The organism is Pseudanabaena minima str. Chao 2107 (assembly GCF_051131155.1).
GTDB lineage: Bacteria > Cyanobacteriota > Cyanobacteriia > Pseudanabaenales > Pseudanabaenaceae > Pseudanabaena > Pseudanabaena minima.
In genome coordinates, this window is record NZ_CP159508.1 from 5,090,001 (window position 1) to 5,147,671 (window position 57,671).

The window sequence follows — 57,671 nt, forward strand, 5'->3', positions numbered from 1 at the left end:
TGATAGTTTGCGATCATCTATTTTCTCTAAATATCAAAATTGGAGCGAGCGATTATGAAACTATTTAGAATTCCACTCGTGGCTTTGGGACTACTCTTTTCAATCAGCTTTAATTGCAATTCAACAAAAGCATTAGCGAAGGATTTACCAAAATCACCGATCGCACTCCAAGACAAATATTCGGCTCTGAGTAACTCAACTATTATTGATCTCAAGGAACTTAGCGCGAATCCCAAAAAATATAACTTTTTTACCTTTAGACCTAACTTAGAGAAGCTGATTCTTTCTGGTGAGGCTGATACTCAACATATCAGTATCCTGTGGTATACCATTCCTAATGGGAGTGTGGGGTTGCATTATCATTCGATGACTGAGTCTGTCTATACGATTAGTGGTTCACAGAAAGATGCTAAAGGAGTTTATCCTACAGGTTCTCTTTATTTCAATCCGCCCGAAAGTGGTCATAAAGTCTCCGACAGCACAGGGTTCTTTCTCCTTGCCTATGCAGCACCTCCTGACTTTAAGAACATAGACAAAATCAAGCCCTATACGCCAGTTCAAATCAACACGTTAGATCCTGAATTGGGAAAAAAATATGTATTTACTAACCCCAAAAGTGGCGTTAAGGTCTACAACATTCCCCTAGATCCTAAGGGTGGCATGAGTTCTCAAATTATCAAAAGCACATCACTGATTGGCTATACATACTCAGGGAATTATCTGCTTGTTCTTCAAGGGAGTTGTAATATTGACGGTAGGAGATTCATGAAGGATATGTTGGTGGTTGCGAAGACAATTAAAACTGAGTCTTACAAACTTAGTGCTACCAAAGATAGTTCTTGTATGGCTTTGGGGCTTTCCTTCTAGTCTTGCTATCCAAGAATTAGTAGTGCGGTACTTAGCGTCGCACCATTAATTCTTGGGTAGCAAGGAAGTATCTCATCAAATAAACTGTAATTCATGATTTTTCTCTGGTTTGACGACATATATCTAGGCGGTAAAGTACTATATCCACTAAATTAAACCCTTCCCAAAAAAATAGACTTGGCAAATGTCCTCGCGGAGCAGCGATCTCAAAGGTCAAATTCTCGTATTTACGCCAGATTTTGGGAGAAAATTCCAGATTAAACCAACGGGGTTTGCGCCATCCGATGCGATCGCTAAACTTCTCATAGATATTCGCAAATTCCCAATAAGTATCTTCTTCATAGATCATCTTTCCACCGAGACTCTTCCAAACTTGTTTTTGAGTACTCCAGCCAAAGTGATTATTACTAAATTTCATCCATGCTTGATCAATCGCTATCCAGATATCACAGCTAATGTTATCGATATCATCGGCGTTAAGTTCGGCTACTTTACTTTTATTAGCATGTTCTAAAATAATCTTATTCGTAAGGCGATCACTTTCTTTCCATTGACCTAAACTGAGCAATTCTTGAAGTTGCCGTATTTGTGTATATATCTGTGAATAGTTTTGAATATTGGAATTGGAACGAGGAGTAATTGCAATAGCTGAAGATAGATTTATTAAAGAGTGCAAATCTTGCAATACCTCATTAGCGGAACTGTAACGGTTGGAAATGGCTCTAGCTAATAGGCGATCGAGGATATTTGCCAGATGACTGGAAATAGAAGTTTGTAAATTGTCTCGCCAAATCCAGCGATCGCTCACATCGTCATAGAGATCAAAAGGCGAAATCCCTGTTAATAAATGAATGCAAGTCACACCTAAACTATACAGATCGCTTTGAGGCAAAGCTTTACCTCTCGCTTGTTCAGGAGCTATATATTCCGCGCTCCCGATTAAAGTTCCTGTGCGATTGGCTGTATTGCTTGTAATAGCCTTAGCCGCTCCAAAATCGACTAATACTAAATTGCTTTGAGGATAATTGGTGATTGGTGATTGGGAATTGGAGCTTTTCCTATTTCCTTTTTCCTGTTTTCGGACAATATTGTCTGGCTTAATATCGCGATGAATAACTTGATGATCATGGATGAATTGGAGAACGGGCAGAATATCTTCTAGTAGTTGGTAAATCTTGGCTTCGCTAAAGATGCCCTGACTCTGTAACTCGTTATAGAGATTTTCGCCTTCGATGAGTTCTTGTACTAAATATAGACAGCCATCTTCTTCAAAATAGGCAATTAATTTAGGAATTTGGGGATGTGAGCCTAGTACCTTTAGTTGAGCAGCTTCACTTTCAAATAGGGCGATCGCCTTTTTCATTAATTCAGGTTCTCGAAACTGCGGCAGAAATTGTTTAATCGCGCAGGGTTGCCCTAGTCTTCCTAAATCCTTTGCCCGAAAAGTGCGCCCCATTCCTCCCTGTCCAATTAAGGCGATCGCTTCATATAGCCCTTTGATCTGCAAATTTTTGCCGCAATTTATGCAAAATCTCCCGCCTTCGGGATTATTTGGCTTCTGGCAGTTAGGGTTGAGGCAATAGGGCATATTTCTGACGATAGATTTACATTTGTTTGCGCTAAATGTAAAGTTTAGTTAATTAATATTAAACTTCTGTAGGAAATTAATTAATCATGGTAGTCACACCAATCAAGAATTCGTCAAACGATAACGATACTTCTAAGACTGTTAACAAAACCGTTGGTCTTAATGTAAATCCTACAGGGGCAGGCGTATTTGGTTTCAGTAACTTTGCCGAGACTTGGAACGGACGGATGGCAATGATTGGCTTAGTTGCAGGTTTTGCTAATGAGGTCTTGACGGGTAAAGGTATTCTTGCTCAAGTTGGCATTACAGGCGGAATCAGTGTTTTGTTTGCACTCTTCTTTGCAGGTTTTACAGTTGCTACATTGCTTGGTTACTACGCAGTTAAAGCGACTAAAGACGCTGAGTAACGATATTTGCTATACAGCGCGAAGTAACACATTTCAAACAAAAAAAGGTTGGATGCAAAGCGTCTAGCCTTTTTTTGTTTGCGAATGGCTAAATTATAGGTATAATTTTGAAAACGATTATCATTTTTTGAGCATCAGCATCTATGCTTGAAGTGCAAAACCTGTCGGTGAACTATCGCGAAGTCACGGCATTATCGAATATTTCCTTTAGTATCCCATCTGGCTCATTAGTGGGACTCATTGGAGCCAATGGTGCAGGCAAAAGCACTTTGCTCAAGGCGATGCTCGATCTGATTCCTGCTCAAAAAGGTCAAGTTTTTTATAATGAAAGATCACTCAAGCAACAACGTCAAAAAGTTGCCTATCTTCCACAGCGATCGCAGATTGATTGGGACTATCCTGTGACCGTATGGAATGTGGTGATGATGTCACGCACAATGCACTGTGGCTGGTTTGGTAGAACGAGTCGTCAGTCTAAGGAAATTGTGCGAGCAGCCTTAGAGCGTGTTGAACTTGATGATTTACGCGATCGCCCGATTAAAAATCTTTCGGGGGGACAGCAACAACGGGTATTTCTAGCGCGAGCTTTGGCACAACAGGCGGATATTTTGTTGTTGGATGAACCAATGACCGCAGTGGATAAAAAAACTGAGGCGTTAATGTGGAATATTTACAGTGAACTCAGGCAAGAAGGGAAAACTTTGCTAATTAGTTGCCATGAATGGGGCAATACCCTCGATCGCTACGATCAGTTACTCCTACTCAATCGCCATTTAGTTGCTAGTGGTACGCCACGTCAAGTCTTAACCCCTGCTAATATTCAGAGCGCCTATGGTGCATCGGTTGAGCAGATTTATCCGCGCGATCGCGCGGAAGAAGAATTATTATTTTGCTAATTCTCTAACAAGAGAGTAGGGGCAACTCATGAATTGTCCCTACACTAAAATAAGGGTCTTAAAGCATTTTCGCGTAAGTCCTAAGAGAATTGTGGTTTTCGCTATAAAATGGGGAGGATCGACAGACCGACTCGCTTTAGATAATTTCATGCTCCAAATCACCAAACATACATCTATTGCGATCGACGAAATTAGTATTACTGCCATCCGATCGCAGGGCGCTGGTGGGCAAAACGTCAATAAAGTCTCCACAGCAATTCATCTACGTTTTGATATTAATGCTTCTTCTTTGTCGCCACTCTATAAAGAACGGCTTCTAAATTTAAGCGATCGGCGCATTACGAAAGAGGGCATCATCATTATCAAGGCTCAGCAACATCGTACTCAAGAACAAAATAAAGAAGATGCTCTCAAGCGACTCCAGTTATTAATACAAAGTGTGACGATCACGCCCACTAAGCGTAAACCCACTAAGCCATCACGCAGCGCTCAAACCCGACGGATTGACGATAAAACTAAGCGTGGGGCAATCAAAGCTTTAAGGGGGAATATTACCGAGTAAATGAATCATATTAATTGTTTAAATTACTTGCCTATTGTTGAAACGTTCCATTCTGTGCAAGGCGAAGGTGTATGGATGGGAACTAATGCTTTTTTTATTCGCTTGGCGGGCTGTGATGTCGGCTGTCCTTGGTGTGACACTAAAATCTCTTGGAATCTGAAAAAGCATCCTGAAATGGCGATCGCGGATCTCGTAGATGAAGCCGTAAATGCTAAACCTGCGATCGTTGTAATTACGGGGGGTGAGCCATTGATGCATGATTTGCAGGAATTAACGCAGCAGTTAAAATTACAAAATTTACAAGTACATCTAGAGACATCAGGTGCATATCCTTTTAGTGGTAATTTTGACTGGGTAACCTTTTCGCCCAAGCAGTTCAAACATCCTCATGCCAGTATTTATGAGCAAGTGAGTGAATTAAAAGTAGTAGTTAAAGATGAGTCAGATTTAATCTGGGCTGAACAGAATGCGACGAAAGTTTCGACAAAGGTGGTGAAATACTTGCAGGCTGAGTGGGAAACTGCTAGTAGTAAAGATTTAGTACTGCAATATGTATTAAGTCATCCAGATTGGCGAGTGAGTATCCAAACTCATAAGTTATTGGGAGTTAGGTAAACAAAATGGTAGATATCGGGAATTCCGCCAAAAAGGCAGTAATTTTATTGTCTGGTGGATTGGATTCAGCGACGGTGGCAGCTCAGGCGATCGCGGATGGCTATGAAGCGATCGCCTTATCCTTTCGTTATGGTCAACGTCATGAACGCGAGTTGCTAGCTGCTCGTCAAGTTGCTGCCGCTTTGAATATTAATGAGCATTATATTGTCGATGTAAATCTTGCCCAGTGGGGTGGCTCTGCTTTAACTGACGAGAATATTGCCGTGCCAACGGAAGGCGTGCAATCAGGTGAGATTCCGATTACCTATGTTCCAGGAAGGAATACAGTATTTATTGCGATCGCTTTATCTCTAGCAGAGTCTAAAAGAGCCGAGGCAATCTATTTGGGAATTAATGCGGTGGATTATTCAGGCTATCCCGACTGTCGTCCAGATTATTTGGAGGCTTTTCAAAATTTAGCTATGCTCTCGTCAAAAGTTGGCATAAAAGGGAAGGCTCCCAAATTAATTGCTCCTTTAGTGATGGATTCTAAAACTGATATTGTCCGACGCGCTAGACTTTTAGGTGTGCCTATTGATTTGACATGGTCATGCTATCAAGGGGGTGAAGTTCCTTGTGGCGTTTGCGATTCATGTCGGATTCGCGATAAAGCTATACTTGAAGCTAATGGACTCAACGCAGCGTAAAGCTAAACTAAAGCAAAAATTAACTGATTTCCGAAAGCGATCGCAGCTAAAAGAAGCTCACCAACTTTTGATTAAGTTAGGGATTCCATTAGATCTATGTCAAATATTTTTGCCAAATACTGCCGAAGCTGATCATCTTGAACAGTGGCTCAGTCAATCATTTCCTTGGCAATCTGGACAGATTGATTGGCATAGAATGTCTGGACATATTTGTGTGAAGTGGCATGAACAACCTGCTTCTATATTTCATGAGCTTTGCCAAACCCAGCAACTCCCTAATTCTATTGTCAATGTTGTCTGGTTCTCTGCTGCTCAACCAATTCTAGCTATGCCTTTGGATGTGGTTAAGCTTTCACTAGAAGCAATTGTGTTTGAGGATTGGGATACATGGATTTTTGATCCAGTTGCGGGTTGGTGTGTGGAGTTCTATCACGAAGGGTCTATGTGCTATGGCAGAATCTAAAAAAGTGAGATGCGTTGCAGTGCAAAACACTGCAACGCATCTCACTTTTTTAACGCGAATTCTATATAGTCGTTTGTGTCGTGCTTTGCACGCCGCCAATGGCAAACTGACGTTTTTTTAGCAAAATTAGCGAGCTAACATTGCAAAATATTTACATCAGCTATGCTATATTAGGAAACGCACGGCAGCTTGGCTCAGGTGGTTAGAGCGACGGTCTCATAATCCGTAGGTCCCGGGTTCAAATCCCGGAGCTGCTATAATAATAAAAAATAAAAGTATAGGCGGCGCTTAGCGCCGCCTATACTTTTATGGGGTTCATGATAGTATGTAGACAATTTACTCCCTAAGACAAAGGACAAGATTATGGGATTACTCGATCGCATTGGTATGGTGGTCAAGTCCAATGTAAATGCAATGGTTACGGCTGCTGAAGATCCAGAAAAAATTCTGGAGCAATCAATCATTGATATGCAAGAAGATTTGGTGCAATTGCGCCAAGCTGTCGCGCAATCAATGGCTGCTTTGAAGCGCCAAGAGCAACAATATAATCAAAGTGCATCTCAAGCACAAGAGTGGGAAAAACGGGCGATGCTAGCTCTCCAAAAAGGAGATGAAAACCTAGCAAGGGAAGCTCTTAGCCGTAAGAAAACTCATGCTGATTCGGCGGCAACCTTGAAAACTGGCTTAGATCAGCAGTCAGGGCAGGTAGAGCTACTCAAGAAAAATTTAATTGCGATCGAAGGCAAGATCTCTGAGGCAAAAACCAAGAAAGAGATGCTCAAGGCGCGTATGCAGTCGGCTAAGGCTCAAGAAAACCTTAACAATATGTTGGGTAAGGTTAATACTAACTCAGCCGCTGCAACCTTTGAGCGCATGGAAGAGCGTGTATTAATGGCTGAGGCTAAGGCAAGTGCTAGCTCTGAACTTGGCATGGACAACCTTGAGTCTCAGTTTGCTCAGTTAGAGGCTGGCAGTGGGGTTGATGATGAACTAGCTGCACTCAAAGCAAAAATGATGACAGGTAGCCCTGCAACTCAAAGTGCTTTGCCTCCATCGGATGCAGCAAAGCCAACGGTCGGAGCAGCGATCGATGCTGAGCTTGAAGCTCTTCGTCGTCAAATGGGTTAATCGCTCGAAGTTAATTTACAAGACGTTTTTTAATTAACATCAACGAAAGTCACAACTAAAAAAATAAGAGTCAGCGCTAAGCGCTGACTCTTATTTTTTAGTTGTGACTTGTTTTAATACCAAAGAACAAAATAGCGTAGCCATTTTGTTCTTTGGTATTGTTGCTATAAAAGGAGAAAAAGCTAAAAACTTGCTCATGATATTATGTAGAGGATTCACTCTTTAGGACAAAGGAAAGGATTATGGGACTACCTGAACGCATTATTATGGTGCTCAAGTCCAATCTAAATGCAATTGTCTCGGCTGCTGAAGACCCTGAAAAGATTCTGGAGCAATTGATCTTTGATATGCAAGAAGATTTGGCGCAATTGCACCAAGCTACCGCGCAGGCGATCGCATCATTAAAAATCCAAGAGCAACAATACAACCAAAGTACAACAGAGGCTCAAGAATGGGAGAAACGAGCAATGTTGGCTATCCAAAAAGGGGATGATGCCCTAGCTAAGGAAGCACTCAGCCGCAAAAAGACGCACACTGAAACAGCGAATACTCTAAAAGCTGGCTTACAACAACAAACAGGGCAAGTGGAGTTGCTTAAGAAAAATCTAACTGCGATCGCAGGTAAAATTGCGGAGGCAAAATCGAAGAAAGAATTGCTTAAAGTCCGTTTACAAACGAGTAAGTCTCAAGAAAAGCTCAACAATATACTTGGCAATGTAAATACTAATTCGGCAGAAGCTACTTTTGCCCGCATGGAAGAGAAGATTTTAAAAGCAGAAGCTTTGGCATGTGCTACTGCTGAACTCAATGCTGATGAACTAGGGGCTAAGTTTACACAATTAGAATCAGGTAGCGATATTGATGACGAATTAACTGCGCTTAAAGCCAAAATAATGATTGTGAGTTCTGCTTCACAAAGTGCTTTGCCTCCATCGGATGCGGCTAAATAGGATAAGCGCAATCTAAGTTAATTTAAACGGAGAAGGTAATGGGATTAATCACGCGCATTGGCATGTTGGTCAAATCCAATCTAAATGCAATAGTTGCGAAAGCTGAAGATCCAGCAAAAATCCTGAAACAGTCAATTAATGACATGCAACGAGATTTAGTGAAATTACGCCAAGCTGTCATGCGATCGATCTCATTGCTTAAACTTCAAGAGGAACAATATAAAGAAAGCGCAACTCAAGCCCAAGAGTGGGAAAAACGGGCGATATTAGCTATCCAAAAGGGAGAGGAAAATCTGGCTAGGGAAGCACTTAGTTATAACAAAACCCATGCTGATTCGGCAGCTACTTTAAAAGCTGGTTTGGATCAGCAGTCGCGGCAGGTAGAAACGCTCAAAAAAGATTTGATAGCGATCGAAAGCAAGGTTGCTGAGGCAAAAACCGAGAAAGAAATCCTCAAAGTGCGGAAAGATTTGGCGGCGACTTTAAAAGCTGGATTGGATCAGCAGTCGGTGCAGGTAGAAACGCTCAAGAAAAATTTGATTGCGATCGAAAGCAAGGCAAGAACCAAGAGAGAAATGCTCAAAGCGCAGTTTTTACAGGAAAAAAACCAAGAATACCTCAACAATATGTTGGGCAAAGTGAATACCAATTCGGCTGCTACTACCGTTGAGTGCGTGGAAGAGAGTTTTCGGCGGCTGGAGGATCGTGCGCGGCTGCAAGAGGTATTATTAGCTAGTGCTAGTTCTGAGGATGATCTCGAATCTAAGTTTATCAAATTGGAAGCTGGCAGTGAGATTGAGGATAAAAACGCGGCTCTCAAGGCGAAGGTACTCTCCAGTAGCCCTGCGCCTCAAGGTGCTTTACCTCCATCGGATGTAGCTAAACCTAGTGTTAAAGCAACGATCGCTGATGAGATAGAATCTCTACGCCGTCAATTGGGTTAACTAAAATGGAGAAGGTTATGGGAGTACTTGATCGCATTGGAATATTGATAAAAGCTAAGATTAAAGCAAGGATGGATGCTGAAGATCCAGAAAAAATTCTGGATCTATCAATTAATGACATGCAAGCAATTTTGGCGGGATATCGCCAAAAACTCGTGCAATCAATAGCAGATCTAAATCTTCGTGAGCAACAATCCAATCAAAGCGCCAATCAAGCCCAAGAGTGGGAAAAACGAGCGATATTAGCCATCCAAAATGGAGATGAAAATCTGGCTAGAGAAGCGCTTAGTCAGATGAAAATACATCTTTATTCAGCGATGACTTTAAATTCTCGTTTGGATTATATGGCTCAGGAGGTAGAAGTGCTCAAGAGAGTCATTGAGATGCAAACAGAATTGGTGCAATTACGTCAAATCCTTGAACAATTAATTGCAACTCTCAAACTCAAAGAGGCTGAATATAATCAATGTACTTTGCAATTACAAGAGTGGGATCAGCGATCGCTATTAGCTTTGCAAAATGGCGATGAAAATCTCGCAAATGAAAATCTAAAGCAAAAAGAAAACTATGGGAGTTTGGCAGAAACTTTGAAATCTGAACTTGATTTACAATTGATGCAAATCGATGCACTCAAGAAAAATTTTATATCTATCCAAGGCAAAATTAGGGATGACACAACAATACCCGATTATTTTATAAAGTTGCCACCGCTAGAATCTGGTGTTGATTCTGAGCTAGCAGCACTTAAGGCAAAAATAATGGAGTCTTGCTCGAGAGTGTAAATTAATCTGTGTAAAGCCTAGGAAGTTTACAGAGAGATAACCAAGACACACAATTACTAACACTAAAACCGATGAATATACGCAAAGAATTGCTAGATGAATTGCTGAGAATAAAAGACTTAATCGGAAATAAGGAAGAGATAAATCAAAGGTGAAGTTTCCAATCATATCCCTGAAACTAAGCAGACTTCCTCTGTCTCATTGTGACCCTAAAATTATGTAACCCACAAGAAGTTTCCATAACCACATCGTCATAGTTCAGTTTTCGGTTTCTAAAAGTATCGTGGACAATACGTGACCTTTTCACACCAACAATGTGATGCTCGACAACAATCCTCTGCTTGGAAATCTGTCGGTTACGTTCTTTTTCCGCATCAGTCAACTCGCCACCACGGGGTTTCTTCTTTGGTTGCAAAATAATTAGGGCTTGCTGAAAAAGAGACTAAGGGGAACGTAGTGTGCAAAGAGGAAGGGGATAATACTTTGAGTGTCTACAAGGAAATTGCCAAGAAAAAGAATTAAAGTTAAAGAGCGGTTTCCGCGAAGGAAGAACAAAGAGTTGCCAGCAAAACAAAAACCAAGAAAAACCGAAAAAAATAATCCGCTTGAGCAGCGCATCTAAATTCATCACCAAGAAAGTGATAGCGATCGCGGTTTCCGAAGTATTTGCCAACTTGGACATGACACGATTTAAACTGAACCGTCGTTTAGCCTGCCCAAACTTACCTTCAATTTGATTACGCACCTTAGCATCATCAAGAGTTTGTTTACGAATAGCCGCTAAATCATCGGGTACAGGTCTGCCCAAAGGCGGAGCGGTAATCCGAATACCGAGATTTCGACAATAGGCCCGATTGCTGCGAGTGCGGTAAATCTGGTCAACGTAAACCGCTGCAGGATAATGTCCAAAGCGAGATTTAAACAATGCTACTTGCTGCTGCAAATCCCCCGATTCATTGAAGTTATCCCAACTGAGATGGTCGAGAAATGCATGACCATCGACACAACTAACCGAGAGTTTAGCGCCAAACTCCACAGGTGTTCCTGCCTTACCTCTGACCATCGGACGTACATGAGGTTGCGTAATTCGTCGATAGGTGCGTGGTTTCTTCGCTAATTGTTCTTTCACTTGTTTGTAAAGAGCATCAATCACTATTTCCGTTTGTTCCCTTGCTTCGTTCAACAGTTTGATGTCAGTGGGATAACGGATGTCGCTTGGCGCGACTGTTGCATTTAGCAGCAGTTTCCCTTGGTTTGCTGGTTCTGGTTCTTTCTGTTCCTTTTCTATATTCTGCTCTTCTAACTTCTCTTTCTTGTCTTCTTTTTTCTCTTCTTTCTTGTCCTGCTTTTCTACTATCTCTTTTTGTCCCGACTCTTTAGGGGGTTTCACTATCCGTTCGTTGATTCTGCCCCCGATCTCTAGATTCAATCGTTTGCGGAAATGTACCATCATGCTTGCTTCAAATGGGGCTTTGTCTCTGTACTCTGATAAGCCTAGGAAGTATTGTAAATATGGATTCTCACGAATTTGTTCTACTGTCTCTTCGTCACTTGTTCCTAGCTTCTCTTTGATGATCAGCGCCCCAAGTGCCATCCGAAATGGTTTTGCTGGCGCTCCTTGTCCTTGACTAAATTGCGCTGCATATTCATTCTCAAATTGTTCCCACGGTACTAGTTCTGCTAATCTTACCCATCGATTTTCTCCTGACAGTTTGCCGCCAAATGGTAAGTAGAAGTTCTCGAATGATAGCTGTCCTGTGGGGGATTGTCGGTACATGCAATTTTATTTGTGCAAGGGTTTTTCTTGCTTTTCTTGCTTTTCCTTGCATTTTATCAGTTTTCGCTCTCCTTGAAAACCATTGCTTGTATGCTTTTCTTGCTTTGTCAGTAAGCCCTAATTATTTTTTATAGAACTCTAAAACGATGACTATTCAACAAATTGATTTGGCTATATTAGAACTTCCTCCGCCCCTAATCTCGCAACGTCAAAAATCACCACAAAAAGCAAGGACAGATAAGTTATGACCAGTCATCTATGGATAACTCTACAATTTGTCCAAAATCTGATTTGTTACGAGTGATTAAAGTTGCATTGTTTGTTAAAGCGATCGCGGCAATTTTGAGATCCATATTTCCTAGACGAGGATAGGCTTTGCGTAAGCGTTGATGTTCTAGGGCAGATGCACGGCTAAAAGGGATAATGGTGATCGCTTGGTAATTGATTGCTAGTTGCTGTAATCCTTGATAGGCAAAGATTTGTTCATCTAATGTTTTTGCTTTAGCTAAAAAAGCGAATCTTCCTCTAATCTGCTCTTCGTAGGTAATGACGGTAACGGCAACCTAAGGATTTTCTATCTCTGAAAGTTTGGCTAAGATTCGCTTTCCTTCTTGTACATTGCGCTGAATCAGGCTGAGATTATCGGTGTCAAAAATATACATGATGCTCTATTCAGCAGATTTGCGCCATTCTTGACCGAGGCGATTTGCTTCGTCAAAAGTGGGGTCGTTTTCAAAGCTACCTGCGACTTTTAACCACCAAGGTGTTTTTTTCTGCACAAATACAGATAGCATCTGTCGCATTTGTGCGAGTTCTGTTTCTAAAGCAGCAACTCTAGTTTCTAGATGTTGAGATTTGTATTCAAGCATAGAAGTTTTTGATGAGCTAAGTTGATGCGGCTATTATAGCAAGATGCTTGCAAGTGAAAAAACTGCCAAAGAATAGATTACTATCTTCCGCCAACTGCAAAAGATGTAAGTGGAATATCAAGATATTCAGGAAGATTAGGTAAATGGATTAGTTCATCACAAAATGGATTGGGAAAACACTCTAACTCATCATTAAACATTGTGATAACTCCAGTAACATTCTTTCTCACACTTTCTGCTGTCACAAAATATCCGCATTTATCGAGATAAGAACGCCTCTGAGAATCAAAACCAAGTTTAAGAAGCAATTCCTTTTGGTTTCCTTGTAATTGATCGACAACAAATTTAGGGTAGGATACTTGCTGCTGTGAAGTAATTTCGTTGGGTTCTATCCAATCTGATAAAACTAAAGAACCGTACATAGCAGAGAACATTTTCTCACATATTTCTGGATCTTGTGTATCTAAGAAAACTAGAAATGGTTGTTTTAGGAACTCATCTTTAAACGATTTACGCTTAGATGCTTTCTTTGAAATTGTTTTTTGAATGTGTTCTACATAATCATTATGAGGAACTTTTATCCAAGAAATATTATCAATTCTTCCCATTCCTGATTTTGCGTGTTTTACAGAGATTTTTGAGTCATCTATGGTAAATTCATAAGGTAATTGATTTTGGTTAATAGATTCTAGACGTTGGTGCAATTCTTCTGCAAACTCTTTAAATGATTTTTCTTGTGTTGATCGTTCATATCCTTTTAAAGCAATTTTAGATAGGTCTTGAGAGTATGTAAAGGAAATAGATACAACAAAATCCAGTTCTCTGACTAGAGGATCTAATTTTTGGTGTAGCAAAAGTTGGGATTCGTCTCTTGACATATTAGCGACTTCAACCAGTAACGTTAAGCCTCCACGACTTACACATAAATCTGGTGGGCTATGAAATCTCCTGTCTTTATCTAGATCTAGTAATAACTCTACTTCAAAAGATTTTTCTGCTAATTGCTTGGCTACTTTAAGTTCAGAAAGTGTTGGTAGTAACTTACTGTCAGAACCGATATCAGCAAGTTTTTCTTGTATACCGTGAATGGATAAATCTTGTAGACTGACAAGTATATCGGCATAAGTACGCCAAATATATGTCATTAATTCAGTTTTATTTTCATACCATTCTGTAAACTTTTTGTTTTTGTGAAAAGCCCAAAAGAGAATCTCAATTTCGTCTTTATTGAATTTAGAAAGCATTGTTTTTTTGTAGAAAAAGAATATTGCAAATTGTATTATCGTTCAATTTTACTCAAGCTCTCGAATGCGTTCTCGCGTGGCATTAACCCCAACAATATATCGTTGCTGTTTGAAAAAATTTACTTTATATTTATATAACCGAGATGCTTTACGGAAATCCACTAAGGCTTCTTTTTTATTCCCTGCATCTTTTTTGATTAAAGCACGATTATAGTAAGAATCAGCATCTTTAGGATCAATGCGAATAGCTTCATTAAAGTCGATGAGTGCCCCTTGTTTGTTTCCTAATTTTGATTTTACTTGCCCTCGATTCTCGTATGCCTGAGACTTGTTAGGGTCGATACGGATAGCTTCATTGAAATCATTGATTGCTCCTTGCTTATCTCCTAATTTAAATTTTGCTAGTCCTCGACCACAGAGAGAATAATAACTATGAGGAAAGAGATGAATGGCTTTATTAAAGTCATAGATCGCTTCTTGATGATTTTCTAAATTATATTTCAAATCCCCACGCCAATTGTAATAAATACTATTGTAAAAAATACTATAACTAGAAAAGTCAGGCTCAAGAAGTATTGTAAATCTGAATTCAGTTAATTCCCATTGCTTATACTCTAAATTGCACTTTGCAATCTCTTGCTTAAATTTATCATTAGAAAGCTCTGGTCTGAGACAAACAAATTGCTTGAAGTCATTGATAGCAGATTGTTTGTCACCTAATTCGTACTTTACAATCCCGCGACCATAGAAAGCATTAGCAAAGTCAGGTTTGAGACAGATAGCCTCTGTAAAATCGCTCATAGCACCTTGTTTGTCACCTAATTCGTACTTTGCAATCCCGCGATTTGAGAAGGCAATTGCAAAATCAGGTTTAAATCGAATCGCTTTACTGAAGTCAGCAATAGCTCCTTGTTTATCTTCTAGTTCATACTTCGTGATTCCGCGAATATTATAAGCATCAACATTGTCAGGTTTAAAATAGACCATTCTGCTGTAAGCATCAATAGCTTCCTTAAAATAATTTTTGCCATGTAATGTATCACCCATACCATAAGCATCGTAACCTTCGCCGAGTAGCGCATCGCCCCTGCCATGAGCAAAGTTAATTTCTCGATAGATAAATTTAGTAATATTTTCAACTTTGACTTCTAAATTTTTGTCTAGTATCTGCTTCGCATTGAATCTCTCATTAGGATATTCACGCAAACAATTTTGAACTATCTCATCAAAAGGTGTCGGTAGATATGCCTTAATCTTGATTTTCATTTTCCAAATATCTGTCACCCCATCAAACGGCAACTCTCCCGTCAGCATTTCCACAATCATCACACCCAAAGACCAGATATCCCAAGCAGGAGAAACCTTCATAGGGGCATCTTCTGAATAAGCAGCATAAACCTCTGGCGGCATATAAATTGGTGTACCCGTGAGGCTAGTCGTCATCGTGCCACTTTCCCGCCCCATCTGTCGCGCAATCCCAAAATCCGAAATCTTCCAAACATTCCCCACCCGCAACACATTCGCAGGTTTCAAATCCCGATGCGTTACCGATTGACCGTGCAAATAGACAAGCCCCGAAGCGATCGCCTCAACAATCTCCCTTACCTCACTAACTGGTAAAACCCGTGATGCTTGCAAATAATCCTCTAGCGTTCCACTCGCAATCTCCATCACCAACCCAAAGCAATCATAATCAAACACCGAATGCTTTAACCGTCCCTCCTCAGAAGTAATGCAATTAATCAGATTAGGATGCTTCAACCTAATCGCCGTCACTAACTCCTTAGCAATAATATCCGAAGGCATCTTATCTTTCCGAATCGCCTTAATCGCCACCTCCTGAATCTTCGTACCACCCACCACCTCACCTGCTAAAAACACTGCGCCAAAAGCCCCCGCCCCCTTAAACTCCTTCAAATAATACTTATGATTGAAGTAAGTCTTCTCGAAAATCTTGTAAAGCTCGTTATCCATAGAAATGCTTGCAGTAGCTAGATTACTGGTTGATCAGGAGGCACAAATCAAATATAACTCACCAATAATCCACATATCAAAAAATTTTAGATCGTAATGTTGTAGCGATTAGGCTTAATTTACTGAAAAAACAGAAACCACACAAAACCAGTCGCAAGGCGCGATCGCTGAAAACTTAATCTCAACCTTCTGATTGAGAACGCCAGCATTTTTCTGTAACATTGACAGGGGATGTTCATCATTAGCTGTTCTAAGACTTCTTAATAAAGCGATCAGTAAAAATGTCGTGAAGGCGATCTCTATTAATTAGTTTGACTGAGAAAAGCACTCTTTAGAATTATGCTTTTTTTGTATTAAGAGATGACCACTATAGTATGATCCTCTCAATCCACAGCGAACGATCCCATACAGCTATAACTATGCGTATCGCCATATTTACCGAGACATTCCTGCCAAAAGTTGATGGCATCGTTACTCGCCTCAAATATACCGTCGAATATCTAGTCAAACTCGGAAATCAAGTATTGGTGTTCTCGCCCGACGGTGGACTTAAAGAATATTGTGGTGCAGAGATTTATGGAGTATCAGCCTTTGACTTCCCCCTATATCCAGAACTAAAACTAGCCCTGCCACGCCCTTCAATTGGTCATGCCCTAGAACAGTTCAAACCCGATATTGTGCATATCGTCAATCCTGCAATTTTGGGAATGGCAGGACTGTACTATGCCAAATCGATGAACTATCCACTGATGGCTTCCTATCATACGCATTTACCCCAATATTTGCAGCATTACGGTTTGGGATTTCTGGAGGGTGTGATGTGGGAACTAGTCAAAAATACTCACAATCAAGCAGCACTCAATCTTTGCACTTCGACAGCGATGATTGAAGAACTGCGATCGCATGGTGTCGAACGCCTTGATCTATGGCAGCGTGGTGTGGATACGGTGCAGTTTCACCCCAAGGTTAAAAGTGCAGAAATGCGATCGCGCCTTACCCAAGGAAATCCTCAAGACACTCTATTTCTCTATGTAGGCAGACTTTCAGCAGAAAAGGAAATTCAGCAAATTTTGCCAGTACTCAACGCCATTCCCAATAGTCGCCTTGCTCTAGTGGGCAATGGTCCCTATCGCCAAGAGTTAGAGAAAATTTTTGCAGGGACAAACACCAATTTTGTGGGTTATTTGCATGGTGACGATCTTGCCTCTGCGTTTGCCTCTAGTGATGCATTTTTATTCCCATCGCGCACGGAAACTCTTGGCTTAGTCTTGCTTGAAGCGATGGCAGCAGGTTGTCCTGTTGTTGCCGCAAATTCAGGTGGTATTCCTGATATTGTCACCAATGGAATCAATGGTTATTTGTTCGAGCCGAATGACAGCAATGGTTTGACTCTGGCAGCCCAAAATCTTTTGCAAAATCGCAATGAATATATGTGCATCGAAGCACGTCTAGAAGCTGAAAAATGGGGTTGGGATGCAGCGACGCGACAATTACAAAACTACTATGAGCAAACGATCGCAACTTGCAAACCCGTTTTAAGTAAGTAATGGCATACTTACTCAAAAATTGTTAAGACGGGCGTAGCCCGCCTTAACAATTTTGGGGATTGTTTCTAAAGAAGTATTGCGATCGCGTCCTAAAGCGGTATTCCTTCGCAGTACAATGGCGATCGCCATCATTATGTCATAAGTATAAATACTCTCTTGATTTCCCTTGAACTCGCTACCGAAATTTACCATCGCCCTTTACTTTCTCTAGTTTTTGAGGCTCAGACGATCCATCGCCAGTATCACCAAACTGACGCTGTCCAGATGTGTACGCTCTCAAACATTAAGTCAGGTCGTTGTCCTGAAGATTGCAAATATTGTCCTCAAAGCGCTCGCTATCCTACAGGAGTAGAGACTTACCCTCTATTGCCATTGGCTGAAGTAATTAGTCAAGCAGAAGAGGCAAAACAACATGGTGCGACGAGATTTTGTATGGGGGCAGCTTGGCGCAATGCTCCTGAAGGAGAAGAGTTTGAGCGCGTATTGCAAATGGTCGAAGCCGTAGCAGGAATGGGAATGGAAGCCTGTGTAACTATGGGGATGCTCCGCCCAGAACAGGCTCAACGGCTAGCAAAAGCAGGGCTAACCGCCTATAACCATAATCTTGATACTTCCGAAAGCTTCTATCCTGAAATTATTACAACCCGTACCTATCGCGATCGTCTTGAAACGATTCAGCATGTTGCAGAAGCAGGCATTCAAGTGTGTTGCGGTGGTATTGTCGGTATGGGTGAGACTGACAGCGATCGCATTGATCTTTTGCATACTTTAGCTAATCTCTCTCCACAACCAGAGTCAGTACCGATTAATGCACTATCGGCAGTAGAGGGAACTCCCTTTGGCGATCTGCCAGCGATCGATCCGCTAATGTTAGTGCGAATGGTCGCGACGGCAAGAATCTTGATGCCCAAAGCTGTGGTGAGGCTTTCCGCAGGACGCGATCGGCTCAGTGTCTCCGATCAAGCTTTATGCTTCCTCGCAGGTGCAAATTCCATCTTTTCTAGTGAGAAATTACTCACGACAGCAAATCCAGACTGGCAAGATGATGCAGAAATGTTTGCAAAACTAGGCGTAAAACCCAAAGGATTTGCATAATAAAAAATGCTCCCAAAGGGAGCATTTTTTATTATGCAAATTCAGGGCGACCCTGTGACATGAAATGCTTTTGGGAACTCATTTCAGGTTCTCCATCATTAGGAACCCTCTGGACATAGGTTCCATCTGCCTTGAGATCCCAAGCTTGACGATTGTCAGCAAGGATGATTTCGAGAATCTGCTTGAGTTCTTTAACTAGAGAGCTTTCCACAACAGGGGTAATCACCTCAACACGCGCATCAAGGTTACGGGGCATCCAGTCGGCACTGCCGATATAGACCTGTTCTTCTCCGCCATTACTAAAGTAGAATATCCGCGAATGTTCTAGAAAGCGTCCGATCACACTAATTACCCTGATGCGATCGCTTAAGCCCTTAACCTTAGGACGAATACAACAGATTCCACGAATGATTAGATCAATATTCACTCCAACTTGTGAAGCCTCATATAAAGCTGAGATAATCTCAGGATCAACCAGCGAGTTCATTTTGGCAATGATATAGGAAGGATAGCCTTGCTTTTGATGTTCGATTTCGCGATGGATCATTTGCAAGAACTTCTCTCGCATATTTACAGGCGCAACTAGAAGTTTACGGTATTCACGTTGACGGGAATATCCAGTGAGATAGTTAAACAAATCCGTCAAATCTGCACCCAAATCATCATTACAGCTAAAAATACCCAAATCACTGTAAAATCTTGCGGTTTTTGGATTGTAATTGCCAGTACCGATATGGACATAACGTACTAGGCGATCGCCTTCTTGCCGCACCACTAGAGCCGTCTTAGTATGAGTTTTGAGATTCTTTAACCCATAGACTACATGTACACCAGAATTCTCCAGTTTCTTTGCCCAGAGAATATTATTCGCCTCATCAAATCTTGCCTTTAGCTCCACCAATACTGCTACCTGTTTGCCATTCTCCGCAGCTCTTACTAATGCATGGACAATTGGCGAATCCCCCGAAGTTCGATATAGGGTCTGTTTAATTGCTAGAACATCAGGATCGTTAGCCGCCTCTTCAATAAATCGCTGTACTGTGGTTGTAAAGGACTGATAGGGATGATGGACTAGAAAATCGCCCCCTTGAATAATTTCAAAAAAACTTTTTCCCTGCTCATATCCTTCTTTCAATCGTGGATGGGTAACCGATTTCCAAGGCTTATCTTGATGTTCTGACATGGGTAAAAAAGCGAGGGACATCAGACCGCCTAATCCAATGAGTCCGGGGATGTCATATACATCAGTTTCTGTAATTCCCAATTGCTCAATTAGCTCTTTGCGGATTTCTGGAGGAATATCACTAGCAATTTCCATTCTCACAACTGAGCCAAACTTCTGCTTGCGTAGCTCTTCTTGTAAAGCTGAAATTAAGTCGTCAGCTTCTTCTTCTTCGATATCCAGTTCCGCATCACGGGTAATCCGAAATGGATAATAACTGAGAATTTCCATTCCTGGAAATAAAGCGTCAAGGTTATGGGCAATGACCTGTTCTAAAGGCACAAATGTATGATCATCGGTCTCAGGGATTTTGACAAATCTTGGTAATACATTAGGCACTTTCACACGTGCAAAGTTCTTTTCCTTAGTTTCGCGATCGCGCACAATCACCACTAAATTAAGACTCAGGTTAGAGATGTAAGGGAATGGGTGAGCAGGATCGACGGCTAAGGGAGTGAGAACGGGAAATAACTTTTCTTGAAAATAGGTTTTGAGATATCGCTGATGTTTCTTATCGATATCCTTATAGTCTAAGAGCTTTACTCCATGATTGGATAACTCTGGACGCAGGGTATTCTCAAAAAACTCATGTTGCATCGTGATCAATGGTACAAGTGCTTCCCGAATTACTTGCAACTGCTTTTCTGGACTCAGCCCATCATCGGAAATAATGTCCATCTGCTCCGCAAACTTTTTCTTCACCCTTGCAACTCTAACCATGAAAAACTCATCGAGGTTAGTACTAAAAATTGCGAAAAATTTAGCTCGTTCTAAAAGTGGTGTCCGCGAGTCAATGCCTTCACTTAAAACTCTTTTATTAAATGCAACCCAGCTTAGTTCACGATTAAAAAAATACATAGAGCGATCAACGGACTCTACATCAGACATTGCATTTTGCTTACCAATTGTCTCTGAATGCTCTGGCAAAGATTCTAAAATTTCTCCTAAGTCCATATTGATGATGTCAACTTCTTCTGGAGAGCTATCGGCATTTTTCTGAACTAAATCTTTTTTGGTTCTGGTCATAGGAGAAAATCTGTTATTTTGCGTAAAATCAGTTACCTACTAGATTACCGAAGTATCGGTCATTGCTATGTGAGCTTAAACACTTCACCACAATATATCCAATCAAAAATCAAGGGTGGTGCGTTAGCTCCACCCTTGATTTACCATAATCACCGATCAAACAAACCAAGAGATTTTTTGAAAGTGTTACTTTTTGATACTTTTAAAAAATCTAGCCCAAGAGTGACTCAATATCTTTACGCAAATCTGCATCTTCAGGCGCAACACTAGAAGGGTAATACTTCACGACTTTACCTTCTTTATCAACTAGAAACTTATTGAAGTTCCATTTTACTTGGCTACCTGTAGTTTCAGTGAGATATTTGTAAGCATCTGTCATGTCACTACCACTGACTTTTACCTTGCTAAACATAGCAAAGGTGACATCATAGGTGAGAGAGCAGAAGCTCTTGATTTCTGCTTCAGTCCCTGGCTCCTGTGCGCCAAAGTCGTTACTAGGAAAACCAAGAATCTCAAATCCCTTGTCTTTGTATTCACGATAAAGAGATTCTAGTCCTTTGTATTGCTTGGTGTAGCCACATTTGGAGGCAACGTTGACAACTAAGGCGACTTTGCCTTTGTACTGAGCGAGATCGACTGGTTGACCGTCAATGTTGGTGATCTGGAAATCGTAAAGTGTGGACATATTTCAGGTTGATTAGGGTTTATCTGGGAGTTGTTTTTAAGGTTGCTATAGTTAGTAAAGACTGATTTCATAACTATTTAGCAATTTGCAGCGATCGCATGGCAAGTGTAATTATCCTAATTGGTGTACCCGCTAGTGGCAAATCTAGCCTTGCTGAGAAGATGCTGTATGCTTCTAGTCAGAATAGTAGCAGCCTAACCTATGGGGCAACTCAGTTAATCAGCCCTGATCGCATTCGAGCCTCACTCTATGGATCTGCAGCTACGCAGGGAGACTGGGCTGAGATTTGGGGAGAGGTACAACGGTCATTTGCCAATGCGGCGAAATCGCAACAATCTGTAATATATGATGCCACAAATTACAAACGCGAATACCGCAAAGATGTTATTGAACTTGCTAAGTCTCATGGGTTTAAGCCAATTACGGGTATTTGGCTAGATGTGCCACTTTGGATTTGCCTATCCCGTAATGAGGTACGCGATCGCGTAGTCCCTGAAGATGTTGTAGTAGAAATGTATCGCACCCTGTCCTATAACCCACCTACTCTCAGCGAAGGCTTTGATCGCATCTTGTTGCGAGATCAGAAATTAGACAACGAATGGATTGACTAAAACCCAGAAAACTGGCGGCGCTTCGCGCCACCAATTTTCTGGGTTTTAGAGATGCGCGTTTTGTGTTAGCTTAAATAGACTCAATCTCTAAGGGGTACAACAGGTTAAAATGGCTAAGCGCCGCAATCAGAAAAAAGAAAAAGCTCTTCGCAACCAAGCGTATGCGCGTAAGTTTCGTAAGCGCACCCCTATGGGTCGCTTTGGACGTAGAAGACCAATGGGCAGCTATAACGATCCTGAAGATTCTGAATCCAATGGAGCTGCTGATACAGGTGCAGCCGATACTGGCGCTGCTGATACTGGCTCTGGTGGCAATAAATTCTAATCTGAATTCTGGCGATCTCCTTCCAGTATTCTACAGATCATGACCACAAGTTTTGCCCTTGCCTTACATACAACAACTACAAAGTTAGAGCTTGCGATCGCGGAAATTAACCCAAACTCTGATCGCAACTCTCAAGTTTATATCATCCACAAGCAGCAGTCATGGGAACTAGGCAGAGAGTTATCTGTACAGTTACATGACTGCTTAAATATGTTTATGGGTGATTTTGCGTGGACTGACTTAGCGTTTTTAGCGATCGCCACGGGTATTGGTAGCTTTACTGGCACAAGGATCGGTGTTGTGGTGGCAAGGACGATTGGTGAGCAGTTACAGATTCCTGTATATGGAATTGACTGTGAGTCAATTGTTGCCAGAGCGCAGCAACCTGATCCACCTTTATCCCTAGGTGAAAGTTTGCTTGCGATCGCCTACGATCAATGGCAAACAGGAATTTATCCGAATTGGCAAGATGTTTTGCCAATTTATGAGCAATAACAAAAAAAGGCGCGATGCGCCTTTTTTTGTCGATAAGCAGCCCTACATCTCGCCCCCTCTGGTCAGCAAAGTGCTAGAATTATGGTGCTGAAAGTACATAAAAGTTGAATTTTCTTAACTAGCGATCGCTCGTTAGATCTAAGGGGGAACCATTTTATTACCTAAGCAAAATCCACTTAAGACGGTAGTTATTCCCAGCTTGACCTATGCTTCAAGACGCGATCGCCATTCGTCATTATCAAAAGATTACCGACTCCCTTGTCGAAATGTCAGAACGTGGTTACCGTTCGACCGACGAGATGAGGCTCTTTTTAGACGGTTACTTATCGGCTCTTCGGGCAACTAATGCTGTAGAAGTCCATCATATCCACCGTCTCGAAGAAGAAGTAATCCGATTTTTATATGATTCTTCTAACTTTGCATCTCCCTATGAGTTTGAGATGGAAGTTGAGCGCGGGGAAAGGTAAACACTGTGCCGCACCCCTGCGGTAAGCGGAGTCTGAAAGCGATCTTGCTTGACGACTTGCAATTCCTGCCGCTCACAAAATATATCTAGCTGTTCACTTTCTTCGGGGAGCCATTGACCACGATATAGGACTGCTGTGCCACTTTTTTTGAGAAAAGGTAATGCATAATCTGCACAAATATCTGGCTTGCCCACTGCCCTCACTACTGCCAAGTCGAACTTCTTTTTGTATTGAGATAGCTTATTAATATCTTCGCCACGACCCCACTGGGCGATCGCATTAGATAATCCTAAAGTTTGGATCGTCTCTTCGACAAAGGCAACCTTTTTTTGTTTGCTATCTACTAAGGTGACTTGCCATGTCGGTTTAGCGATCGCGATCGGCAATCCTGGAAACCCTGCACCTGTACCAATATCAATTACCTTAATATCTTCCCGATCCCAAAAAGCTAATACCCCCCGCAACGAATCCCATAAATGTTTTTCCCAAAAATCATCCGCAGCCGTAATTCGAGTCAGATTTTGTTTGCTATTGCCCTCTAAGACTAATTCGTACAGCTTTTCAAATTGGGCTATTTGGTCAGGGGTTGGTGACCAGTTGAGCGTAGATAGCCAATGCTCACATAGATGGGAAAAGTGGGGCATAAAAAACATGAAGTAAACATTGCGCTTTGCGCGATCTCTACTTTATACCAAAACACAAAATGGCTACGCCATTTTGTGTTTTGGTATTAACCCTTACTGGGTTTGGTTTTTAATTCCCAGAAGTATGGCTATATAGCTGTTGCCAAATGTATGAGGACATAAAACTCAAGAAGAGAATGGCGGCGCTTCGCGCCGCCATTCTCTTCTTGGGTTTTGCTTTTGTCTTAACACAATCGGCGGCAGCTATACTTTCGGGAATTGGTACTAAGACATTAGTCACAAAAAGAGTTACGTCGTGGAACGACGTAACTCTTTTTGTGACTAATATTTGCCGAAATTTAACATTAGGGATAAGATCGAAGGAACATTAAGATTCATGTAGCAATACTAAGCTGTTTCAAAAATTTTATTTTCCAGATAAACACTTTGAATATGTTCTAGATCGCTCAATATATCAATTTCAGGTTTTAGGTAAAATCGCTATTTGCACAGTTGACCTAAACAAAAATTTAAAAAATATTATAAAAAGGAAATATCAATGACTGAACCAAAAACCAAAGTCCGCACAGCCTTTACCAAAGATGATCGTGGGATTTTAAATAATTGGGCGATCGAACCAAAGATGTATTTTGATGACATGATCGATAAGAAAGCTGAGGAGAAAGGCGATGAGCAAGGTGTCGCTACAGAATATGCTGAACTCTTAAAAGGACGCTTGCCACTTATTGGCATTACCTTACTCGTCTTGGCAATGATTGGGATTACCTTAGTTGCTATCGCTTAGGTGACTACTACCTCCCTTCCCAGTAAAAGGATAGCGTTGCGCCGCAACGCTATCCTTTTACTGGGAAGGGAGTAAGAAAAGAACTTTACAAATTATCGGTTTCTAAAAAGGGGGCAAAGCTTGGATTTGCCCCTAGAATTATAGGCTATGACAATTCCCCAAGACCCAATTCAGTTTTTAACGCTTGCCGAAGCCCATGCGATCGATGGCGCAATGCTATCGACAATGGAAAAATTTATGACCCGCATCACAGTTTCATCGATGCGGATTATTACTAAAGTTGCTGAAGACCTACATATTCATGCTGAAGATCTAGCCTCTAGTCAAATTGTGCATTGGATTGAAATGGATTCACAGATTCGTCAAGAGCAAGGTGAAGATGCTGCCTTTTTGAAATGGACTTCGCCTCATCCTGATCTAGATTTTGAAGATACGCGACAGGATGAAGTTACGACTGCGAAGCTTTCCAGTCATGAAAAATTTCTCACACGCATGGTCATTTCGGCAATGCAAGCATTAGTGGCGATCGCTAAAGATTACAGCACTCACATTGAAGATTTGACCGTCGCCCAAATCCTTACTTGGGTAGAACGCGATGCCAAAGTCAAGCGAGAGCAAGGTGTTGAGGCTGCATTTTTGTCATGGTAGGATGAGAGAAGACGAAACATGCGCTAAGATCTACAAGCCATATAGCTATTCAGATGGCTTGTAGATCTTAGCGCTATCACTGAACTAAAAGGAAACCTGAGCATGACAGATGGGCAGAAGACAAACAAACCACTATTTTCGCAGCATTATCTAGATCACAGAATTCAGGGATGTTCTGAATGGCAGCTTGATGTAGTGGGTAAGTTTGAGTCTCTGAAAAAGCTCTATTTGTCTAAAAAAGATTTATTACCAAAACTAAGTGAAGCTCAAACAGAAGCAGAGTTTATTAAACCTGTGCTGGATATCTTGGGGTTTAGTAATATTCCTCAAGTAACGACTCGTGGTAAGGGACGAGCGGAACGACCAGATTATGCACTGTTTACAAGTGAGAGCGATCGCGATAGCGCTTATCCATTACAAAGTAATGAGACGGCTTTTTATGCGCGGGTGAGTGCGATCGCGGAAGCAAAATATTGGGAACGCGCACTCAGTAAAGCTTCGGCAAATGATCAGAGAGATATTTATAAAAATGCCAATCCATCATTTCAGATTACTAACTATTTGACGGGAACTGGTGTTGATTGGGGGATTTTGACAAATGGGCGCGAGTGGAGGCTCTATTATCGATTGGCTTCTTCGACTGCGACTGAGTTCTATCAAGTGGATTTGGTGGAATTATTAGAATCGCAAGATGAGGATAAATTAGAAAAGTTTAAATATTTTTGGTTATTCTTTTGTGGAGATAGTTTTGTTAAAGATCCACAGGGGCGTAATTTTTTAGAACGGGTACGCGAAGGCAGTAATACCTATGCAACACAGGTGGGTAAAGAGCTAAAAACTTTGGTGTTTGAGCAGGTGTTTCCAAGTGTGGCGGGAGGATTTGCAGCAAATGCTTTCCGATTGCAACATCAAGTAACATCTGAAGAAATTTATGAAGCAACTTTATCGTTTCTCTACAAGCTTCTATTTTTGCTCTATGCTGAGGCGAGAAATTTACTACCAATTAATAGCGATTATCGAGATTATAGTCTAATTGAGATGTCGAAAGAGGTAGCGCAAGGAATAGGAAATCAAAAGAAATTTAGTCAAACAGGAACAGGACTATATGATCGCTTGCTAAGCTTATTTCAAATTATTGATCGTGGCGATCCAAGTTTAGATGTACCGCGTTATAACGGTGGACTATTTCACTTTGACTTTAATCAAGATGACGATCAGGTTGATTATCCTGCCAATCATTTTCTATTTAGGTTTAAGCTTTCAGATGCAATTTTAGCCCCAGCTTTAGATAAATTAGCCAGATTTGAAGGATTGCCAATTGACTATAGCTTTTTGGGAGTGCGTCAATTAGGTTCTATTTATGAAGGGTTATTGGAATATCGCGTAGTACTTGATAATGCTGAGAATGGAGAAGTACATTTAGAAAGTGACAAGGGTGAACGTAAGTCTACGGGTTCCTATTACACTCCTGATTACATTGTTAAATACATTGTTAGTAATACTTTGAAGCCAATATTGGAAAAGAGATCGCAAAGGTTTTCTGAGCTAATGGTAGAGATTAGCCAGCTACATCAACAAATGCAAGACAAACGTTTGGGTGTGCAAAGTCGAAATGGATTACAGAAAGATTTACAACGTTTAGAACGAGAAGCACAAACAACATTGCTTGATATCAAAGTATGTGATCCGTCAATGGGAAGTGGTCATTTTTTGGTGGAAGCTGTAGATTATTTGACCGATGAATTGATTCTAATTTTGAATCAATATCCTGAGTCTAATCCAATTTTAGAGATGCTCAATCAAACTCGTGAAAGCATCTTAGAGAATTTAGCCCAACAAGGAATTAGGATTAGTCCAGATCGGTTAGAACCAACTCAACTTTTACAGCGTGTGGTGATGAAGCGTTGCATTTATGGTGTGGATTTAAACCAAATGGCAGTGGAGTTAGCAAAGGTCAGTTTGTGGTTACATTCTTTTACTGTCGGCGCTCCATTGAGCTTTTTAGATCATCATTTACGCTGTGGTAATTCGCTAATTGGGACAACTGTAAAGGAAGCCGAAGCTAGTATGGTCAAGGAATCAACAGGGCAGTTTAATTTACTTGCGGGGCCATTTGTAGGATTGCTCAGGGCTGCGGAGATTATGCGGGGGGTGAGTATTTTGAGTGATGCCACATTTGCTGAACTTGAACAAAGTGAAAAGCTATTTCGCCAATTTGATCAAGCTGCCAAACCTTATAAACAGTTATTAGATATATATGTATCTAAGTTTTTTGGTTTAAAACGCGCTGATCATTTCTTGCGTGTATTTGGTACAAACGCAATTTCGGCTGATCTCACAAAAATGAATAAGGCAGATGCAGCCGTATATAAAAATGCTCAAAAACTCAGTGATGAAAAGCATTTCTTCCATTGGGATCTAGAGTTCCCAGAAGTATTTATCGATTTAGAAAATGCCCGTTGGCAGGAGAATGCTGGTTTTGATGCAGTAATTGGTAATCCTCCCTATGGACTAATTGAACCATTAAAGTGGTCATCTAATTCATACAATGATGCCTTTGTTTATTTTTGGAACTTTGGATTAAAAAGTACTTGTGATCAAGGATATACATCTTTTATTATCCCTGCGGCAATTTTAACAGGAATAAACTATACAGATTTACGTCAAAATATACTCAATATTTCTTGCATAAAAGAAGTAGTTACTCTACCTTATGATATTTTTGCTGAAGCATATATTGATACTTGCATTATCCTAACTCAAGTCAATAGAAGACAAGAAAACTATTTCGTACACACTAAAAAAATGGGCAAAAAAGATGATTTGCATCTTTTAAAGAACATAACCTATCAAGAAATTAGTATTCAAGAATGGAAAGAAGATACTAATTTTAAATTCATTCTAAGTAAAGAATTACTAAGAATCCAAAAAATCAAAAAAGATTCACAATTCACGAATTTAGGAGCTTTTTCTAGAATTGAAAGAGGTGTACAGCTTTACGACACCAAAAAACATACCAAAGAGCAGATAAAAAATGATTTTTTACGAGTACCTAAATTAATTGAATCTCAAGATATTTATTACCCCGAACTACTTGGAGAGGAATTATCTCGCTATCGTCTACAACCACAAAAGAGAAGTTATATAAAATATTGTAATGATTTGGCTAGTAGACGAGAGGAAATTTTATTTACTAGTCCTAGAGTTGTCTTAAGAAGGCTATTATCAAGACGAGGTGAGCTTATGGCTTGCTACTGCGAAGAAACTTTAGTTACAACAGATAATATTCTGAGTATCCTAGTCTTAAACGTAGATATTAATCCTAGGTTTATAACAGCACTAATTAATTCAAAACTAGTTTCTTGGCTTTATACAAGCTCTTCAACTATATCTGTTAAAGATGATTTCCCACAAGTAACTTATGAGGAACTTAAAAATCTACCAATTCCAATTATTAATTTCTCTTTGACTGAAATAGATAGAAAAGAATTGCTATCTCAATTCATCAAATATTGTGATCAATCCAACTTTTTGCCAAGCAAAATTTCAGAATATATTGATTTTGCAGCTAAAGATTTAATCCATGACTTATTGGCTTATCTTGCCGAACAGATGATCGAACTAAACACTCGAAAACAAACTGAAATCAAAAGTTTCTTAAAATGGCTAGAGCGCTTTATCGGCTGTGAAATTGAAACACTTACCAATAAATCAAAAATCCAAAACTATTTAGGTGACTATTATAAAAATGAATCAACCCTTAGTTTTGACGACCTAATCGAAGTCCTCAAGAAAAACAAAAAGAAAATTAAAATTGATCCAGTCGCCCGAAAAGAACAACAATCTCTAGAAAAAGAATATCAAGATAGCCTGAATACTCTTTTACCTATCAAAGAACAACTAACAAACTGTGACAAACTGATTGATGCGATCGTCTATCGCCTTTATGGTTTGACACAGGAAGAAATAGCGATTGTTGAGGGAATGTCAAATCCACAAATTTTTTAACATCATTCAGTAAGGGTTTTGTTATAAAGAATAGCGATCACCAAAACAACTTCTAAATTTTTACTTCTCACAAAAAAAGAGGGAGCGCTTAGCGCTCCCTCTTTTTTAAGAAGTTTTATGTTCCTTCTGTCCAAGAATTGAGATAGTGAACTTGCTCAGGAGTAAGAGTATCAATCTTGATGCCCATAGCTTGTAGCTTCAAGCGAGCAATCTCTTGATCAACATCCTTAGGAATTGGCACAACACCAGCAGGCAAATTACCCTTGTTCTTAACTAGAAATTCACAGGCAAGAGCTTGGTTGGCAAAACTCATGTCCATAACACTAGCAGGGTGACCTTCAGCAGCAGCGAGGTTAACTAGACGACCTTCACCGATGACGATGACGGACTTGCCAGACTTGAGTTGATATTCTTGAGTAAAGTTACGAACAAAGCTAGCAGATTCGCTGAGATCGTTAAGTGCAACTAGGTCAATTTCTAAATCGAAGTGACCAGAGTTAGCGACGATCGCGCCATCTTTCATGGTTTCAAAATGTTCACGACGGATGACGTGCTTGTTACCAGTAACAGTGATGAAGATATCGCCGATCTTAGCAGCTTCATCCATAGGCATCACGCGGAAACCATCCATCGCCGCTTCGATCGCTGCAACAGGATTGATTTCGGTAACAACTACGCTTGCACCCATACCGCGTGCGCGAAGAGCCACGCCCTTACCACACCAGCCGTAACCAGCTACAACGATTACTTTGCCAGCCAACAAAATATTGGTAGCGCGGATAATGCCATCGAGGGTAGATTGACCAGTACCGTAGCGGTTATCGAAGAAATGCTTCGTTTCAGCATCGTTGACAGCGATCGCAGGAAAGGTCAACTTGCCATCTTTGAACATGGCATTGAGGCGAACTAGCCCTGTGGTGGTTTCTTCGGTAGTACCGATGATTTCGGGGATTTGATCAGCGTGGTGTAGTACTAAAGTTGTGGTTACATCGCTACCGTCATCAACAATGATGTGGGGACGGTGAGCCAGAGCCATTTCAACGTGGCGATGGTATGTAGCGTTGTCTTCGCCTTTGATCGCAAATACCGAAATTCCGTGATCGTAAACCAATGATGCAGCTACGTCATCTTGGGTCGAGAGAGGATTACTCGCGATCAAAACTGCATCGGCTCCAGCCGCCTTGAGGGCGATCGCGAGGTTTGCGGTTTCAGTCGTGACGTGGCAGCAAGCAGCGATGCGGATACCTGCAAGGGGCTTTTCGGCAGCAAAGCGATCGCGGATTTGACGCAATACGGGCATTTCGCGGCTAGCCCATTCGATGCGTTGTTTGCCTAGTGGTGCAAGTGTAATGTCCTTAATCTCGTGCTGAACGGTCACGGTTTCAGGTGCAATGGTTGTGGACATGTATAAGTTGAAATTTTTACAAAATTTAACTACATTATATGCCAAGCAAACTAAATATACTAATTTATGAAAGTGTAGCGATACTTTTATGAATTAAAAAAATGTCGCGTCTAAATAGAGAACAAGGCGCTTAAGCGCCTTGTCTGTAAAAATTTGAGATTAATTTTTTAACGCGAAAATCCTGTTGATGACATCTTCGACAACGCGATCGGGTGTGGATGCGCCAGAAGTTACACCGACCTTGATTCTGCCTGTGGGTAGCCAATTGGTAGCTTGCTCGATCGCTTTACCTAGGGGCTTATGTTCGATCGCCTCCGCCGAGAGAATTCGATGCACATCATCAATGTGATAGGAAGGAAGATTTCTCTCGATCGCAATTTCTTGTAAATGGGTTGTATTTGAGGAGTTGTAACCACCGATCACAATCATCAGATCGAGATCCTCTTCCACTATCTCAAACATGGCATCTTGACGTTCTTGAGTGGCATCGCAAATTGTATTAAAAGCGAGGAAATGCTCATTGAGATGTTCCACTCCATACTTTTGCATCATGGTTTTTTCAAACAACTTCCCGATCGCTTCAGTTTCCCCCTTAAGCATTGTGGTTTGATTAGCAACGCCGACTCTTTCAAGATCGCGATCGGGATCAAATCCTTCTGACATGGCTTTACTGAACTTGGTGAGAAACTCTTGACGATTGCCACCATTGAGCATGTAATTAGCCACATACTCGGCTTCTTGCATATTCAGTACTACCAGATAGCGCTTGGCATAAGAACTTGTAGCGATCGTTTCTTCGTGATTGTACTTACCATGCACAATGGAAGTAAAGTCAGCTTTTTTATGCTTCTCGACTCGATTCCAAACCTTCGATACCCAAGGACAGGTTGTATCAACGATTTTACTGCCAAGTTTGTCTAGTAACTGAGTTTCCTGAACACTAGCTCCAAAGGCTGGCAAAATCACTACATCACCCTGTCCTACGCCTGAGAAATCTTTGTTCCCATCATTATTTACAGGTACAAACTGAACTTCCATTTCCTTAAGCTTGGCATTTACAGAAGGATTGTGAATAATTTCATTCGTAATCCAAATTCGTTCTGTCGGGAACTGAGTGCGCGTTTCATATGCCATAGCTACGGCTCTTTCCACTCCCCAACAAAAGCCAAAGGACTTTGCCAAATAGATCGTCACATCACCTTGCGTATACACATAGTTATGCTCACGAATAGTTTGGATCAAGTTACTATGATATTGCGATCGCATGGTTGATTCAGCTTCTTCTCCATGTCCAAAGCCTTGCCGAAAATAATTAGGCGACTTATGCAAAGCCCTCCGCATCGCTTGAGTGTCGAGCGTATTATCCATGCGCTTAGATTTTCCTAGGTAATTGTGCTGAAAGTATTATATAGCAATCGCTAATAATGCTCATCACAAACCTAATACCAAAGCACAAAATCGCACAGCGATTTTGTGCTTTTAAACCTCTTATGGGGTTTGGGTTTCAATTTATAAAAGTGTTGTCACACTTTTGTGAATTGGGATAAACAGGAAAAGCTTTTGAGATCGTCTTTCTTATCTTTATAAGAACTATAGCAATCAAGTTTTGTATAGTTAAGGATAGGCTGGGCTTCGCGCAGCCTATCCTTATGCGCGATCGCTGTAATTTCTGAGGAGCTAAAATAATGATGGATTGTTACTGTCAATAAATTTGTCTCCAGATTCTCAAAACATCAATATGGAAAATCCTGCTACTACCGATCACGAAATTCATCCTTTGATTGCTCAGCGATGGAGTCCTCGTGCCTTTGACAACAAACCTGTTGAAACCGAGAAACTAGCTCAGTTGTTTGAAGCGTCTAGATGGGCTTCCTCTTGTTTTAATGATCAACCTTGGACATTCATCGTCGCAACTAAAGACGACACCGTAAATTATCAAAAACTACTCGATTGCTTAGTCCCCGCTAACGTTGTATGGGCGCAAGTTGCACCTGTATTGGGGCTAATCATTGCCCAAAAGAACTTTAAACATAATGGCAAACCTAATGCTTGGGGTGAATATGATGCAGGGCAAGCGGCTGCAACCCTAGTATTACAAGCGACAGCTTTAGATTTAGTCGCACACCAAATGGGTGGCTTTGATGCTGCTAAGGCGATCGCCACCTTTAATATTCCTGAAACGGCGAAACCTATAGCCGCGATCGCGATCGGGTATGCAGGAGAAACTAGTAACTTGCCCCCAGAGTTACAAGAACGGGAAAATGCTCCTCGCGCTCGTCATCCCTTATCCAGTTTTGTATTTTCAGGTGAATGGGGCAATTCCGCTTCATTTGTTTAGATTTAACGTGAGTTCGATATTGCCATTTGCAGCGTGCGAAGCACGCCGCAAATGGTGAAAAATGGTAAGAATTGCTTAGCGATTCTTACCATTTTTCGTTTTCGTCGAACTGACATTAGATTTATTGCGCTTTGTACCCAGACTCGAAACAAGAAGATCCTTTAAAGCGTTGCCTTGCAACGCTTTAAAGGATCTTCTTATACATAGAGAGCGCTTAGCGCTCTCTCTATTGTTGTTATAGTAAGCCCGCTTGAGCCAAGCCCAAAATTAGCCCTGCGCCAAGAACATGACCAAAGCTAGTAACTGCTAGAAATTCTGGTAACCCAAAGCCTGAAAATAAACCTGGTAATTCCACAGGCAAGCTAGGTCCTACACCTTTGACTTGAATGCCATAGCGAGCAACGACTAACGCAAATACGTTAGCTGTAACCATGATCAAACCAACACTTGGTGACCAGTTAGCGGTAGCGGGAACTGCGGCAAGTAAGTTAAAAGCTAGATGTGTCATAAGTTTATTTTCCTAAGTCTAATTACCTATAATTTTTTAATTTCCATAATCCTAAGAGGTATCTCGACATCAGAAAATTCTTCTTAAGTTAAATTTATTAAACTTAGTAATCGTTTACAGTTAATCAAAAAACAAACTCACAAAGTGAGTTTGTTTTTCTAAAAAGTTTAGATTTCTTCCAAAACTTTGAAGCGAACATGATTAAGAGCAAGTTCACCAATGGAATAAGGTTGAGGTTGAATTGTCTCGAAAAATATTCCCTTCCCAATTTCTACATGATACCAAGGTAAACCCATAAACCAGCGTGTAGGGTAGGGACGGAAGCCAGTATCATCAGGATTTGACTCCATTGGCAACCATCCAATGCTGGGAATATAGAACTCAATCCAAACATGGTTGTAATACTGATGCAGAGGGATATGCATCACCAAATCATTCTCATGAGGACATTTATAGCGTCCGACCGTGCGACAAGCAATTCCATTGAGTCGAGTTAAAGCTAGCAGCAAACCGACATATTCACCGCAAGATCCAGTACCTCTAACTAGAACTTCCTCAGGAGCAGCGATATAAGGTGTAACGCGATAGGAGAGCTTATCGTAGACATAATCACGAATCAATAACATCTTTCGCAAAATATTAGTCTCATCACCCACTGCCTCCCTAGCTGCGGCTTGAATGATCGGATGATCCATGCTCAATCCATCGTCATCCACCAGATAGAGTCTCTGCATTTCAGGAGATAGTTCAGGCACAAATTCCACCTCACTATCCTTAAGTTCATATTTAATCCCATGCAGTTCTAGGGTTGCTTTCCAGCCAAACATGCGAGATTCTTCAGGTTTCAGATTGCCAAGGTTGAAAGCGGCGACACGCTGACCATCAACAATTTCTTCTTCAAAAGGAATCCCAATTGGCTCGATCGCTAATAATTTTTGACGATAGGTATCTGTAGGGTAGGCAACTCGCCATGTGAGGTTATAGACAGAAGTTGGTTCTTCAGAGGACAGTTCTTCAAGATAGATCATCTCTACCTTAAAGCCAGTGGTGAGAGTATAGTTTAGTTTCTCATTTTGGTACTGATTAAACTTCAGTCGATGAATAAAAGTCTTTTCGCGAGCCGCAACTGAAAATGGCTCATCTAAATCGTTAGGATTTTCCCGAATGTAGTTTTCATCACCTGAGTAAACCACATACAGATCATTTCCCAAAAAACCTAATCCCATTGGATTGGGAAATGGAGTCAATCCCCGATGCATAACTTCACCTGTTTTCGCATTAAGTCGATAAACTGTCTCTTCGGTGCGATCGCTCACCCACAATTCTTCACCCATCAAAGTTAATGCTTCAAAACCTGCTCCGGGGGCATCCATAATGCGCAGTAAGGTGCGAGTAGCACGTCCAAACACAAAAATCTTGCCAACTTCGCTAGAGCTTACATACACGCCACCTTCGGATACAGCAATACCATCAACTCGATTGGGCAGTTCCATAAATGGCTGCAAATCAAAGTCAACCATATTGCAGTAATAAATTCCATTGTCCTTAGTAATCCAAAGCGTCTCTCCCGCGATCGCTAAGCCTGTGGCATCTCGAAATTGTAATGCTGTATAGTTATTCAGTACTGTTGCGCCTTCAGAAAAAGGATCGATTTTGAGTAGATGTCCTTGATAAGCATCAACACAAAGCGCATAGGGTTTGCCATTATGTACATCAGTACTTACATTAGTTTGCCACACTAAACCGTGAAGGTTATAAGCGCCAATGGGATAAATCGTGCTTGGTAAGCTAGGCATAGGGTATTAGGCGGGTGATTTGACTTGTAAATTAGACAGATTTTCGATTTTCTGCAAATCTTGATCTGACTTTAAAAGCAACATTACTTCCGTAGCGAAGGTAACAGTAGTTAGAATTGCACGCTAAGTGTGTAATTTCCAAAAGCACAAGAATTTTTTAAAAGTGTTGTCTGAGTTCACAAAAAAAGGATTTGACACGAAGTGTCAAATCCTTTTTTTATAGATTAGTAGTAATTATACCTATCTTAGGACAAGGGACGATTTTTGTACCTGACCAATCGATAAATGTTGTTTCATCAAGATAATGGCGCGGCGTTTGTAGAAGCAATTTCCATGCTTGATCTGCATCTATGAGATTAAATCTTTCTGGATAGTGAGTTAACAATAACTTCTGCACCATCGGATAATAATCTGGATTCATCCCTGGGAAGATATGATGTTCAGTGTGATAGGAAAAATTGACATGCAGGATATCAAATATTTTGGGTACACGAATAGAAACAGTATTAACTAAAACATCATTGACACTGGTCATACGACACACCAAATGATGAGTTAAAATGTAGAAAATAGCGATCGCATAGCCAATCCAGATTGGGACAAAGTAACCTAATAAGATCTTCAGGGGAGAAAAATGTAAGCTAGCTAATACTGCTAGATGTATGCCAAAGATTGCTAAGGTTTCACCAGCGATTGCAATTCTATCTTTTTCACTAACACTAAATGTTGCTACAGGATATGTAGCAGCACGATTATTAAAAAATAAGATCGAAGTCAGATGACGAAATACATACATTCCCCAAATATGCCCTAATCCAATTACTAATAGGATTGGATTGACTTCTGATGATGGAAGAAAGATATTTTGCAGCCATTTACCCCAAGTATTTGGTTGTGAATGTGAATAGTTGCGATCAGGATCTTGTTCAGAATTAGTCTTATTATGGTGTTCGCGATTATGAACAGCTTTCCATAAAGTTGGAGACATCCATAGCATCGCAAAGCCTAAAAGACTAAATGTTTGACGCAACCAGGGTGCAGTAATCACAGAACTATGTAATAACCCGTGAGAACTAAATCCCAAAGTAGCAATGCTATTCCCCATAACAATCGCAATTGGTAAATACAACCAGAGATATTGCCAAGACCACCGATCTAGATAAGATGCGATCGCCCACCCCACGATCAAGAGCATCAAATTAAGTAATAAAACCCAAACTTTATTGGAATCTGGGAGAAATGACTCTGCGGGAAGCAATGGACGCAGTTTTTTGGCATAGTCAGCTTGTGTGATCAAAACTGTTTGATCGATAAGATTATTATTCATTATTCAACTGTGTAAAGGTCTCACAGCGCTTTTCCCTGGAGCAAAGACCAATTAAAAGTGCTGTAGGGAATCAGAAATTTCCTCTAATAGACTTACCATACGAAATAGAGTTAAATTTAACGATATATTCCAGATCTCACTTAAATATCTGCAATTTCTAGCTAAATTTACTGAGAAATTTTAAAAGAGTCTGAGTATTTGGAGTAAGCAAAGTTTTCCGATAGGCATCGGCAGCTTTCTTGATGGCATCGGCTTGCGTAGGATAGGAATGAATCACTCCAGACAGTGCATTTAATCCCTGTTTTGTAGCGATCGCTAAAGTAATTTCGCTAATCATTTCCCCTGCATGACGCGCCACAATCGTTGCCCCAAGAATGCGATCGCTGCCGCGTTGATGCAAGATTTTGACAAAGCCTTCAGTTTCGCCATCATAAATTGCGCGATCGACGTAACTAAAAGGAATCTTAATTTCATCGGTTTCTAAGCCTTGCGCCTTAGCTTCCTTAGCATATAGACCCACATGGGCAATTTCAGGATCGGTATAGGTTACCCAAGGCATGACTAAATCACTGAGCTTACTTTTTCCCAAACCAAAGGGAGAAAAGAGCGTGTTTTTAATCACAATCCGCGCCGCCGCATCAGCAGCATGGGTAAACTTCCAGTTCATGCAAATATCGCCTGCGGCGAAAATTCGGGGATTGGTTGTTTGCAGATAGTCATTAACGACCACACCACGCTGTTTGCTGTATTCCACACCCACAGTTTCTAGATTTAGTCCTTCCACATTTGGCGATCTCCCTGCACCGACGAGAATTTCATCGACTTCTATTTGATGGTTAATTCCATTTTGTTGATAATGGATGATTTTGACATTGCTAGTTTTGCTGACTTGAGCGATCGCACAGTCCAAAAGCAAATGCACACCTTCACGCAGAAACACCTGTTGCACAATTTCGGCTGCATCGGCATCTTCGCGATCAAGTAAATGCGAATTTTTGTGCAGTAATGTTACTTCGCAACCTAAGCGCTGAAAAGCCTGTGCTAATTCACAACCAATTGCGCCACCACCAATGACTGCTAATCTTTTGGGACGCTCAGTGAGGGAAAAGACATTTTCATTGGTTAAATATCCTGCTTCGGTAAGTCCTACTATTTGTGGATCAGAGGCTCTTGCGCCTGTGGCAATTACCGCTTTTTTAAAGTTTAATTTGATGTTTGATTTAGTGTTGTTAACAGCGATCGCCTTATGATCAATAAAACTTGCTGAACCAAGAAATACATCAACACCGAGATTCCGAAATCTTTCCGCCGAGTCATGGTGACTAATGCCAGCACGGATTTTTCGCATCCTTTCCATGACGGCAGCAAAATCGATATCAATATTCTGAGGTGAGTTAATGCCAAAATTAGCAGCATCGCGGATATCCGCAACTACTCGCGACGAACGAATCACGCACTTAGAAGGAACACAACCAACATTGAGACAATCACCTCCCATGAGATTCTTCTCAATTAACGCCACTTTCAGTCCTAACCCTAATCCCGCCGCCCCTGCCGCGACAACCAATCCCGCCGTTCCTGCGCCAATTACGACCAAATCATAAAGAGCCGCAGGTTGAGGATTTACCCAATCTAAAGGATGCACATTTGCTATCAAATCACGATTATATTCATCCACTGGCTGAATGAATTCTGTATATCGATCGCTGGAATATTCTGAGGATTGAGTCATGACTTGATATTAGGGAGATAAAGATAAATAATTGTTGAGATAACTGAAATCTTGCACCATTCTAAAAAGGGTGTGCGAAAAGACGAGAGATGTGAACAAAAGGGCATATTTAAATAACGATATGGAAACCATCGTTGCCATAGTACTTACTCAAAAATGCCCCGAAAGCCTAATTTTACCGTAGAGGCAATTCATGAATTGCCTCTACATCTCATTTTTTTGTGTAAGTCCTAATATAACGTCAGTTTGCCGCAAATGGAAAATGGTAAGAATCTCTAAGTGATTCTTACCATTTTCCATTTGCCCTGTGCTTCGCATGACGCAAATTGCTATATCGAATTCACGTTAATATACAAGAAGGCAGATTAGGACACTTCAATCAATTATGGCTAGTAGTGATCGCTTTCTCACAATTCAAGGCTATCGACCAGAGCATCAAATTTATGCAGGTAGCAGAACAATTGTCTATCGAGGCATAAGCATCGCAGACAGACAGCCTGTTGTGCTGAAAATATTGAGAAGCGATCGCCCGACCCATCAAGATTTGCTACGACTGAGAAACCATTATACAATCGCCCAAAGACTCAATTCCCAAGGCATCGCTAAACCTATTGGCTTAGAAAACTATGGCAATGGCTATGTATTAGTAATGCCTGATGAGGGATATAGATCTCTTTCAGATTACATTTCAGGTAACCCTCTGGATCTAACTGAAGTTTTAGCGATCGCGATCCAACTAGCCACAATTTTGGACGATCTGCATCATCAGTGTGTGATCCACAAAGATATCAACCCCAGCAATATTCTGATTGAACCGATTACGAAACAGATTAAATTAACTGATTTTGGACTAGCAACATTACTGCCCCACCAGACACAGATACTAGTTAGTACAAATATCTTAGAAGGTACACTCGCTTATATGGCTCCCTGCCAAACAGGACGAATGAATCGGGGAATCGACTATCGCTGTGACTTTTATGCTCTAGGCGTAACTTTGTTTGAGCTATTGACAGGACAATTGCCATTTAAGTCAGACGATCCCTTGGAAATAGTGCATTGTCATCTTGCTAAGCCCGCACCACTTGTCAGCGAATTGAAACCAGAGATCCCAGAAGCGATCGCCCAAATTGTCTTTAAACTAATGGCAAAAGATGCAGAGGCACGTTACCAGAGCGCATTGGGCTTAAAGCACGATCTCGAAGTTTGTCTAAATCAGCTTAACCAAACTGGAAGCATCACTGAATTTACAATTGGCGCAAAGGATCTCAGCGATCGCTTCACGATTCCCGAAAAACTCTACGGACGGGAATCTGAAGTAGCGAGTCTCTTAGCCACCTTTGATCGAGTTTCCGCAGGTAATAGCGAACTAATGCTAGTAGCAGGGTCATCGGGCATCGGCAAAACCGTAGTCATTAATGAAATCCAGAAACCAATAGTGCAGAAACATGGTTACTTCATCAAAGGTAAATTTGAGCAATACAATCGCAACATCCCTTTTTCTGCCTTTGTACAGGCTTTTCGCAACTTGATCGGACAACTGATGAGTAAAAGTGACCATCAACTGAAAGTATGGAGAACCAAAATCCTTGACGCAGTGGGAGAGAACGGGCAAGTCATCGTTGAGGTGATTCCAGAGCTAGAAGGAATTATTGGCAGTCAACCCAACGTTATCGAACTATCAGGAAATGCGGCTCAAAATCGCTTCAACTTAGTGTTGCAAAAATTCATACAAGTTTTTGCAACACCCGAACATCCCCTTGTGATGTTTTTAGACGACTTACAATGGGCTGACTTGTCTTCATTAAGGTTAATGCAACTATTGATGCAAGATGCAAGATATCTATTGATGGTGGGAGCCTATCGAGATAACGAAGTATCGCCAGTTCATCCATTGATGATGACAATATCAGAAATGATCAAGACAGGCGTAACGGTGAACACCATTACTCTGCAAGCATTGAGCCAAGACAATATACATCAATGGATTGCTGACACCTTGATTTGTGATTTGCCCAGCGCGTTACCTTTGACAGAATTAGTGTATCAAAAGACAAAAGGAAATCCCTTTTTCTCGATTCAGTTGCTTAAGGCTCTATATGAAGAACAGAGCATTACTTTTAATTGGGATTTGCATAACTGGCAATGCGATATTGCAAAAGCGAGACTAACTTACGCTGATGATGTGGTTGAGTTTATGGCAATTCAATTACAGAAGTTGCCTTTAGATACTCAGGATGTCCTCAAGGTGGCGGCATGTATTGGCGCACAGTTTGATTTACAGATCCTTGCGATCGCCTCCCAACAATCTCCAGAAAGTGCAGCAACAGCCCTATGGCAAGCATTAGAAGAAGGTTTTATTATTCCCACGACGGAAGACTATAAGTTCTTTACGCAGACTGATACGAATGTTGATGCGCCATCTGATGCGAATGCAACTTATAAGTTTCTGCACGATCGCGTTCAACAAGCTGCCTATTCTTTGATCCCTGAAGCAAAAAAGAAGTTCACTCACTTAAAGATTGGTCAATTGCTACTGAGAAATGCTTCAGCAGAAGAAATACAAGATCACATTTTTGTCATTATCAGCCATTTAAATATTGGTTGCAGTCTCATGCCCCAAGGCACAGAGAGAGAACAACTGTTGCAATTGAATTTAATAGCGGCTCAAAAGGCTAAAACATCAACTGCTTATGATGCTGCAATTCAGTATTTAGGAATCTGCATCGAACTTTTGTCAGAAGATAGCTGGAACATTAGACCAGACTTAACTAGAACGATCTATGAGCTGTTCGCAGAAGTTGCTTACTTGAGTACAAATTACGAGCAAATGGAGGAGTGCGTTGAGATTGTCCTCTCCCATACTCAAAATCTAATCGATAGAATTCGAGTATACGAAATCAAAATGTTGGGGATAAAAGCGCAGGGTAAATTACAAGAATCGCTAAATTGTGGATTGCAATTACTTGCATTATTAGGAGTATATTTCCCAGAGCGCCCAACTTCTGCCTACATTCAACAAGTTGCAGAAAGAATTAACAGTTTATGGGTAGAGAATGACATTTTGAGCTTGTTAGATTCTCCGCTCATGACCGATTCAGTGCAGCTAGCTACGATGCGAATTTTATCACAAATGACACCCCCTGCTTACCAATCAGATCCAATGCTGCTGACATTATTGATCTTTAAGCAGATTGAGTCGTTAATTACCATTGGTAATTGCGAGACCTCTCCCTTTCCTTACGCTGAGTATGGATTATTCCTTTGTGGAGTTATGGGTGATTTTAAATCAGGATACCAGTTTGGACAACTTGCATTAAATATTCTTGAGCGTTTACAGCTAAAGGGTGCTAGAAGTCGCACTTGTTTTATTGTGCATAGTTTTATTAGTCATTGGAAAGAACCACTTCGGAAATCATTACCCTATCTCAGAGAAGCTTATCAAATAGGATTAGAAACAGGAGATTTAGAAAGTGGCGCGTTAAATGCTGCACTTTATTGTTCTTCAGCCTTCTACGCAGGACAGGAATTATCATCCCTCGTTGTAGATATGAAAACCTATTTGCAGTCAATCTTGCAACTTAAACAACAGACGACTCTGAGTTTCCATTCCGTCTATTATCAAACTGTGTTGAACTTACTCGGACAGTCGGCTTTCCCCTATCAGTTAGAAGGGGATGTCTTTGATGAAGTGTATCAACTACCATTGCTGCGTGAGGCTAATAACTACGCAGCCCTTTGTTACACATATAGCAATAAAGTTTTTTTATGCTACTTATTTGGTCAATATCAGTTAGCCGCAGATTATGTCGTGACAATGGACTCTTATAGTGGCAATTTGGTTGGAACATTTGTTATTCCGATAAATTGCTTCTATAGTTCTCTGACTTTTTTACAGTTATATCCGTCATTGAATGATACTGAGCGTACTCAATGTCTTGAAAGAGTCGAAGCCAATCAAGAGAAGCTGGAGCAATGGGCTGTAAATGCGCCGATGAATCATTTGCACAAGTTTCACTTAGTAGAAGCAGAGCGACAACATATATTGGGCAATAAAATAGAGGCAATTGAATATTACGATCGCGCGATCGCAGGTGCAAAGGAAAATAGCTACATCCAAGAAGAAGCACTTGCCAACGAACTCGCTGCAAAGTTTTATCTGGATTGGGGTAAAGAAAAAATCGCTCAAGTCTATATGCAAGAGGCATATTATGGCTATGTGCGCTGGGGCGCATCCGCTAAAGTCACCGACCTCGAAAATCGCTATCCCCAACTACTTGCTCCTACTCTTCGAGACTCCTCTGGCTCTTTCCAAAAAAAATCTAATCACTCTTCTAGTAGCACCTCTGAGACAATCGATTTAACGACTCTGCTAAAAGCATCACAAGCAATTTCTGAAGAGATAGAGCTTTCAAAACTCTTAGAAGCGCTCCTAAATATTGCTAATACTAATTCTGGAGCTGATAAATGCGTCTTACTCTTGCAATCAGAACAAGAATTGCAAATTGTCGCGCTCGTGGAATCTGGAAAACCTTCGCAAATCTTGACCGCCCCCATATCCTTAGAACACAGTGAAGATCTGGTGATTGGTATCGTCAATCAGGTCAAGCATAGTTTAGAACCCATAGTTTTGAGTGATGCCCGACAAGATGCCCAATTTGCAAGCGATCGCTACATCCTCAAATATCGACCAAAAAGCATTCTATGTATGCCCATTCTCAAACAAGGCAAATTAATCGGGATTTTATATTTAGAAAACAGCTTGACCATAGGAGCATTTACCAGAGATCGCCTTGAAGTACTAAATCTAATTTGTTCTCAAGCTGCGATTTCCTTAGAAAATGCCCAACTCTATCAAACACTGTATGAGAGTGAAAATAAATTCAGAAGACTAGTGGAAGGAGCCAATGACTTAATCTGGGCTGCAAATTCCGATGGCATATTTACCTATCTCTCTCCCCAATTTCAAACCATGTTTGGTTTTCCCGTTGATGAATGGGTTGGACAACCCTTTGCGAAATTGATTCATCCTAATGATTTAGAAGAAGCTATTGCACCTGCTAGATTGGCTCTAGAGCATGGGAAAAAGTATCAAAATATAGAATTCCGTCACCTCTGCCAAGATGGTAGTTATCTATGGGTAACCCTAAATATGGCTCCCATCTTTGATGTTAATGGAAGTGTGATCGGGCTCCAAGGGATTTTACGGGATATCAGTGAGCAAAAAAGAACAGAGGCAGCTTTACAAGCATCTGAATTAGAACTACGCAGCTTGTTTTTGGGAATGGATGATGTTGTCTTTGTGGTAGCTCGATCTGGAACATATCTCAAGATCGCCCCAACTAATGCAGACAAGCTTTACCTCCCTCCTGATATCCTTATTGGCAAAAGTATTCAAGAGATTTTCCCGCCCGAACAATCTGAGAAATTTCTATCAGTAATCAGGAACACTCTAGACAAGCAACAAACTCAAGAATATGAATATAGCCTGTTGATCCAAGATACAGAGTTCTGGTTTAGTGCAAGATGTTCTCCCTTGAGTGAGCAATCGGTCATTTGGGTGGCTCGCGATATCAGCGATCGCAAAAAAGCAGAAGAAAATATGCGAGATAGCGAAGAACGCCTGCGTCTAGCACTAATGGCTGCGAATCAGGGTCTATACGATCTCAATCTGCAAACTGGCGAAGCGATCGTCAGTCCTGAATATGCCACCATGTTGGGGTATGATCCATCTGAATTTCATGAAACAAACGCCAAGTGGATTGAACGGTTGCACCCAGACGATATAGAGCGAGTCGCAGGTAATTATCGAGCATATGTGAATGGAGAAATTTCCAATTACATCGTAGAATTTCGACAACGCACTAAAAACGGTGACTGGAAATGGATTCTTTCCCTAGGCAAAGTTGTCGAACGGGACAAGCTGGGGCAACCTTTACGGATGTTGGGAACTCACACAGACATCGGCGATCGCAAAGCTGCGGAAGCCCAACTCCAACAACAAGCCAAACAACTCGAAGAATATACCCAGACTCTAGAACAGAGAGTAGAAGAGCGCACTCAAGAGCTTTCGCAGGCTCTATCCAATCTCCAGTCTACCCAAGCAGGACTAATTCAATCTGAAAAGATGGCAGCCTTGGGACAAATCATTGCCAGCGTCGCCCATGAGATCAATACCCCTCTAGGTGTAATTCGTGCAGCAACGGGCAATATCATCGAGGCAAGCAAGGCTTCCCTTCAGCAACTGCCCCAAATTATGCAAAGCTTAACTTCTCAACAGCAAGTAGAATTTATTGCTCTCGTGAATGCTGCAATTCAGAAACCTCACACCCTATCCACCAAAGAAGAACGACAACTGCGACGACAACTGCAAAGCGCACTAGAGAGCCAAGGCATTGCTGATGCTAGCGGCATCGCCAATCAACTGAGTCAGATGCAATTAGGTTCCGAGCTACATCTTTATCAATCCATTCTGCAAGCTCCGAACTGTTACGACACTTTACAGGTGGCTTACAAAATGGCTTTGCAACATCAGAGTATTCGTAGCATTCAACAGGAAGTAGACCGTGCCGCCAAGATTGTGTTTGCGCTCAAAACCTATAGTCATCGCAGCAGCGAATCTGGTGAGAAAATCCTGATTCAAATTAGTGATGGCATCGAAATCGCCTTGACGCTCTACCAAAGCCGACTGAAGCAAGGAATAGAGGTGATTCGCAAATATGAGCCAGTCCCCGAGCTTTTCTGTAACCCAGATGAACTTATCCAAGTGTGGGTTAATTTAATAGATAATGCCATCTATGCGATCGGTAAAACAGGTACTTTAGAAATAGTGATCGCCACCCAAGCAGGAAGAGTAATAGTTGAAATTACTAATTCGGGCACTGCAATTCCCGAAGAAATAATACCGAGACTATTTGAGCCATTTTTTACAACCAAGCCTAGAGGGGAAGGGAGTGGGCTGGGCTTAGATATAGTGCGCCAAATTGTCCAAAAACATGTAGGTGATATTCAAGTGCAAAGTCAATCAGGTCGAACCACATTCAGTGTACGCTTACCTTTGCCAGTAATGGAATCTGGAGAAACCTATGCAGACATACCCATCCCAAAGTAGCGATCGCTTCCCACAAATCGAAGGCTATTCCCTCAATCAGCAGATTTATGCTGACAACAGAATCCTTGTCTACCGAGGTATTCGTCTAGGAGATGGGCAACCTATAGTGCTAAAAATGCTCAGGAGCGATCGCCCCTCCATTCACGATCTGCTGCGATTGAGAAACCACTACACTATTGCGAAAAAGCTAGATTCTTCAGGAATAGTCCAACCTATCGCCTTAGAAATCTATGGCAATGGCTATGTCTTAGTAATGCTTGACGAAGGATATGTATCTCTCTCAGATTACATTACAGCAAATCCTCTCAACCTAAAAGAAGTGTTGGCGATCGCGATCCAGATGGCAAAAATTCTCGACGAACTATATCATCAACGAGTCATTCACAAAGATATAAAACCCAGCAACATTTTGATTCACCCCAATACCAAAGATGTGAAGCTGACTGATTTTGGATTAGCCACACTGCTAACCCATGAAACCCAAACGATCGCTAGTAGCAACATTTTAGAGGGAACCTTAGCGTATATTGCGCCCGAACAGACAGGCAGAATGAACCGAGGCATTGACTATCGAACGGATTTTTACGCATTGGGTGTGACGTTGTTTGAACTATTGACTGGACAGTTACCATTCCGATCTAACGATTCCTTGGAACTCCTACATTGTCACCTAGCAAAGCCTGCCCCCTTAGCGTGTGAATTCAACTCCGATATTCCCGTTGCGATCGCGCAGATCGTCGTGAAGCTTATGGCAAAGAATACTGAAGACCGTTACCAAAGCACTTTGGGATTGAAGTATGACCTAGAAATCGCTCTAGATCGACTCAACGACACGGGCACGATTACACCCTTTGGAATTGGTGAAAAGGATCGGAGCGATCGCTTTACAATTCCCGAAAAGCTCTATGGTCGCGAAGTAGAAGTTCAGATCTTGCTGGATGCCTTCAGCAGAGTTTCCCAAGGTAGCGCTGAGTTTTTGTTAGTAGCTGGATTTTCTGGTATTGGCAAAACTGCTATGGTGAATGAAGTCCACAAACCGATTGTGAGACAACGCGGGTATTTCATCAAAGGCAAGTTCGACCAATTTAATCGCAATATTCCGTTTTCGGCATTTGTACAAGCATTCCGAGATTTGATGGGGCAGTTGCTGAGTGAGAGCGATGCCCAACTAGCTGCATGGAAAATCAGAATTCTGGAAGAGTTAGGGGATAATGGGCGAGTCATTATTGAGGTAATTCCAGAACTAGAGCTAGTTATTGGCAGTCAGCCACCTGTTATTGAACTATCGGGTACTGCTGCCCAAAATCGATTCAACTTGCTATTTCAGAGATTTATTCAGGTTTTCACCACAAAAGATCATCCCTTAGTTCTATTTCTAGATGATTTACAGTGGGCAGATCTTGCTTCCTTACAATTATTACAACTGTTGATGCAAGATACAGGACATCTGTTGATATTGGGCGCTTATCGAGATAATGAAGTCTCACCCGTCCATCCCTTTATATTGGCAGTAGATGAGATTGCTAAGGCTGGAGCACCAGTGCATACAATTACCTTACCCCCTTTGCGTGAGGTGGATCTAAATCAGTTAGTAGCGGATACTTTGATTTGCGATTTGTCCATTGCAAGACCGTTAACCGAATTGATATATCAAAAAACGAAAGGGAATCCCTTCTTTGCGACGCAGTTCCTCAAAGCGTTATATGAAGAAAGTTTAATTACTTTTAACAGGGATACTCAATATTGGCAGTGGGATTTTTCTCAAATTGCATTTGCCTTCAGCGATGATGTGGTGGAGTTTATGGCAACACAATTGCAGAAATTGCCTATAGAAACTCAGGATGTCCTCAAAGTGGCTGCTTGTATTGGCGCACAGTTTGATTTGCAGATCCTTGCGATCGCCTCTCAACAAGCTCCACAAAATATCGCACAAACACTATGGCAAGCCTTACAAGAAGGTTTTATTCTTCCCACGACAGAAGCCTATAAGTTCTTTATGCAGACTGATGCGAATGCTATTGCGCCAACTGATGCGAATGCAACTTATAAATTTCTGCATGATCGCGTTCAGCAAGCTGCTTATTCACTTATTCCAAAGGAGCGCGAAGCAGAAATTCATTTGAAAATTGGTAAATTAATTCAACAAAGCTACTCAAAAATAGAACTTGAAGAAAGGTTGTTTGATCTAGTTGGACACTTAAATCAAGGTCAATCATTAATTACTGAACCAATAGAGCGAGAAGCCTTAGCAAAATTAAATCTGAAAGCCGCAAAGAGGGCGAGAATGTCTACAGCCTACGCAGCCGCAAAGATTTATCTTGACAAAGGAATTGCTCTACTACAGGAGGATAGCTGGCAGTATCAGTATGAATTGACTGTGGATTTGTATCTTACATCCGTTGAGGCAAGTTATTTGAGTGGTGACTTTGCAGGGATGGAACAACAAGCGGATTTGGTATTACAGAAGGCGCAAACTATTTTTGACAAAGTAAAAATCTACGAAATCCAAATTTCAGCGAAAACCTTACAAAGTCATGTCTTAGTAGCTATTGAAATTGGTAGAAAAGCATTACTCCTATTGGGGATTAATCTCCCGAATGAATCCAATGAAGTTGAAGTTGCTCAAGCGATGCAAACTCTGGCTAAGCAACTTGAAAATATCCAAATTGCAGACTTGGTTGATCTACCATCTACAAATGATGTCCAAACTCAATTAGCTATGCGAATTATGGGAATCTTGTTTTCCCCAATCATTCAAGGGATGCCGAGCTTATTACCTTGGCTTGGCGCAACAATGGTGAGTCTGTCTATCCAATCTGGTAACACGGCAGCCTCAGCTATTGGATATGCCATTCATGGTCTAGTAATGTCGGCATTTCTGACAGAAACAGTTATAGGTTACGCTTTTGGGAAGGTAGCTCTAAATTTAATTGAAAAATTTAATAGCGCCGAGATTAAGTCGGTTGTGATGTTTCTATTTGGAAACTTTGTTCAGCCTCACAACGAGCCATTGCTAGCTACAATTCCAATATTGAAATCTGCTTATAATGCTGGGATCGAAATTGGCGATTTTATGCACGCAGGATTTTCTCTGGCTACCTACAGTAATTCAATATTTTTTAGTGGTGGAGAACTGGAACTTTTTGTTCAAGACATGGCTACCTATAGCGTAAAACTGGCTCAGATCAAACAATCTTCTGCACAAGCCTATATTAATTTAGGAAAACAAACAGCCGAAAATTTGATTAAACCAGTCAATTATCCCCATATATTAATCGGCGATACTTACAACGAAGCGATAATGCTGCCTAAACAGCAATTGGATAATGATCAAACTGCGATCGCTGAAACCTATATTTATAAACTGCTATTGGCTTACTATTTTGGTAATTATACGGATGCCATTCACTACGTTAAGCAAGCAGAGCAATGTCTCATCGCCGTGTCTGGATCATTCTTTGTTCCTATTTTTCATTTTTTTGCAGCCCTAACACATCTAAGACCATTCCCCGAGCAAATGGAAGCAGAACAATCGAAAACTCTCATAATGGTGCAAAAACATCAAGACTTTCTCGATAAAATGTCTCGTAATGCACCAATGAACTATTTGCATAAATGGCATTTAGTGGAAGCAGAGCGATACTGTGTTTTGGGCAATAAAATAGAGGCTATTGAATATTATGATCGCGCGATCGCGGGAGCAAAAGAAAACAGCTACATCCAAGAAGAAGCGCTTGCCAACGAACTCGCGGCGAAGTTTTATCTTGATTGGGGCAAAGAGAAAATCGCTCAAGTCTATATGACTGAAGCCTATTACGGCTATGTGCGTTGGGGCGCATCCGCCAAAGTCACCGATCTCGAAAATCGCTATCCCCAACTACTCGCACCGATTCTTCGAGATTCCCTTGGTGCTTTCCAGAAAAAAACTATAAGCCCCTCTGGCAATACCTCTGAAGCAATCGATTTAACGACTCTGCTAAAAGCATCACAAGCAATTTCTGAAGAGATAGAGCTTTCAAAACTCTTAGAAGCGCTCCTAAATATTGCTAATACTAATTCTGGAGCTGATAAATGCGTCTTACTCTTGCAATCAGAACCAGAGTTGCAAATCGTCGCGCTCGTAGAATCTGGAAAACCTTCGCAAATCTTCTCCTCCCCCATATCTTTAGAACACAGTGAAGATCTGGCGATTGGTATCGTCAATCAGGTCAAGCATAGTTTAGAACCCATAGTTTTGAGTGATGCTCGACAAGATGCCCAATTTGCAAGCGATCGCTACATCCTCAAATATCGACCCAAAAGCGTTCTCTGTATGCCTATTCTCAAACAAGGCAAATTAATCGGGATTTTATATTTAGAAAATAGTTTGACTATAGGAGCTTTTACCAGCGATCGCCTTGAAGTTTTAAACCTAATTTGTTCTCAAGCTGCGATTTCCTTAGAGAATGCCCAACTTTACCGCACCCTAGAACAAAAAGTCGAAGAACGTACTCAAGAGCTTTCCGAAGCCTTAACAAATCTCCAGACTACTCAATCAGAACTGATTCAATCGGAAAGAATGGCAGCATTAGGACAACTTACGGCTAGCGTCGCCCATGAAGTCAACACACCTTTAGGAGTGATTCGCAGTGCCACAGGCAATATTATCACTACTTTGAACGTTTTACTCCCACAATTGCCAGTATTAATGCAACGCCTAAATCCTATCCAACAAGATACATTTATCGCTTTGGTAAATACTTCACTTCAGCAACAGCAGTCTCTGTCAACCAAAGAAGAGCGACAACTGCGGCGACGATTGCAAACAGAACTGGAAGCCTTGGGGATTGCTAAGCCCCAAGAGATCGCCAACCAATTTGCCCTCCTGCGAATAGAATCATCCCTAGAAGCCTATCAACATCTTCTCGAAGCACCTGATTGCGATGAAATTTTGCAAGTTGCCTATAAGCTGGTGCAACAAAATCAGAATGCCATTAGCATTCAGCAAGAAGTTGATCGCGCCGCCAAGATTGTTTTTGCCCTCAAAACCTATAGCCACCGTAGTAGTGACGCTGAAGAGAAAAGTCTGATTCAAATTAGCGATGGCATCGAAATCGCCTTAACGCTATATCAAAATCGGTTGAAGCAAGGGATAGAGGTGATTCGTAAATATGAGCCAGTCCCTGATCTTCTATGTAATCCAGATGCGCTTACACAGGTGTGGGTTAATTTAATTGACAATGCGATCTATGCGATCGGGAAAACAGGCACTTTAGAAATAGCGATCACCACACAAGCAGGGCAAATAGTGGTTGAAATTACTAATTCAGGTGAGGCTATTCCCGATGAAATAATACCAAGATTATTTGAGCCATTTTTTACGACTAAACCGAGAGGTGAAGGCAGTGGACTGGGCTTAGATATTGTGCGCCAAATCGTGCTGAAACATGATGGAGGGATTCAAGTAAGCAGTCAATCGGGACGAACGACTTTTAGCCTTTACTTTCCATTGCCTATCGATCTCAAGGACAGGAAGGAAGAACTGCTGTGAATCCACAAAACATGAACTCTAGCGATCGCTTCCCTTTAATTGACGGCTACCTGCTGACTGAAGAACTTCATGCCAGTGCTAAAACCTCAGTCTACCGAGGGATTCAGCTAAAAGATACCTTACCTGTGGTACTGAAACTATTGAGAAGCGATCGCCCCTCAATGCAAGATCTGCTGCATCTGCGGAACCACTACACAATTACCAAAAATCTCAATTTGTCGGGGATTGTGCCATCCCTGAGTTTAGAATCCTATGGCAATGGCTTTGTCTTAGTCATGCCAGACGATCGCAGTATGGCTCTATCAGAATATATTGCCGTACATTCTTTGACTCTAGCCGAGTGTTTAGCGATCGCCATTCAACTAGCCGAAATTCTGCACGCTCTGCACCAACAGCGTGTCATCCATAAAGACATTAAGCCCGCTAATATTCTGTACGATCCTGAATCGAAACAAATTAAGCTGATCGACTTTAGCCTTGCCTCTTTACTGCCCAAAGAAACCGCCGAGATAGTCAGCCCCAACCTTTTAGAAGGAACCTTAGCCTATATATCACCTGAGCAAACAGGAAGGATGAATCGCGGCATCGACTACCGTACAGATTTATATGCCTTGGGTGTGACCTTATTTGAGCTATTTTCGGGGGAGTTACCTTTCCCCTCGGACGATCCTCTAGAACTGCTGCATTGCCATATAGCCAAGCCTACGCCCTTGGTCTGCGAATTGAAACCAGAGATTCCTTTAGCGATCGCCCAAATTATCTTTAAGCTAATGGCGAAAAATGCTGAAGATCGCTATCAGAGTGCTTTAGGGGTAAAGTATGACCTTGAATTCTCGCTCAATCAATTTAACGCAACTGAAACTATTCCATCCTTTGAGATTGCGACAAGGGATCGAAGCGATCGCTTTACAATTCCTGAAAAGCTCTATGGACGAGAAGCAGAAGTTAAAATCTTGTTGAGTGCCTTTGATCGAGTCTCTCAAGGTAGCGCTGAACTTATGCTGGTGGCGGGATTCTCAGGGGTGGGCAAAACGGCGGTGGTGAATGAAGTTCATAAGCCCATTGTCAAACAACGGGGCTATTTCATCAAAGGTAAATTTGATCAGTTTAATCGGAATATTCCCTTTTCAGGATTTGTACAAGCCTTTCGCGATTTGATCGGACAATTGTTAAATGAAAGCGATCGCCAACTAGCCCATTGGAAAGCCAAAATTCTTGAAGCTGTCGGGGAGAACGGTCAAGTAGCGATCGAGGTAATTCCAGAGCTAGAGCTAATTATTGGACATCAACCTGCTGCGCTCGAATTATCCGCTAGCGCCGCCCAGAACCGTTTTAATAACCTGTTTCAGAAGTTTATTCAGGTGTTTACGACATCACAACCACTAACCATCTTCCTAGACGATCTTCAATGGGCGGATTCGGCTTCTCTAAACTTTTTGCAATTGTTGATGCAGGATGGCGGACATCTCTTGATTTTGGGAGCCTATCGAGATAACGAAGTATCTTTGGCACATCCATTGATGCTGACAGTTAATAGCTTGAAACAGGTAGGGGGAAAGATTGAGACGATCACCTTGGAACCTCTCAGCCTAAACGATATCAATCAATTAGTGGCGGACACCTTAAGTTGCGATCTTGCCTATGCCAAGCCCCTAACCGATTTGGTATATCTCAAAACCCAAGGCAATCCCTTTTTTACCACCCAATTTTTGAAAACCCTGCATCAAGAAGGTTTCATTCAGTTCCATGTAATTGATGAAATTAGCCAAGGTGGATGGCAATGCGATCTCAGTCAGATCAGGCTTCAAAGCTTAACCGATGATGTTGTCGCCTTTATGGCGCAACAGTTACAGAAGCTTCCGCAAAATACGCAAACCATGCTCAAGCTAGCTGCCTGTATTGGTTCACAGTTCGATTTGCAGACCTTAGCAATTGTGTCGGAGCGATCGCCAATAGAGACTGCTACGACATTATGGAAAGCACTAGCCGAAGGGTTAATCGTTCCTCTCAATCAAATCTACAAATTCTTTCAAATGGATTCTGAAGTCGTTCAAGAAAATTCTTCTGGATTCCCAATGGATGACTCTAGTTCCTGCTCCTATCGATTTCTGCACGATCGCGTCCAGCAAGCAGCCTATTCTCTAATCCCAGACTCTCAAAAAGAAGTCGTTCACCTGAATATCGGTCGATTGCTTTTGGCGCGTACACCCCACAGCGATCGCCAACTGCCACAATTCCAGATAGTGAATCAACTTAATCGGGGCATATCTCTGATTAGTGACTCAGGCGAGCGCGAAGAACTGGCTTATCTCAACTGGCGGGCAGGAGCAAAGGCAAGGAGTGCCACTGCCTACGAAGCGGCGATGAGTTATCTCGATACGGGTTTACAGCTTTTATCGTCGCAATCTTGGCAAAACCAGTATGCGCTGAGTCTCGGACTGCATCAACTCACCGCCGAAGTTGCCTATCTTGCCCATAATTACGATCGCATGGCAACAATAATGGCGATCGGCTTGCAAAATGCGAGGAATCACCTAGATCGGGCGAAATTCTACGAAACTCAGATTCTGGCGTTAGTAGCCCAAAATCAAGCAAGGGCGGCGGTGGATTATGCGCGGAAGATTCTATCCATTTTTGGAGTGAGCTTTCCCAAAAATCCATCCAAACCGCGAACCATTCTAGGATTCTTGGCAACGCTCTATGGCATGGCTGGCAAGTCACCACAGGATTTGCTCAAATTGCCTGCAATGTCCGATCCTTACAAATTAACAGCCTGTAACATCCTAAATGCGATGGGTGCAGCTTCCGCAAGTGGAATGCCAGAGATTCTGCCATTTATGACGTTTATTGGACTGTCGCTCTATCTGCGTTATGGCAATATTCCCAAATCTTCGATGGCTTATACGATCTATGGTTATTTGCTCTGTGAGCGTCTGGGACGCATCGATCAAGGCTATGCCATTGGTAAAGCCGCGATCGCTCTCTGCCATCAGACCTACTCAAAAGCAGCTTTAGCTCCGACCCTATTTCTCTGGCAGAGATTTATAGCCTATCGCAAGGAACCCCTTCGCGACTTGTCACCAATATTATTGGAAGCCTATCAAGTGGGTTTGGAAGTTGGGGATATTGAATATGCTGCCTATAGCCTCTGTGTCTATTTTACCCAAGCCTTTTGGACAGGTCAGAATCTCATGGACTTGCAACGGGATGCGATCGCTAGTCGTGCGGCTTTGCAAAAGCTCAAGCAACGCTCCATGACGGATATGTTCGCGCTCAACTGTCAGGGCTTAGAAAATCTCATCAGCGAAACTGAGGATGTTTGCCAACTCGTGGGTCAGTTCTTTGATGAAACTGCGATCGCCTCAAGCGATCGCCAACTACGGGTGCATACCAGTTTTCGCAAACTCCATCTAGCTTTCTTGTTTGATCGACCTAAGCTAGCATTGGAACAGATCGCCATAATTGAGACGCTGCTAGAATCAATTGATGGAACCTTTGTCAAAACCCTACTCTATTTTTATGATGCCTTGGTCAGGTTAGCGCTTTATCCCAATCTAGGAAAAGCCGAACAGAGAGAAGCTCTCACCAAGGTCAAGACCGATATCAAACTGCTGACCAAGTTAGCAAGATCGGCTCCCATGAATTATCAACACAAGCTGCTTTTAGTAGAAGCGGAAAAACTGCGCGTTTTAGGCAAGTCTAGCCAAGCGGGAGATCTTTACGATCGCGCGATCGCTGGTGCTAAAGAGAACGACTACACCCAAGAAGAAGCGCTAGCGAATGAACTTGCTGCCAAGTTTTATCTCGAACTAGGTAGAGAAAAAATCGCTCAAGTCTATATGGTTGAGGCTTATTATGGCTACATCCGATGGGGCGCACCTGTTAAAGTTAACGATTTAGCGACCCGATATCCCCAATTACTAGCTTCGGTTTCGCAAAATGCTCCTGCCCCTGACTTTTTGGCAAAGTCTTCTAACCCTACTACTAGTGCAGTTTTAGCTACCCTCGATTTAGCCACAATCCTTAAAGCTTCTCAATCGATTTCTAGTGAAATTGAACTTGATAAGCTCTTGGGAACGCTCCTGAATATCGCGATCGTCAATGCGGGTGCGGAGAAATGCGTCTTACTGTTACAAGTTGAAGAGGAACTACAGATCGCTGCCCTCGGTACATCTGGACAGCAACCGCAAATCCTATCTGCACCAGTATCTCTGGAGTTAAGCCAAGATGTGGCAAGGAGTTTAGTCAATTGGGTTAAACGTAGTTTAGAGCCTCTAGTCTTAGCCGATGCGAGGGAAAATACGCAGTTTGCCAGCGATCGCTATATCATCCAGCACCAACCCAAAAGTATTCTATGCACGCCTATTTTGAAACAGGGAAAGTTGCTGGGCGTTTTATATTTAGAGAATAATTTGACCGTAGGTGCATTCACTAGCGATCGCATCGCCGTTCTCAACCATCTCAGCACCCAAGCCGCGATCTCCCTTGAAAACTCGCGCATCCTCTACGAAAGCCAGCAATCTAAGCTCGAACTTCAGCAGAGTAACGCATTTTTGGAAGCTCAGAGGGAAGCTTCTCCCGATGGCATTTTAGTAATTGATAAGAATCGACGAATTAGTGCCTACAATCATGGATTTGTCGAAATATGTCGCATTCCTCAGCAGATTCTTGACACCAATGATGATTACCAACTTTTAGGATTTGTTTTGGAACATTTAGCTCAGCCTGAGGAGTTCTTAAAAAAGGTGGAATATCTCTACGAGCATCCGCAGGAAGCTAGCTTTGATGAGATTAACTTAAAGGATGGACGAATTTTGGAACGGGCTTCCACCGCAGTAATATTGCCATCGGGAGAGTATTGCGGTCGCATCTGGAACTTCCGAGATATCAGCGATCGCAAGACCGCAGAAGCGCAACTCCACCATCAAGCGCGACTACTGGAAGAATATTCCCAAACCCTAGAGCAGAAGGTGGAAGAACGCACTCAGGAACTCTCTCAGACTTTAGCTGACCTCCAAACTGCCCAAGCCGAATTAATCCAATCGGAAAAAATGGCAGCCCTAGGACAACTCACCGCCAGTATAGCCCATGAACTTAATACCCCATTAGGAGTAATCCGCGCCGCAGCTAGTGGTATTGTCTCAGCCTTTCGGAATTCTCTACAAAGGTTTCCAGAGTTGTTCCAAAGCCTTTCACCCCAACAGCAAGCTGCATTTCTCAAATTAGTAAATACATCCCTCCAAAATCAGCAGATTCTCTCAACTAAAGAGGAACGCAAACTCCGCCGCCAGATTGAAGCTTTTTTAGAATCTCAAGGGATTGACAACTCTGAAAATATAGCCATGCAGCTTACCTTAATGCAGACGGTTGACGACCTGCCATTCTATGCAGCCATCCTGCAAGTAGACAACAGCGCTGACATCTTGGAGATTGCGTACAACATAGTATTGCAATATCAATTTACCAACAACATTCAGCAGGAAGTCGATCGCGCCGCCAAAATCGTCTTTGCGCTCAAAACCTATAGTCATCGTAGTGAATCTGGTGAGAAGAGTCTAACTCAAATTAGCGATGGCATAGAGGTTGCTCTGACGCTCTACCAAAGTCGCCTCAAACAAGGAATAGAGGTGATTCGCAAGTATGAGCCAGTCCCCGATCTTATTTGTGATCCCGATGCACTTACACAGGTGTGGGTCAATTTAATTGACAATGCCATCTATGCGATCGGTAAAACGGGGACTTTAGAAATAGCGATCGCCTCACAAGCAGGGCAAATAGTGGTTGAAATTACTAATTCAGGTGAGGCTATTCCCGAAGAAATCATGCCTCGACTATTTGAGCCATTTTTTACAACCAAGCCGAGAGGAGAAGGCAGTGGACTGGGCTTAGATATTGTGCGTCAAATCGTGCAGAAACATGAAGGAGAGATTCGCGTAAGTAGTCAATCGGGTCAAACTACTTTTATAGTAATCTTGCCTTTGCTAAGGTTTATGGGAGAAGCAGATGTTGAATAGACGAAGGTTTAACCAAATGTCTCTGGGCGCTTTGGGCTTAGGACTGGCAAGCTGTAACCAGTCAAAATATCTGACTAATACCAGTATTGGAAAGGCATCAAGTAATGCCGATCTATTAATTTGGTGGGAACAAGGCTTTCTACCAGAAGAAAATGAACAAATTAATCAGCTCATTCGCAGATGGGAACAAAAGTCGGGAAAAGTTGTTGATTTGAAATTACTGCCCGTCGCTCTGATCGATCAACAGTTAACAAATTTTATCGATCAATCAGAATCTAACCAAATCCCCGATATCGTCTACTCCGTGGGTGTAGATGCTAGCCTCGCTCCCAAATTTGCTTGGCAAGATCAGTTAGTCGATCTTACGGATTTAATCGCCCCCATTCAGAAGAAATATACAAGTATTGCTCTCTCCCATGTTTTCTATCACAATCAAGTTCGTAAAGAACGCAGCTACTACGCGCTCCCATTGTGGCAATCCGATGATTACCTTCACTATTGGGAAAGTATGCTTGAGGAGATTGCCTTGACCCAACAGGATATTCCGCGAGAATGGAATCAGTTTTGGCAATTTTGGCAGATGGCTCAAAAGCAGTTGCGA

General features: G+C 41.7%; 41 protein-coding genes and 1 tRNA gene (1 of these 42 only partly in view). 26 read left to right on the top strand and 16 right to left on the bottom strand.

Features of this window, described 5'->3' with window-relative positions; all coding sequences use genetic code 11:
• The first annotated feature begins 54 nt into the window (after positions 1-54).
• Entirely contained in the window at positions 55-867 is an 813-nt protein-coding gene (locus ABM313_RS22960; RefSeq protein ID WP_434685433.1) for a cupin domain-containing protein, read from the top strand.
• A gap of 91 nt (positions 868-958) precedes the next feature.
• Here the strand turns inward: ABM313_RS22960 and ABM313_RS22965 are convergent, their stop codons facing one another.
• Complete coding sequence (locus tag ABM313_RS22965; RefSeq protein ID WP_434685434.1) at positions 959-2,455, bottom strand: protein kinase domain-containing protein; 1,497 nt, start codon at positions 2,453-2,455, stop codon at positions 959-961.
• Positions 2,456-2,541: 86 nt separating this feature from the next.
• Between ABM313_RS22965 and ABM313_RS22970 the strand changes: the two genes are divergently transcribed.
• The 11 genes from ABM313_RS22970 to ABM313_RS23020 all read left to right on the top strand — a co-directional run bounded on the left by ABM313_RS22970 (position 2,542) and on the right by ABM313_RS23020 (position 9,888).
• The gene (locus ABM313_RS22970) at positions 2,542-2,862 is read left to right on the top strand and encodes a chlorophyll a/b-binding protein (protein WP_434685436.1); all 321 of its coding nucleotides are present in this window, start codon (positions 2,542-2,544) and stop codon (positions 2,860-2,862) included.
• A gap of 143 nt (positions 2,863-3,005) precedes the next feature.
• Positions 3,006-3,758, top strand: a complete 753-nt coding sequence (locus tag ABM313_RS22975; RefSeq protein ID WP_434685437.1) for a metal ABC transporter ATP-binding protein — start codon at positions 3,006-3,008, stop codon at positions 3,756-3,758.
• A gap of 148 nt (positions 3,759-3,906) precedes the next feature.
• Entirely contained in the window at positions 3,907-4,320 is a 414-nt protein-coding gene (gene arfB / locus ABM313_RS22980; protein ID WP_434685438.1) for an alternative ribosome rescue aminoacyl-tRNA hydrolase ArfB, read from the top strand.
• Entirely contained in the window at positions 4,321-4,935 is a 615-nt protein-coding gene (locus ABM313_RS22985) for a 7-carboxy-7-deazaguanine synthase QueE (RefSeq protein ID WP_434685439.1), read from the top strand.
• A gap of 5 nt (positions 4,936-4,940) precedes the next feature.
• Complete coding sequence (gene queC / locus ABM313_RS22990; protein WP_434685440.1) at positions 4,941-5,621, top strand: 7-cyano-7-deazaguanine synthase QueC; 681 nt, start codon at positions 4,941-4,943, stop codon at positions 5,619-5,621.
• Positions 5,602-6,084, top strand: a complete 483-nt coding sequence (locus ABM313_RS22995; protein ID WP_434685441.1) for a CDI toxin immunity protein — start codon at positions 5,602-5,604, stop codon at positions 6,082-6,084. The genes queC and ABM313_RS22995 overlap by 20 nt, the downstream gene beginning before the upstream one ends.
• Positions 6,085-6,267: 183 nt before the next feature.
• Positions 6,268-6,341 (top strand) — tRNA-Met (locus ABM313_RS23000).
• Between the two features lie 106 nt (positions 6,342-6,447).
• Complete coding sequence (locus tag ABM313_RS23005; protein WP_434685442.1) at positions 6,448-7,212, top strand: PspA/IM30 family protein; 765 nt, start codon at positions 6,448-6,450, stop codon at positions 7,210-7,212.
• Positions 7,213-7,454: 242 nt separating this feature from the next.
• Positions 7,455-8,162 (top strand): PspA/IM30 family protein, encoded by a 708-nt coding sequence (locus ABM313_RS23010; RefSeq protein WP_434685443.1) that lies wholly within the window; start codon positions 7,455-7,457, stop codon positions 8,160-8,162.
• 38 nt (positions 8,163-8,200) lie between these two features.
• Positions 8,201-9,106, top strand: a complete 906-nt coding sequence (locus ABM313_RS23015) for a PspA/IM30 family protein (RefSeq protein WP_434685445.1) — start codon at positions 8,201-8,203, stop codon at positions 9,104-9,106.
• A 17-nt stretch (positions 9,107-9,123) separates the two neighbouring features.
• The gene (locus tag ABM313_RS23020; protein ID WP_434685447.1) at positions 9,124-9,888 is read left to right on the top strand and encodes a PspA/IM30 family protein; all 765 of its coding nucleotides are present in this window, start codon (positions 9,124-9,126) and stop codon (positions 9,886-9,888) included.
• Between the two features lie 178 nt (positions 9,889-10,066).
• On the opposite strand, the gene ABM313_RS23025 is transcribed toward ABM313_RS23020, so the two are convergent.
• From ABM313_RS23025 to ABM313_RS23050, 6 genes are all read right to left on the bottom strand, one after another.
• Positions 10,067-10,303: a transposase family protein gene (locus ABM313_RS23025; protein WP_434685449.1), complete on the bottom strand. Its 237-nt coding sequence runs from the start codon at positions 10,301-10,303 to the stop codon at positions 10,067-10,069.
• Positions 10,304-10,330: 27 nt separating this feature from the next.
• Positions 10,331-11,665: a transposase gene (locus ABM313_RS23030; protein WP_434685451.1), complete on the bottom strand. Its 1,335-nt coding sequence runs from the start codon at positions 11,663-11,665 to the stop codon at positions 10,331-10,333.
• A 242-nt stretch (positions 11,666-11,907) separates the two neighbouring features.
• Complete coding sequence (locus tag ABM313_RS23035) at positions 11,908-12,213, bottom strand: type II toxin-antitoxin system VapC family toxin (RefSeq protein WP_434688573.1); 306 nt, start codon at positions 12,211-12,213, stop codon at positions 11,908-11,910.
• A gap of 120 nt (positions 12,214-12,333) precedes the next feature.
• Positions 12,334-12,534 carry a hypothetical protein gene (locus ABM313_RS23040; protein ID WP_434685453.1) on the bottom strand — a complete coding sequence of 67 codons (201 nt, stop codon included), beginning with the start codon at positions 12,532-12,534 and terminating at the stop codon, positions 12,334-12,336.
• A gap of 80 nt (positions 12,535-12,614) precedes the next feature.
• On the bottom strand, positions 12,615-13,778 hold the full coding sequence (locus ABM313_RS23045) for a hypothetical protein (RefSeq protein WP_434685454.1): 1,164 nt from the start codon (positions 13,776-13,778) through the stop codon (positions 12,615-12,617).
• A gap of 48 nt (positions 13,779-13,826) precedes the next feature.
• Positions 13,827-15,752 carry a protein kinase domain-containing protein gene (locus ABM313_RS23050; protein ID WP_434685455.1) on the bottom strand — a complete coding sequence of 642 codons (1,926 nt, stop codon included), beginning with the start codon at positions 15,750-15,752 and terminating at the stop codon, positions 13,827-13,829.
• A 419-nt stretch (positions 15,753-16,171) separates the two neighbouring features.
• Between ABM313_RS23050 and ABM313_RS23055 the strand changes: the two genes are divergently transcribed.
• Together ABM313_RS23055 and bioB are read left to right on the top strand one after the other, a co-directional pair.
• A complete protein-coding gene (locus tag ABM313_RS23055; RefSeq protein ID WP_434685456.1) occupies positions 16,172-17,299 on the top strand; it encodes a glycosyltransferase family 4 protein in 1,128 nt (375 codons plus the stop codon).
• A 156-nt stretch (positions 17,300-17,455) separates the two neighbouring features.
• Positions 17,456-18,394: a biotin synthase BioB gene (gene bioB, locus ABM313_RS23060; protein ID WP_434685458.1), complete on the top strand. Its 939-nt coding sequence runs from the start codon at positions 17,456-17,458 to the stop codon at positions 18,392-18,394.
• A 31-nt stretch (positions 18,395-18,425) separates the two neighbouring features.
• Here bioB and ppk1 read toward each other — a convergent pair whose 3' ends face one another.
• Both ppk1 and ABM313_RS23070 read right to left on the bottom strand, forming a co-directional pair.
• Positions 18,426-20,504: a polyphosphate kinase 1 gene (ppk1, locus tag ABM313_RS23065; protein WP_434688575.1), complete on the bottom strand. Its 2,079-nt coding sequence runs from the start codon at positions 20,502-20,504 to the stop codon at positions 18,426-18,428.
• 349 nt (positions 20,505-20,853) lie between these two features.
• The gene (locus ABM313_RS23070) at positions 20,854-21,327 is read right to left on the bottom strand and encodes a glutathione peroxidase (RefSeq protein ID WP_434685460.1); all 474 of its coding nucleotides are present in this window, start codon (positions 21,325-21,327) and stop codon (positions 20,854-20,856) included.
• 98 nt (positions 21,328-21,425) lie between these two features.
• Here ABM313_RS23070 and ABM313_RS23075 point away from each other — a divergent pair, with 98 nt between their 5' ends.
• The 4 genes from ABM313_RS23075 to ABM313_RS23090 all read left to right on the top strand — a co-directional run bounded on the left by ABM313_RS23075 (position 21,426) and on the right by ABM313_RS23090 (position 23,225).
• Positions 21,426-21,938 (top strand): AAA family ATPase, encoded by a 513-nt coding sequence (locus ABM313_RS23075; RefSeq protein ID WP_434685462.1) that lies wholly within the window; start codon positions 21,426-21,428, stop codon positions 21,936-21,938.
• 109 nt (positions 21,939-22,047) lie between these two features.
• Positions 22,048-22,263 (top strand): hypothetical protein, encoded by a 216-nt coding sequence (locus tag ABM313_RS23080; RefSeq protein WP_094530815.1) that lies wholly within the window; start codon positions 22,048-22,050, stop codon positions 22,261-22,263.
• Between the two features lie 39 nt (positions 22,264-22,302).
• Positions 22,303-22,758: a tRNA (adenosine(37)-N6)-threonylcarbamoyltransferase complex dimerization subunit type 1 TsaB gene (gene tsaB, locus ABM313_RS23085; protein WP_434685464.1), complete on the top strand. Its 456-nt coding sequence runs from the start codon at positions 22,303-22,305 to the stop codon at positions 22,756-22,758.
• A gap of 206 nt (positions 22,759-22,964) precedes the next feature.
• Positions 22,965-23,225 carry a DUF6761 family protein gene (locus ABM313_RS23090; protein ID WP_190580215.1) on the top strand — a complete coding sequence of 87 codons (261 nt, stop codon included), beginning with the start codon at positions 22,965-22,967 and terminating at the stop codon, positions 23,223-23,225.
• Here ABM313_RS23090 and rsmG read toward each other — a convergent pair.
• Positions 23,186-23,869 carry a 16S rRNA (guanine(527)-N(7))-methyltransferase RsmG gene (rsmG, locus tag ABM313_RS23095; protein WP_434685466.1) on the bottom strand — a complete coding sequence of 228 codons (684 nt, stop codon included), beginning with the start codon at positions 23,867-23,869 and terminating at the stop codon, positions 23,186-23,188. The genes ABM313_RS23090 and rsmG overlap by 40 nt on opposite strands.
• A gap of 538 nt (positions 23,870-24,407) precedes the next feature.
• Between rsmG and ABM313_RS23100 the strand changes: the two genes are divergently transcribed.
• The 3 genes from ABM313_RS23100 (at position 24,408) to ABM313_RS23110 (ending at position 29,309) form a co-directional block, all read left to right on the top strand.
• Positions 24,408-24,653: a chlorophyll A-B-binding protein gene (locus ABM313_RS23100; protein WP_434685468.1), complete on the top strand. Its 246-nt coding sequence runs from the start codon at positions 24,408-24,410 to the stop codon at positions 24,651-24,653.
• Positions 24,654-24,800: 147 nt separating this feature from the next.
• The gene (locus tag ABM313_RS23105; RefSeq protein ID WP_190580220.1) at positions 24,801-25,301 is read left to right on the top strand and encodes a hypothetical protein; all 501 of its coding nucleotides are present in this window, start codon (positions 24,801-24,803) and stop codon (positions 25,299-25,301) included.
• A 102-nt stretch (positions 25,302-25,403) separates the two neighbouring features.
• Positions 25,404-29,309, top strand: a complete 3,906-nt coding sequence (locus ABM313_RS23110) for an Eco57I restriction-modification methylase domain-containing protein (RefSeq protein ID WP_434685470.1) — start codon at positions 25,404-25,406, stop codon at positions 29,307-29,309.
• Positions 29,310-29,424: 115 nt separating this feature from the next.
• Here the strand turns inward: ABM313_RS23110 and ahcY are convergent, their stop codons facing one another.
• Positions 29,425-30,714 carry an adenosylhomocysteinase gene (gene ahcY / locus ABM313_RS23115; RefSeq protein WP_434685471.1) on the bottom strand — a complete coding sequence of 430 codons (1,290 nt, stop codon included), beginning with the start codon at positions 30,712-30,714 and terminating at the stop codon, positions 29,425-29,427.
• A 159-nt stretch (positions 30,715-30,873) separates the two neighbouring features.
• Complete coding sequence (locus ABM313_RS23120) at positions 30,874-32,082, bottom strand: 4-hydroxy-3-methylbut-2-enyl diphosphate reductase (protein WP_434685473.1); 1,209 nt, start codon at positions 32,080-32,082, stop codon at positions 30,874-30,876.
• Positions 32,083-32,452: 370 nt separating this feature from the next.
• Between ABM313_RS23120 and ABM313_RS23125 the strand changes: the two genes are divergently transcribed.
• Complete coding sequence (locus ABM313_RS23125; RefSeq protein WP_434685474.1) at positions 32,453-33,052, top strand: nitroreductase family protein; 600 nt, start codon at positions 32,453-32,455, stop codon at positions 33,050-33,052.
• Positions 33,053-33,287: 235 nt separating this feature from the next.
• Here the strand turns inward: ABM313_RS23125 and psaK are convergent, their stop codons facing one another.
• From psaK to ABM313_RS23145, 4 genes are all read right to left on the bottom strand, one after another.
• Positions 33,288-33,560, bottom strand: coding sequence for a photosystem I reaction center subunit PsaK (gene psaK / locus ABM313_RS23130; protein WP_434685476.1), 273 nt, complete (start codon positions 33,558-33,560; stop codon positions 33,288-33,290).
• Between the two features lie 167 nt (positions 33,561-33,727).
• Entirely contained in the window at positions 33,728-35,356 is a 1,629-nt protein-coding gene (locus tag ABM313_RS23135) for a transglutaminase domain-containing protein (protein ID WP_434685478.1), read from the bottom strand.
• Positions 35,357-35,573: 217 nt separating this feature from the next.
• Positions 35,574-36,683, bottom strand: a complete 1,110-nt coding sequence (locus tag ABM313_RS23140) for a fatty acid desaturase family protein (RefSeq protein ID WP_434685480.1) — start codon at positions 36,681-36,683, stop codon at positions 35,574-35,576.
• Positions 36,684-36,840: 157 nt separating this feature from the next.
• Entirely contained in the window at positions 36,841-38,415 is a 1,575-nt protein-coding gene (locus ABM313_RS23145; protein WP_434685482.1) for a mercuric reductase, read from the bottom strand.
• Between the two features lie 385 nt (positions 38,416-38,800).
• Between ABM313_RS23145 and ABM313_RS23150 the strand changes: the two genes are divergently transcribed.
• The 4 genes in view from ABM313_RS23150 to ABM313_RS23165 are tightly spaced (at most 11 nt apart) and all read left to right on the top strand, a layout consistent with a single transcriptional unit that may run on beyond the window.
• Complete coding sequence (locus ABM313_RS23150) at positions 38,801-45,526, top strand: PAS domain S-box protein (protein WP_434685483.1); 6,726 nt, start codon at positions 38,801-38,803, stop codon at positions 45,524-45,526.
• On the top strand, positions 45,501-51,056 hold the full coding sequence (locus ABM313_RS23155; protein WP_434685484.1) for an AAA family ATPase: 5,556 nt from the start codon (positions 45,501-45,503) through the stop codon (positions 51,054-51,056). Before ABM313_RS23150 ends, ABM313_RS23155 begins: the two co-directional genes overlap by 26 nt.
• A gap of 11 nt (positions 51,057-51,067) precedes the next feature.
• A complete protein-coding gene (locus ABM313_RS23160; protein WP_434688577.1) occupies positions 51,068-57,070 on the top strand; it encodes a trifunctional serine/threonine-protein kinase/ATP-binding protein/sensor histidine kinase in 6,003 nt (2,000 codons plus the stop codon).
• A protein-coding gene (locus ABM313_RS23165) for an ABC transporter substrate-binding protein (RefSeq protein WP_434685486.1) crosses the window boundary here: on the top strand, positions 57,060-57,671 show its beginning. Its footprint extends 813 nt past the window's final position; only the first 612 of its 1,425 coding nucleotides appear in the window; the start codon lies at positions 57,060-57,062; the stop codon falls past the right edge of the window. Before ABM313_RS23160 ends, ABM313_RS23165 begins: the two co-directional genes overlap by 11 nt.

What these genes read in the sequence shown, in the direction of transcription:
- ABM313_RS23090 (WP_190580215.1), top strand. Translation starts at nt 22,965, where the DNA reads ATGCTTCAAGACGCGATCGCCATTCGTCATTATCAAAAGATTACCGAC.
- ABM313_RS23110 (WP_434685470.1), top strand. Translation starts at nt 25,404, where the DNA reads ATGACAGATGGGCAGAAGACAAACAAACCACTATTTTCGCAGCATTAT.
- ppk1 (WP_434688575.1), bottom strand. Translation starts at nt 20,504, where the DNA reads ATGTCTGATGTAGAGTCCGTTGATCGCTCTATGTATTTTTTTAATCGT.
- ABM313_RS22960 (WP_434685433.1), top strand. Translation starts at nt 55, where the DNA reads ATGAAACTATTTAGAATTCCACTCGTGGCTTTGGGACTACTCTTTTCA.
- ABM313_RS23075 (WP_434685462.1), top strand. Translation starts at nt 21,426, where the DNA reads ATGGCAAGTGTAATTATCCTAATTGGTGTACCCGCTAGTGGCAAATCT.
- ABM313_RS23150 (WP_434685483.1), top strand. Translation starts at nt 38,801, where the DNA reads ATGGCTAGTAGTGATCGCTTTCTCACAATTCAAGGCTATCGACCAGAG.
- ABM313_RS23125 (WP_434685474.1), top strand. Translation starts at nt 32,453, where the DNA reads ATGGAAAATCCTGCTACTACCGATCACGAAATTCATCCTTTGATTGCT.
- ABM313_RS23020 (WP_434685447.1), top strand. Translation starts at nt 9,124, where the DNA reads ATGGGAGTACTTGATCGCATTGGAATATTGATAAAAGCTAAGATTAAA.
- ABM313_RS23155 (WP_434685484.1), top strand. Translation starts at nt 45,501, where the DNA reads ATGCAGACATACCCATCCCAAAGTAGCGATCGCTTCCCACAAATCGAA.
- ABM313_RS23045 (WP_434685454.1), bottom strand. Translation starts at nt 13,778, where the DNA reads ATGCTTTCTAAATTCAATAAAGACGAAATTGAGATTCTCTTTTGGGCT.
- ABM313_RS22995 (WP_434685441.1), top strand. Translation starts at nt 5,602, where the DNA reads ATGGACTCAACGCAGCGTAAAGCTAAACTAAAGCAAAAATTAACTGAT.
- ABM313_RS23080 (WP_094530815.1), top strand. Translation starts at nt 22,048, where the DNA reads ATGGCTAAGCGCCGCAATCAGAAAAAAGAAAAAGCTCTTCGCAACCAA.
- ABM313_RS23100 (WP_434685468.1), top strand. Translation starts at nt 24,408, where the DNA reads ATGACTGAACCAAAAACCAAAGTCCGCACAGCCTTTACCAAAGATGAT.
- rsmG (WP_434685466.1), bottom strand. Translation starts at nt 23,869, where the DNA reads ATGCCCCACTTTTCCCATCTATGTGAGCATTGGCTATCTACGCTCAAC.
- queC (WP_434685440.1), top strand. Translation starts at nt 4,941, where the DNA reads ATGGTAGATATCGGGAATTCCGCCAAAAAGGCAGTAATTTTATTGTCT.
- ABM313_RS23030 (WP_434685451.1), bottom strand. Translation starts at nt 11,665, where the DNA reads ATGTACCGACAATCCCCCACAGGACAGCTATCATTCGAGAACTTCTAC.
- ABM313_RS23005 (WP_434685442.1), top strand. Translation starts at nt 6,448, where the DNA reads ATGGGATTACTCGATCGCATTGGTATGGTGGTCAAGTCCAATGTAAAT.
- ABM313_RS23070 (WP_434685460.1), bottom strand. Translation starts at nt 21,327, where the DNA reads ATGTCCACACTTTACGATTTCCAGATCACCAACATTGACGGTCAACCA.
- ABM313_RS23140 (WP_434685480.1), bottom strand. Translation starts at nt 36,683, where the DNA reads ATGAATAATAATCTTATCGATCAAACAGTTTTGATCACACAAGCTGAC.
- ABM313_RS22975 (WP_434685437.1), top strand. Translation starts at nt 3,006, where the DNA reads ATGCTTGAAGTGCAAAACCTGTCGGTGAACTATCGCGAAGTCACGGCA.
- ABM313_RS22970 (WP_434685436.1), top strand. Translation starts at nt 2,542, where the DNA reads ATGGTAGTCACACCAATCAAGAATTCGTCAAACGATAACGATACTTCT.
- ABM313_RS23015 (WP_434685445.1), top strand. Translation starts at nt 8,201, where the DNA reads ATGGGATTAATCACGCGCATTGGCATGTTGGTCAAATCCAATCTAAAT.
- ABM313_RS23120 (WP_434685473.1), bottom strand. Translation starts at nt 32,082, where the DNA reads ATGGATAATACGCTCGACACTCAAGCGATGCGGAGGGCTTTGCATAAG.
- ABM313_RS23160 (WP_434688577.1), top strand. Translation starts at nt 51,068, where the DNA reads ATGAACTCTAGCGATCGCTTCCCTTTAATTGACGGCTACCTGCTGACT.
- ABM313_RS22965 (WP_434685434.1), bottom strand. Translation starts at nt 2,455, where the DNA reads ATGCCCTATTGCCTCAACCCTAACTGCCAGAAGCCAAATAATCCCGAA.
- ahcY (WP_434685471.1), bottom strand. Translation starts at nt 30,714, where the DNA reads ATGTCCACAACCATTGCACCTGAAACCGTGACCGTTCAGCACGAGATT.
- ABM313_RS22985 (WP_434685439.1), top strand. Translation starts at nt 4,321, where the DNA reads ATGAATCATATTAATTGTTTAAATTACTTGCCTATTGTTGAAACGTTC.
- ABM313_RS23055 (WP_434685456.1), top strand. Translation starts at nt 16,172, where the DNA reads ATGCGTATCGCCATATTTACCGAGACATTCCTGCCAAAAGTTGATGGC.
- ABM313_RS23010 (WP_434685443.1), top strand. Translation starts at nt 7,455, where the DNA reads ATGGGACTACCTGAACGCATTATTATGGTGCTCAAGTCCAATCTAAAT.
- tsaB (WP_434685464.1), top strand. Translation starts at nt 22,303, where the DNA reads ATGACCACAAGTTTTGCCCTTGCCTTACATACAACAACTACAAAGTTA.
- psaK (WP_434685476.1), bottom strand. Translation starts at nt 33,560, where the DNA reads ATGACACATCTAGCTTTTAACTTACTTGCCGCAGTTCCCGCTACCGCT.
- ABM313_RS23145 (WP_434685482.1), bottom strand. Translation starts at nt 38,415, where the DNA reads ATGACTCAATCCTCAGAATATTCCAGCGATCGATATACAGAATTCATT.
- ABM313_RS23050 (WP_434685455.1), bottom strand. Translation starts at nt 15,752, where the DNA reads ATGGATAACGAGCTTTACAAGATTTTCGAGAAGACTTACTTCAATCAT.
- arfB (WP_434685438.1), top strand. Translation starts at nt 3,907, where the DNA reads ATGCTCCAAATCACCAAACATACATCTATTGCGATCGACGAAATTAGT.
- ABM313_RS23040 (WP_434685453.1), bottom strand. Translation starts at nt 12,534, where the DNA reads ATGCTTGAATACAAATCTCAACATCTAGAAACTAGAGTTGCTGCTTTA.
- ABM313_RS23135 (WP_434685478.1), bottom strand. Translation starts at nt 35,356, where the DNA reads ATGCCTAGCTTACCAAGCACGATTTATCCCATTGGCGCTTATAACCTT.
- ABM313_RS23105 (WP_190580220.1), top strand. Translation starts at nt 24,801, where the DNA reads ATGACAATTCCCCAAGACCCAATTCAGTTTTTAACGCTTGCCGAAGCC.